Source organism: Ruegeria sp. ABD4_443, assembly GCF_056160865.1.
In genome coordinates, this window is record NZ_JBSWYA010000013.1 from 1 (window position 1) to 56,232 (window position 56,232).

General features: G+C 61.3%; 51 protein-coding genes, 1 tRNA gene and 1 pseudogene (1 of these 53 only partly in view). 29 read left to right on the forward strand and 24 right to left on the reverse strand.

Annotated features, from left to right (window positions below):
- Positions 1–97 precede the first annotated feature (97 nt).
- Together ACXAG8_RS17435 and ACXAG8_RS17440 are read right to left on the reverse strand one after the other, a co-directional pair.
- Positions 98–250, reverse strand: a pseudogene (locus ACXAG8_RS17435) (transposase); the annotation flags it as partial.
- Positions 251–429: 179 nt separating this feature from the next.
- Positions 430–1,941 carry a DUF1254 domain-containing protein gene (locus ACXAG8_RS17440; protein WP_475230005.1) on the reverse strand — a complete coding sequence of 504 codons (1,512 nt, stop codon included), beginning with the start codon at positions 1,939–1,941 and terminating at the stop codon, positions 430–432.
- Between the two features lie 99 nt (positions 1,942–2,040).
- Here ACXAG8_RS17440 and ACXAG8_RS17445 point away from each other — a divergent pair, with 99 nt between their 5' ends.
- The 10 genes from ACXAG8_RS17445 to ACXAG8_RS17490 all read left to right on the forward strand — a co-directional run bounded on the left by ACXAG8_RS17445 (position 2,041) and on the right by ACXAG8_RS17490 (position 16,167).
- Positions 2,041–2,730, forward strand: coding sequence for a Crp/Fnr family transcriptional regulator (locus ACXAG8_RS17445; RefSeq protein ID WP_475230009.1), 690 nt, complete (start codon positions 2,041–2,043; stop codon positions 2,728–2,730).
- A gap of 146 nt (positions 2,731–2,876) precedes the next feature.
- Complete coding sequence (locus ACXAG8_RS17450) at positions 2,877–3,461, forward strand: ANTAR domain-containing response regulator (protein ID WP_475230013.1); 585 nt, start codon at positions 2,877–2,879, stop codon at positions 3,459–3,461.
- Entirely contained in the window at positions 3,458–4,627 is a 1,170-nt protein-coding gene (locus ACXAG8_RS17455) for an ABC transporter substrate-binding protein (protein WP_475230016.1), read from the forward strand. The genes ACXAG8_RS17450 and ACXAG8_RS17455 overlap by 4 nt, the downstream gene beginning before the upstream one ends.
- Before the next feature lie 295 nt (positions 4,628–4,922).
- Positions 4,923–6,290 (forward strand): CmpA/NrtA family ABC transporter substrate-binding protein, encoded by a 1,368-nt coding sequence (locus ACXAG8_RS17460; protein WP_475230021.1) that lies wholly within the window; start codon positions 4,923–4,925, stop codon positions 6,288–6,290.
- Between the two features lie 72 nt (positions 6,291–6,362).
- Entirely contained in the window at positions 6,363–7,445 is a 1,083-nt protein-coding gene (locus ACXAG8_RS17465; RefSeq protein ID WP_475230024.1) for an ABC transporter permease, read from the forward strand.
- A gap of 5 nt (positions 7,446–7,450) precedes the next feature.
- Positions 7,451–9,130, forward strand: coding sequence for an ABC transporter ATP-binding protein (locus tag ACXAG8_RS17470; protein ID WP_475230027.1), 1,680 nt, complete (start codon positions 7,451–7,453; stop codon positions 9,128–9,130).
- 4 nt (positions 9,131–9,134) lie between these two features.
- Positions 9,135–11,570: a nitrite reductase large subunit NirB gene (gene nirB, locus ACXAG8_RS17475; RefSeq protein ID WP_475230029.1), complete on the forward strand. Its 2,436-nt coding sequence runs from the start codon at positions 9,135–9,137 to the stop codon at positions 11,568–11,570.
- On the forward strand, positions 11,567–11,899 hold the full coding sequence (gene nirD, locus ACXAG8_RS17480; protein ID WP_475230032.1) for a nitrite reductase small subunit NirD: 333 nt from the start codon (positions 11,567–11,569) through the stop codon (positions 11,897–11,899). The genes nirB and nirD overlap by 4 nt, the downstream gene beginning before the upstream one ends.
- Positions 11,899–14,529, forward strand: coding sequence for a molybdopterin-dependent oxidoreductase (locus ACXAG8_RS17485; protein WP_475230035.1), 2,631 nt, complete (start codon positions 11,899–11,901; stop codon positions 14,527–14,529). Before nirD ends, ACXAG8_RS17485 begins: the two co-directional genes overlap by 1 nt.
- A 252-nt stretch (positions 14,530–14,781) precedes the next feature.
- Entirely contained in the window at positions 14,782–16,167 is a 1,386-nt protein-coding gene (locus tag ACXAG8_RS17490; RefSeq protein WP_475230038.1) for a bifunctional enoyl-CoA hydratase/phosphate acetyltransferase, read from the forward strand.
- A gap of 270 nt (positions 16,168–16,437) precedes the next feature.
- Here ACXAG8_RS17490 and ACXAG8_RS17495 read toward each other — a convergent pair whose 3' ends face one another.
- From ACXAG8_RS17495 to ACXAG8_RS17530, 8 genes are all read right to left on the reverse strand, one after another.
- Positions 16,438–17,187 (reverse strand): HpcH/HpaI aldolase family protein, encoded by a 750-nt coding sequence (locus tag ACXAG8_RS17495; RefSeq protein WP_475230041.1) that lies wholly within the window; start codon positions 17,185–17,187, stop codon positions 16,438–16,440.
- A gap of 10 nt (positions 17,188–17,197) precedes the next feature.
- Entirely contained in the window at positions 17,198–18,118 is a 921-nt protein-coding gene (locus tag ACXAG8_RS17500; RefSeq protein ID WP_475230044.1) for a DUF6282 family protein, read from the reverse strand.
- Between the two features lie 33 nt (positions 18,119–18,151).
- Entirely contained in the window at positions 18,152–18,880 is a 729-nt protein-coding gene (locus ACXAG8_RS17505) for an NAD(P)H-dependent oxidoreductase (RefSeq protein ID WP_475230048.1), read from the reverse strand.
- A gap of 3 nt (positions 18,881–18,883) precedes the next feature.
- Entirely contained in the window at positions 18,884–19,813 is a 930-nt protein-coding gene (gene kce, locus ACXAG8_RS17510) for a 3,5-dioxohexanoate:acetyl-CoA acetone transferase (protein ID WP_475230052.1), read from the reverse strand.
- Positions 19,814–19,820: 7 nt separating this feature from the next.
- Positions 19,821–21,092 carry a TRAP transporter large permease gene (locus ACXAG8_RS17515; protein ID WP_475230055.1) on the reverse strand — a complete coding sequence of 424 codons (1,272 nt, stop codon included), beginning with the start codon at positions 21,090–21,092 and terminating at the stop codon, positions 19,821–19,823.
- Complete coding sequence (locus ACXAG8_RS17520; protein ID WP_475230058.1) at positions 21,092–21,661, reverse strand: TRAP transporter small permease; 570 nt, start codon at positions 21,659–21,661, stop codon at positions 21,092–21,094. Before ACXAG8_RS17520 ends, ACXAG8_RS17515 begins: the two co-directional genes overlap by 1 nt.
- Positions 21,662–21,717: 56 nt before the next feature.
- Complete coding sequence (locus tag ACXAG8_RS17525; protein WP_475230061.1) at positions 21,718–22,710, reverse strand: TRAP transporter substrate-binding protein; 993 nt, start codon at positions 22,708–22,710, stop codon at positions 21,718–21,720.
- 76 nt (positions 22,711–22,786) lie between these two features.
- Positions 22,787–23,695 carry a cupin domain-containing protein gene (locus tag ACXAG8_RS17530; protein WP_475230064.1) on the reverse strand — a complete coding sequence of 303 codons (909 nt, stop codon included), beginning with the start codon at positions 23,693–23,695 and terminating at the stop codon, positions 22,787–22,789.
- A gap of 210 nt (positions 23,696–23,905) precedes the next feature.
- Between ACXAG8_RS17530 and ACXAG8_RS17535 the strand changes: the two genes are divergently transcribed.
- A complete protein-coding gene (locus ACXAG8_RS17535) occupies positions 23,906–24,712 on the forward strand; it encodes an IclR family transcriptional regulator (protein WP_475230067.1) in 807 nt (268 codons plus the stop codon).
- A gap of 465 nt (positions 24,713–25,177) precedes the next feature.
- Here the strand turns inward: ACXAG8_RS17535 and gph are convergent, their stop codons facing one another.
- Positions 25,178–25,858 carry a phosphoglycolate phosphatase gene (gene gph / locus ACXAG8_RS17540; RefSeq protein WP_475230070.1) on the reverse strand — a complete coding sequence of 227 codons (681 nt, stop codon included), beginning with the start codon at positions 25,856–25,858 and terminating at the stop codon, positions 25,178–25,180.
- A 221-nt stretch (positions 25,859–26,079) separates the two neighbouring features.
- On the opposite strand from gph, the gene hemP reads away from it, so the two are divergent.
- A complete protein-coding gene (gene hemP, locus ACXAG8_RS17545; RefSeq protein ID WP_475230073.1) occupies positions 26,080–26,247 on the forward strand; it encodes a hemin uptake protein HemP in 168 nt (55 codons plus the stop codon).
- On the forward strand, positions 26,244–26,720 hold the full coding sequence (locus ACXAG8_RS17550) for a hypothetical protein (protein ID WP_475230076.1): 477 nt from the start codon (positions 26,244–26,246) through the stop codon (positions 26,718–26,720). Before hemP ends, ACXAG8_RS17550 begins: the two co-directional genes overlap by 4 nt.
- Before the next feature lie 44 nt (positions 26,721–26,764).
- Here the strand turns inward: ACXAG8_RS17550 and ACXAG8_RS17555 are convergent, their stop codons facing one another.
- The 8 genes from ACXAG8_RS17555 to ACXAG8_RS17590 all read right to left on the reverse strand — a co-directional run bounded on the left by ACXAG8_RS17555 (position 26,765) and on the right by ACXAG8_RS17590 (position 37,668).
- Complete coding sequence (locus ACXAG8_RS17555) at positions 26,765–29,824, reverse strand: aminotransferase class III-fold pyridoxal phosphate-dependent enzyme (RefSeq protein ID WP_475230079.1); 3,060 nt, start codon at positions 29,822–29,824, stop codon at positions 26,765–26,767.
- A gap of 15 nt (positions 29,825–29,839) precedes the next feature.
- Positions 29,840–30,712 (reverse strand): NAD(P)-dependent oxidoreductase, encoded by an 873-nt coding sequence (locus tag ACXAG8_RS17560; RefSeq protein WP_475230084.1) that lies wholly within the window; start codon positions 30,710–30,712, stop codon positions 29,840–29,842.
- Between the two features lie 97 nt (positions 30,713–30,809).
- Positions 30,810–31,199, reverse strand: coding sequence for a Cu(I)-responsive transcriptional regulator (gene cueR, locus ACXAG8_RS17565; RefSeq protein ID WP_475230090.1), 390 nt, complete (start codon positions 31,197–31,199; stop codon positions 30,810–30,812).
- Positions 31,196–33,676: a heavy metal translocating P-type ATPase gene (locus ACXAG8_RS17570; RefSeq protein WP_475230093.1), complete on the reverse strand. Its 2,481-nt coding sequence runs from the start codon at positions 33,674–33,676 to the stop codon at positions 31,196–31,198. Before ACXAG8_RS17570 ends, cueR begins: the two co-directional genes overlap by 4 nt.
- A gap of 89 nt (positions 33,677–33,765) precedes the next feature.
- Complete coding sequence (locus ACXAG8_RS17575; protein ID WP_475230096.1) at positions 33,766–34,524, reverse strand: SDR family NAD(P)-dependent oxidoreductase; 759 nt, start codon at positions 34,522–34,524, stop codon at positions 33,766–33,768.
- Positions 34,521–35,456 carry an SDR family oxidoreductase gene (locus ACXAG8_RS17580; protein WP_475230099.1) on the reverse strand — a complete coding sequence of 312 codons (936 nt, stop codon included), beginning with the start codon at positions 35,454–35,456 and terminating at the stop codon, positions 34,521–34,523. Before ACXAG8_RS17580 ends, ACXAG8_RS17575 begins: the two co-directional genes overlap by 4 nt.
- The gene (locus ACXAG8_RS17585) at positions 35,453–36,355 is read right to left on the reverse strand and encodes a bile acid:sodium symporter family protein (RefSeq protein WP_475230105.1); all 903 of its coding nucleotides are present in this window, start codon (positions 36,353–36,355) and stop codon (positions 35,453–35,455) included. The genes ACXAG8_RS17580 and ACXAG8_RS17585 overlap by 4 nt, the downstream gene beginning before the upstream one ends.
- Positions 36,352–37,668, reverse strand: coding sequence for a flavin-containing monooxygenase (locus ACXAG8_RS17590; RefSeq protein WP_475230109.1), 1,317 nt, complete (start codon positions 37,666–37,668; stop codon positions 36,352–36,354). The genes ACXAG8_RS17585 and ACXAG8_RS17590 overlap by 4 nt, the downstream gene beginning before the upstream one ends.
- A gap of 62 nt (positions 37,669–37,730) precedes the next feature.
- Between ACXAG8_RS17590 and ACXAG8_RS17595 the strand changes: the two genes are divergently transcribed.
- Entirely contained in the window at positions 37,731–38,393 is a 663-nt protein-coding gene (locus ACXAG8_RS17595) for a TetR/AcrR family transcriptional regulator (RefSeq protein ID WP_475230112.1), read from the forward strand.
- A gap of 28 nt (positions 38,394–38,421) precedes the next feature.
- On the opposite strand, the gene ACXAG8_RS17600 is transcribed toward ACXAG8_RS17595, so the two are convergent.
- From ACXAG8_RS17600 to ACXAG8_RS17610, 3 genes are read right to left on the reverse strand one after another with little or no spacing between them, the layout of a single operon-like run.
- Complete coding sequence (locus ACXAG8_RS17600) at positions 38,422–38,583, reverse strand: hypothetical protein (protein WP_475230116.1); 162 nt, start codon at positions 38,581–38,583, stop codon at positions 38,422–38,424.
- A 43-nt stretch (positions 38,584–38,626) separates the two neighbouring features.
- Positions 38,627–39,247 carry a pyridoxamine 5'-phosphate oxidase family protein gene (locus ACXAG8_RS17605; protein WP_475230119.1) on the reverse strand — a complete coding sequence of 207 codons (621 nt, stop codon included), beginning with the start codon at positions 39,245–39,247 and terminating at the stop codon, positions 38,627–38,629.
- A 13-nt stretch (positions 39,248–39,260) separates the two neighbouring features.
- A complete protein-coding gene (locus tag ACXAG8_RS17610; protein WP_475230125.1) occupies positions 39,261–39,725 on the reverse strand; it encodes a nuclear transport factor 2 family protein in 465 nt (154 codons plus the stop codon).
- A gap of 301 nt (positions 39,726–40,026) precedes the next feature.
- Between ACXAG8_RS17610 and ACXAG8_RS17615 the strand changes: the two genes are divergently transcribed.
- Together ACXAG8_RS17615 and ACXAG8_RS17620 are read left to right on the forward strand one after the other, a co-directional pair.
- Positions 40,027–40,590, forward strand: coding sequence for a TetR/AcrR family transcriptional regulator (locus ACXAG8_RS17615; protein ID WP_475230128.1), 564 nt, complete (start codon positions 40,027–40,029; stop codon positions 40,588–40,590).
- 140 nt (positions 40,591–40,730) lie between these two features.
- Complete coding sequence (locus ACXAG8_RS17620; RefSeq protein WP_475230131.1) at positions 40,731–41,888, forward strand: acyl-CoA dehydrogenase family protein; 1,158 nt, start codon at positions 40,731–40,733, stop codon at positions 41,886–41,888.
- Between the two features lie 12 nt (positions 41,889–41,900).
- On the opposite strand, the gene ACXAG8_RS17625 is transcribed toward ACXAG8_RS17620, so the two are convergent.
- On the reverse strand, positions 41,901–42,800 hold the full coding sequence (locus ACXAG8_RS17625) for a LysR substrate-binding domain-containing protein (RefSeq protein ID WP_475230134.1): 900 nt from the start codon (positions 42,798–42,800) through the stop codon (positions 41,901–41,903).
- Between the two features lie 188 nt (positions 42,801–42,988).
- Here ACXAG8_RS17625 and ACXAG8_RS17630 point away from each other — a divergent pair, with 188 nt between their 5' ends.
- The 7 genes from ACXAG8_RS17630 to ACXAG8_RS17660 all read left to right on the forward strand — a co-directional run bounded on the left by ACXAG8_RS17630 (position 42,989) and on the right by ACXAG8_RS17660 (position 51,500).
- A complete protein-coding gene (locus ACXAG8_RS17630; RefSeq protein ID WP_475230137.1) occupies positions 42,989–45,178 on the forward strand; it encodes a thiamine pyrophosphate-dependent enzyme in 2,190 nt (729 codons plus the stop codon).
- Entirely contained in the window at positions 45,175–46,209 is a 1,035-nt protein-coding gene (locus ACXAG8_RS17635; protein WP_475230144.1) for an ACP S-malonyltransferase, read from the forward strand. The genes ACXAG8_RS17630 and ACXAG8_RS17635 overlap by 4 nt, the downstream gene beginning before the upstream one ends.
- Before the next feature lie 39 nt (positions 46,210–46,248).
- Positions 46,249–47,520, forward strand: a complete 1,272-nt coding sequence (locus tag ACXAG8_RS17640) for an NAD(P)/FAD-dependent oxidoreductase (protein ID WP_475230148.1) — start codon at positions 46,249–46,251, stop codon at positions 47,518–47,520.
- A gap of 144 nt (positions 47,521–47,664) precedes the next feature.
- Positions 47,665–48,531, forward strand: a complete 867-nt coding sequence (locus tag ACXAG8_RS17645) for an FAD binding domain-containing protein (protein WP_475230151.1) — start codon at positions 47,665–47,667, stop codon at positions 48,529–48,531.
- On the forward strand, positions 48,528–49,007 hold the full coding sequence (locus tag ACXAG8_RS17650) for a (2Fe-2S)-binding protein (RefSeq protein WP_475230154.1): 480 nt from the start codon (positions 48,528–48,530) through the stop codon (positions 49,005–49,007). Before ACXAG8_RS17645 ends, ACXAG8_RS17650 begins: the two co-directional genes overlap by 4 nt.
- Complete coding sequence (locus ACXAG8_RS17655) at positions 49,007–51,262, forward strand: xanthine dehydrogenase family protein molybdopterin-binding subunit (protein WP_475230157.1); 2,256 nt, start codon at positions 49,007–49,009, stop codon at positions 51,260–51,262. Before ACXAG8_RS17650 ends, ACXAG8_RS17655 begins: the two co-directional genes overlap by 1 nt.
- Positions 51,255–51,500 (forward strand): MoaD/ThiS family protein, encoded by a 246-nt coding sequence (locus ACXAG8_RS17660; RefSeq protein WP_475230160.1) that lies wholly within the window; start codon positions 51,255–51,257, stop codon positions 51,498–51,500. The genes ACXAG8_RS17655 and ACXAG8_RS17660 overlap by 8 nt, the downstream gene beginning before the upstream one ends.
- Before the next feature lie 327 nt (positions 51,501–51,827).
- On the opposite strand, the gene ACXAG8_RS17665 is transcribed toward ACXAG8_RS17660, so the two are convergent.
- A tRNA-Thr gene (locus tag ACXAG8_RS17665) sits at positions 51,828–51,902 on the reverse strand.
- An 83-nt stretch (positions 51,903–51,985) separates the two neighbouring features.
- On the opposite strand from ACXAG8_RS17665, the gene ACXAG8_RS17670 reads away from it, so the two are divergent.
- From ACXAG8_RS17670 to ACXAG8_RS17695, 6 genes are all read left to right on the forward strand, one after another.
- A complete protein-coding gene (locus tag ACXAG8_RS17670) occupies positions 51,986–52,141 on the forward strand; it encodes a hypothetical protein (protein WP_475230164.1) in 156 nt (51 codons plus the stop codon).
- Positions 52,142–52,147: 6 nt separating this feature from the next.
- Positions 52,148–53,416 (forward strand): UDP-N-acetylglucosamine 1-carboxyvinyltransferase, encoded by a 1,269-nt coding sequence (murA, locus tag ACXAG8_RS17675; RefSeq protein ID WP_475230167.1) that lies wholly within the window; start codon positions 52,148–52,150, stop codon positions 53,414–53,416.
- The gene (locus ACXAG8_RS17680) at positions 53,413–53,889 is read left to right on the forward strand and encodes a DUF2948 family protein (RefSeq protein WP_475230170.1); all 477 of its coding nucleotides are present in this window, start codon (positions 53,413–53,415) and stop codon (positions 53,887–53,889) included. The genes murA and ACXAG8_RS17680 overlap by 4 nt, the downstream gene beginning before the upstream one ends.
- Positions 53,890–54,001: 112 nt before the next feature.
- Positions 54,002–55,303 carry a histidinol dehydrogenase gene (gene hisD, locus ACXAG8_RS17685; protein ID WP_475230173.1) on the forward strand — a complete coding sequence of 434 codons (1,302 nt, stop codon included), beginning with the start codon at positions 54,002–54,004 and terminating at the stop codon, positions 55,301–55,303.
- A 95-nt stretch (positions 55,304–55,398) separates the two neighbouring features.
- The gene (locus tag ACXAG8_RS17690; RefSeq protein WP_475230176.1) at positions 55,399–55,878 is read left to right on the forward strand and encodes a UPF0262 family protein; all 480 of its coding nucleotides are present in this window, start codon (positions 55,399–55,401) and stop codon (positions 55,876–55,878) included.
- A 3-nt stretch (positions 55,879–55,881) separates the two neighbouring features.
- On the forward strand, positions 55,882–56,232 hold the 5' portion of the coding sequence (locus tag ACXAG8_RS17695) for an arsenate-mycothiol transferase ArsC (RefSeq protein ID WP_475230182.1). Its footprint extends 102 nt past the window's final position; 351 of the gene's 453 nt are visible here — the first part of the coding sequence; it begins with the start codon at positions 55,882–55,884; its stop codon lies off the right edge, out of view.

Below are 56,232 nucleotides of genomic sequence, written 5' to 3' on the forward strand. Positions count from 1 at the left end.
AACCGTTCGATCTACAAACAGTACACTGAACTGTTTGCTTAACGATCAAACCTCAGCAGGCTCATAACCCGAAGGTCAGAGGTTCAAATCCTCTCCCCGATATCGTCATGCTGCCGAACTTCGCCTTCCAGGCGTGGAAGGCGCCTTTCGACATCCCGTGCTCGCGGCACAAGTCGGCGCATTTTGCACCAGCCTCATGCTCGGTCAGAATCCCGACAATCTGTTCTTCCGTGAATCCTGATCGCTTCAATGTCCGTCCCTTTGTTGGGCCAGTCTCTAAATCCAGTTGGAAGGAAAAATCCCGCGGCGGCTCAAGCCTCATAACCCGAAGGCCGCTGCGCCAATCATCCGGCAAAAGAGGTTCCGAATTAGCCGACAGAAGGCAGCGACAGAGGGCCCCATTCGGGCCCTATGCTTGGACGGGCCTTGTCAGCTGACGCGTTCAAAATCGGGGAGCTTGAAGCTGCGATTGTTGAAGGCCTCGGTGGGGCCGTAAAGGCGCATCGCGGGCAAGGGGCGTTTGCCCGAGGTGGGGATCCAGTTGGTTTCCTTGCCTTCCGGGGCCTTGGGGCCTACCCAAATGGACACTCCTCCGTCCGGGTTTTGTTCCATTGTCGACAGGTCGTAGGATGACAACGTCGTGCGATCTTCGCTGGTATAGATAAAGCCCATCGTGGCGCGGTCGTACACGGTTAGCGCCCAGAACTGGTCGACGGGCATATCGGCGGGGACATCCAGACGGTAGGTGGCGCCAGCCTCCAAAGCTGCGCCGCTGCTGTCGGCCATGGCCATCATGTATTGGGTCGCGGGATTGTCGGACAGAACCTGTGGCATATAGGTGCACCAGAAATACTCGGCGGCCCGTTCGATCGTGTCCACGCGGTCATCATAGGTCCAGGTAAAGGTCTTGTTGTCGTCGGCCTGCAACAAGGACGCATAATGGCGGTCAGGCCAATACAGCTTGTCTTTTGGGAAGTTATCGTACCAGTTCTGCATGTAGAACCAGACATCGTAGCTTGCCTGTGTCATGGCGCGTTTGGCCACGTCGTCAGGCGCGAACGGTTCGCCGTGGCGGATGCCGAGCGTGGCCAGCATCCCCATGATCTGTTTGTCCTCGGGCTTTACCGGTTCGACCGTCATGATGGCGTGCAGGTTCTCGAAATGCGCCAAACCCCAAAGCGGCATCGTCGGGTACCGCGTGTCGATCGGGTCATAGAATACCTGTTCGGGCGGGTTGCCATCCTGTGACAGCGAATACATCCGCAGGCGCTTGGCATAGGCATAAGCGTCGGCTTCGGTCATGCCGGGACCGCGCACTGATCGAAAGGCAAAGGCGACCCGGTAATTGGGCGAAGGAACGTGCAAATAGCCTTCGGGGATCTCGCCCACGTAGCCGGGCGGCGTGAAGATGTATTTTCCGCCTTTGCCTTTGTCGAGGCCCGACGGCCCGACATCGGCGATTGTGTATTGCCAGGCATCCACCACCTGACCGTAAAGGCTGCCATCCTCGCCCGCTGGCGGGACTTCCAGAACAGTGGGCCCGTTCTGCAGGTCGGTAAAGGCGGTGATATAGGGCGTCGATGCGTTCGCCGTGGTCGCCTCCAACTTGGCGGTGGCGACGCCGGAATAGGCGATGATGTCATTGTCACGCAGGCCAAGATCCTCAAGCGCTGCGGCGCGAAAGCGGTAGATCGCCAGCGCTGGCATTGCCCAGAGAGCGGCTTCGAAGGCGCGCTGATATTTCACCTGGTAGTCGAAATCTTCGATGGACGGTTGCGCGCCCTGGGGTGGCTGGCCGCCTAGCGGCTCGAAATCGCTGTTGCTGAGTGGCCCGGTCGAGCGCAACGCCTGCGCCTGGGCTTTGCCACCTGTTCCCTGCAACCCCAAAAGGGCCGCGGACCCCAAAGCGAGGCGATACAGCCCCCGACGTGAAATAATCATCGTGCTTCAATCCCTGATTCTGAACCAAGTTAATGCTGGAATTCTAAGTCCAGCCGGTCGATGGTTGTGCACAGTGAAGTGCATTTGGTGAATTTTTCCATGAGAAAAGAACATTTGTCTGACGCCGTCCGGCAGGTCGGGTGGCTGTCCAAATTGCCCAAGCCCCTGCAAGACGCGCTGCTTGCCAGGGCCAGCATGCGGGAACATTCCAAGGGCGAGGCGATCTATCTTCAGGGGGACCCGCCGGGGTCTCTTTATGGCCTGGCATCTGGCAGCCTTGGCGTGACCGCCTCGCTCGGCCCGGCCGCGCCGCGCCTGATCCACATTGCCCGGCCCGGCTGGTGGGTTGGCGAAGCGGCAATGGTCAGCCAGACGCAAACGCGGGTCGAAGTCTGCGCGCGGATGCCTTCACATGTTCTGGCGGTGGGCGCAGGCGCCATCGCCGAGCTTGCCCGCACCACGCCAGAGCTTTGGCGGTGGCTGGGATTGCTGACCGTGTCGCATATGGATAGCGCCTTGAAACTGGCCGGGTGTGTTCTTGCGCCAAATGCCCGTGACCGCGTTGCCGCGACGCTTGTCAGGCTTGCGGAACCCGCGCCGGGGGCTGGCACCGCAATTGCGCTTGATATCACGCAGGGCGAGCTTGCCGAGATGTGTGGCCTGTCCCGAAACCCCGTCGGGGCTGTTCTGCAAGACCTGTGCGCGGGCGGCGCGATTGAATGTGGACGGCGGCGCATTCTGGTGCTGAACCCGGATGCGCTCAAACGAATTGGGGCTGACGGGTGCTAATTCGGTGGGGCGGTGGGCAATGCAATCGAAATGGCTGCCTGTTTTTTAGGCGATTGGGTGCGCATTTTGGTGGGGGTGAACCCGGGCAAGGGTGATACGGGGTCAACTGTCTTGCTCATGCAGCGTTGGAAGGACATGAAAGGCCCATGACCAGCCCACTGACCGTTGTTGTTGTCGAACAGGATCGCGACCGCGCCATCGCGATCGTCGATGCGTTGAAGGAATCCGGTGACATCGAAGTCATCGTGATCGGCAGCACGTCCGGGCTGGCGCGAAAGATCGCGGCGCACAGCCCCGATATCGTGCTGATCGACATCGACAACCCGTCCCGCGATATGCTCGAAGAACTGACCATGGCTTCGGGGCCAATGGACAGGCCGGTGGCGATGTTCGTGTCCGGCGCCGCAGGCGGTCTGGCCCGTGCGGCCGTCGAAGCCGGCGTTTCGGCCTATGTCGTCGACGGGCTGCAGCCCGAAAGGATCATGCCGGTCATGGACACCGCAATTGCGCGGTTTCACGTTCTGCGCCAGATGCGCACCGAATTGGCCGAAACCCAACGCGCGCTGCAGGAACGCAAGGTCATCGACCGGGCCAAGGGCCTGTTGATGAAGGCGCGGGGCGTCGACGAAGAAGAAGCCTATGCCATCCTGCGCAAGGCGGCGATGAACCAAAACCGGCGCGTGGCCGATGTGGCCGAGGCTTTGGTCACCGCATCGGGGTTGTTGTCATGAGAACGGTTCCCCTGCCGGTTGCCTATATGCCTTTGGTGGATGCGGCACCGCTGATCGTGGCGCGCGAGCTTGGGTTTGACGAGGCCGAAGGCGTGTCCCTGGACCTGAGGGCGGCGCCGTCATGGTCGTCGTTGCGGGACATGTTGTCTTTTGGGCATGTGGATGCCGCACATATGCTGTCGCCGGTTCCCATCGCCATGGCCCTGGGCCTGGGGGGAATGGCAACGCCGCTGTCGGCGGTTTCGGTTCTGTCGGTCAACGGCAATGTCATCGGGGTCAGCGCGGCGCTGGAACGGCGGTTGCGGGACGATGGTTTTGCCTTTGACATGGCGGATGCGCGCGCAGCGGGCGCTGCATTGGCGCGGGTCGCTGATGGCCCGTTGGTCTTTGGCGTTCCGTTCCCGTTTTCGATGCATGTCGAATTGTTGCGGTATTGGGTCGCCGGGACCAAGCTGGCGGGAACGCCCGTTGAAATCCGGACCGTTCCGCCGCCACTTATGGCGCAGGCTCTGGCCGCCGGCGAAATTGACGCCTTTTGCGTTGGCGAGCCGTGGGGCTCGGTCGCGGTCGAGGACAAGGTCGGCGCGCTGTTGCTGCCTTGCCGTGCTATCTGGTCGTTTTCCCCGGAAAAGGTTCTGGCCGTGCGCACGGAATGGGCCGATACGGAATCCCATGTTCTGGGTGGGTTGATGCGGGCAATCTGGCGCGCAGGTCGCTGGCTGTCATCCCCCGAAAGCCGCACAACGGCGGCCGAGATGTTGTCGCGCAAGTCCTATCTGAACGTACCGCCCGAGGTGATCGATCGCGCATTGACCGGTGAACTCACCGTTTCGGCCAGTGGCGAGCAGCGCAAGGTCGACGGGTTTGTCGAGTTCTTTGACAGCGCAGCATCCTTTCCCTGGCGCAGTCAGGCAAAGTGGATCGCGCGCCAGCTTGCCGACCGAAACGGTTTGGACCCCGCCCAGGCCGCGCAGGCTGCGGCGGGTGTATTCCGCAGCGATTTGTACCGGCGTGAACTGCAATCCGTTGGCGCCGAGCTGCCCGGAGCGTCGGAAAAGCTCGAAGGTGCGATTCTGCAGCCGACCGAAGTCGCGTCGACCCATGGCAGCCTGATTCTGTCACAAAACCTTTTCTTCGACCGTCGAATTTTTGACCCGACGGGCTAGGTGTGCCTAATTTTTTTGCACCGCAGCGAAGTGAGACGCTGCAATGCAGAAAAAACCACGGCTGAGACCACTTTTTAAATGACGATGAGAAGGAAGGGTGGCCCAATAAGTTTACCGGCAGGCAACGGAGCCTACCGAAATCAAGCGCCCTGACGTGCAGGGCCACAGAATAGAGCAAAGCCGCTCGACCAACCGCCACCTCCTCCCGGCGGATTGTGTCGGCGGCTTTTTGTTTGCCCGGGTCATGCCCGCGCTATCACCCGCCCGGAACAGGGCCGGGCCGAAAGGGACCGAAATGAAAAAACTTCTTCTGAGCCTTGCCGCCACGACGGCGCTAGCCAGCCCGGCATTTGCCGAATTGCTGGAACTGGAAAAAGACGAACTGACCTTTGGTTTCATCAAGCTGACCGACATGGCGCCTTTGGCGGTGGCCTATGAACAGGGGTATTTTCTGGACGAAGGGCTGTTTGTGACGTTGGAAGCACAGGCCAACTGGAAAGTGCTGCTGGACGGTGTGATCGACGGCCAACTGGACGGCGCGCACATGCTGGCGGGGCAGCCGCTGGCGGCCACGATCGGGTATGGCACCGAAGCCCATATCATCACGCCGTTTTCGATGGATCTGAACGGCAACGGCATCACCGTTTCCAACGAAATCTGGGAAGAAATGAAGCCCAACATCCCGGTCATGGATGACGGCCGTCCCCAGCACCCGATCAGCGCCGAGGCGCTGGCCCCCGTGGTTGAAAAATACAGTGCAGAAGGCAAGCCGTTCAACATGGGAATGGTTTTCCCGGTTTCGACCCACAACTATGAACTGCGTTACTGGCTGGCCGCAGGTGGTCTGCATCCGGGATACTACAGCCCCGAAAACGTAACGGGCCAGATTGGTGCGGATGTCTTCCTGTCGGTCACACCTCCGCCGCAGATGCCTGCCACGCTCGAAGCGGGCACGATCTATGGCTATTGCGTCGGCGAACCCTGGAACCAGCAGGCCGTATTCAAGGGGATCGGCGTTCCGGTCATCACTGATTACGAGCTGTGGAAGAACAACCCTGAAAAGGTCTTTGGCATCTCGGCCGAGTTCGCCGAACAGAACCCCAATACCACCTTGGCCGTGACCAAGGCGCTGATCCGCGCCGCGATGTGGCTGGATGAGAACGACAACGCCAACCGCCCCGAAGCGGTCGAGATTCTGAGTCGCCCTGAATATGTGGGCGCGGATTACGACGTCATCGCCAACTCGATGACCGGCACGTTCGAATATGAAAAGGGCGACAAGCGTGAAGTCCCCGATTTCAACGTGTTCTTCCGTTACAACGCCACCTATCCGTTCTACTCGGACGCGGTGTGGTACCTGACCCAGATGCGTCGTTGGGGTCAGATCGCCGAATCCAAGCCGGACAGCTGGTATGACGAAGTTGCCAAGTCGGTCTACAAGCCCGAAATCTATCTGGAAGCCGCGCGTTTGCTGGTTGACGAAGGTCTGGCCAACGAAGCGGACTTTCCCTGGGACAGCGATGGTTACAAGGCGCCGACACCGGCAGAAGACGTCATTGACGGCGTAACCTATGACGGCCACGCGCCCAACGCTTATCTCGACAGCCTCACAATCGGTCTGAAAGGCGAACAAAAGATCGTCGGCACGGACGTGCAAGGCTAACCCACCACCTAGCCCGTGCCCGGTTTCGGGCGCGGGTCTACCCAGTGCCCCGCCAGCGCAAGGACACATGAAATGACAACCGTCGATCCCGAATTCAACGCAACCGCGGCCAAAGAGGCCCGTCGCGCCCGCATTTTCACCCGTATCAACGCAGCCGACAAATGGTTCCAGGTTCTGGGGCTCAGCTGGGCGACACCTGTCCTCAAGGCCGCCGCCGGAGACAACCCGCGCGCACAAATGGCCGAGATTTGGCGGCTGTTGGTCGTTCCGATCCTGTCGATCTGCGCCTTCCTGTTGCTGTGGGCAACGCTTGCGCCCAAGGTGCAGACCTCGCTTGGCGCGGTGCCCGGACCGGCCCAGGTCTGGCAAGAAATGGTCGGCCTGAATGCCGACGCGCAGGCCAAGGCGGCCAAGCGCGACAAGTTCGAAGCCATGGTTGAAAAGCGAAACCAAAAGCTGATCGACGCAGGCCGCGCGGATGAAGTGAAACAGGTCGCCTATACCGGCGCGCCGTCCTATTATCAGCAAATCTGGACCTCGATCAAAACCGTGTTCTTCGGGTTTCTGATCGCGACCGCCGTTGCGGTTCCGATGGGGATTGCTGCCGGCCTGTCGCCAACAGCAAATGCGGCGCTGAACCCGCTGATCCAGATATTCAAACCGGTTTCACCGCTGGCATGGTTGCCGATCGTCACCATGATCGTTTCAGCGGTCTATGTCACCAATGACGGCTGGTTCGCCAAATCTTTTCTGATTTCGGCCATTACCGTGACCCTGTGTTCGCTGTGGCCGACCTTGATCAACACCTCGTTGGGTGTCGCCTCGATCGACAAAGACCTGGTGAATGTCTCCAAAGTTCTGAAAATGAACACCTATACCAAGATCACCAAGCTGGTTTTGCCCTCGGCGCTGCCGCTGATCTTCACCGGTTTGCGCTTGTCCCTGGGTGTTGGCTGGATGGTTCTGATCGCGGCGGAAATGCTGGCGCAGAACCCCGGTCTGGGCAAGTTCGTCTGGGATGAATTCCAGAACGGTTCGTCCAGCTCGCTGGCCAAGATCATGGTTGCGGTCTTTACCATCGGCATCATCGGCTTCCTGCTGGACCGCGTGATGTACGCCCTGCAATCCCTCTTTACCTTTACCAATAACCGGTGAGCGCGATGAGCATTCTGAGCTTCAAAAACGCCTCGAAATCCTTTGGTGAAGGCACCAGCCGCACCGACGTGCTGAAAGGTATCGACCTGGACGTACAAGAAGGCGAGTTTCTGGTGATCCTCGGGTTTTCCGGCACCGGAAAGACGACATTGATCAACCTGATGGCGGGGCTTGACCACCCCACCTCTGGCGAGGTCACGTTCAAGGGCGCCCCGATCAAGGGCCCCGGCCCCGAGCGGGGCGTGATCTTCCAGAACTATTCGCTGATGCCGTGGCTCACGGTCAGCGGCAATGTCGGGCTTGCGGTCGACACTGTCTTTCCCGGCCTTGGCAAGGCCGAGAAGGCGGAAAAGGTCGCCAAGTTCGTCAAGATGGTTGGCCTCAGCCATGCTGCGGCGCGCCGTCCGGCGGAACTGTCTGGCGGAATGCGTCAGCGGGTCAATGTGGCCCGGGCGCTGTCGATGAACCCCGAGGTCCTGTTGCTGGACGAACCGCTTTCGGCCCTGGATGCCCTGACCCGCGCCAACCTGGCCGACGAGATCGAGCATATCTGGGACGCAGACAAGAAAACCTGCGTGCTGATCACCAACGACGTGGACGAAGCGATCATCCTGGCCGACCGGATCATCGCGCTGAACCCCGATGGCACCCTGGGGCAGGAGTTCCGCGTGTCAATTCCGCGGCCGCGCGACCGCACCGCGATGAACAATGACGAAACGTTCAAGCAACTGCGCGCGGACGTAACCAAGTACCTGATGGAAGTCGGGATCGAGGCCAAGGTCGACGGTTCGCGCATCCTGCCGGATGTTACCCCGATCCACGGCGTGCCGACGGCCGTATCCGAGGCCCAGAAGGGCATGATCGAAAGCCGGTTCCTGGATTTCTCGCAGCTGCACAAGATCTACCCCACGCCCAAGGGGCCCCTTACCGTTGTTGAGGATTTCGACCTCAAGATCGACAAGGGCGAGTTCATTTCGCTGATTGGCCACTCGGGGTGTGGCAAGTCCACCGTCCTGACCATGGCGGCGGGTCTTAATGATATCTCGAAAGGCGCTATCAAACTGGATGGCCGCCACGTCGAAGGCGCCGACCCTGAGCGCGCGGTGGTTTTCCAGTCGCCGAACCTGTTCCCCTGGCTGACCGCCAAGGAAAACGTCGCGATCGGCGTGGACAAGGTGTACCCCAAGGCCAGCATGGCCGAGCGGCAGGATGTCGTCGAGTATTACCTTGAACGTGTCGGTTTGGCGGATGCGATGGAAAAATCAGCAGCGGACCTGTCGAACGGCATGAGACAGCGCGTCGGCATCGCGCGGGCCTTTGCCCTGTCGCCCAAACTGCTGCTGCTGGATGAACCTTTTGGCATGCTGGACAGCCTGACACGCTGGGAATTGCAGGAAGTTCTGATGGAGGTCTGGTCCCGTACCAAGGTGACCGCGATCTGTGTCACGCATGACGTGGACGAGGCGATCCTGCTGGCTGACCGGGTCGTGATGATGACCAACGGCCCCCAGGCGACAATCGGCAAGATCACCAATGTTGACCTGCCGCGCCCGCGCACGCGCAAGGCGCTGCTGGAACATCCCGACTATTACACCTACCGGCAGGAAGTTCTGGATTTTCTCGAAGAATACGAACACGGAGCCAAGCCCAAATCGCCGGCTCCCAAGGCGATTGCAGCGGAGTGACAGAATGAAACAGAAACTCGTAGTGATAGGCGCCGGAATGGCCTCGGGCCGGGTGCTGGAGCACCTGACCGAAACCGCACCGGATTCGTTTGACATAACCCTGTTCAACGCGGAACCGCGCGGTAACTACAACCGGATCATGCTCAGCCCGGTTCTGTCGGGTGAAAAGACCTATGAAGAGATCGTCACCCATGATCACGATTGGTACACCGAACGCGACGTGACATGCCGGTTCGGCGAACATGTGGTCAAGATCGACCGTGACATGAAGGTTGTCGAAGGCGAGAACGGCCATGTCCCCTATGACAAGCTGCTGATTGCCACCGGCTCGGCACCGTTCATCATTCCGGTCCCCGGCAAGGACCTGCCCGGTGTCATCTCGTACCGTGATCTGGACGACACCAACGCGATGGTCGAAGCGGCCGCCAATGGCGGTGACGCGGTTGTCATCGGCGGCGGGCTTCTGGGTCTTGAAGCTGCGGCCGGGCTGGCGGAACGCGGCATGAAAGTCACCGTGGTTCACCTGATGGGCCACCTGATGGAACGCCAGCTGGACGAGGCGGCGGGATATCTGCTGCGCAAGGATCTGGAAGGCCGCGGTATCACGGTTCTGACCCAGGCCTCGACCAAGGCCATCTTGGGTGAAGATCGTGCCGAGGCCGTTCTGCTGGAAAACGGCGAGGTCCTGCCGGCCAACCTGGTGGTCATGGCGGTGGGCATCCGCCCGGAAACTCGCCTGGCCAACGATGCCGGTCTGGACGTCGCGCGCGGTATCGAAGTGAACGCGCAATTGCAGACTTCCGACCCGGATATCTATGCGGTTGGCGAATGCGTCGAATTCGACGGCAACCTGTTCGGGCTTGTCGCACCGCTTTATGACCAGGCGAAAGTTCTGGCCAAGGGCCTGATGGACGAAGCGGATGCCTTTGTCGTCAAGGAGCTTGCAACCAAGCTGAAGGTCACCGGGTGTGACCTGTTCAGCGCCGGTGACTTTGCCGAAGGACCCGGACGTGAAGATATCGTTTTCCGGGACCCCGCGCGGGGTGTCTATAAGCGCCTTGTGATCGAGGATGACCGCCTGGTCGGAGCCGTGATGTATGGCGACACTGCGGACGGGAACTGGTTCTTTGGCCTGATCAAGGACGGCACCGAAATCGACGAGATGCGCGATACGCTGATCTTTGGACCGGCCTATCAGGGGGGCGACTCGGCGGACCCTCTCTCAGCCGTTGCAGCCTTGCCGCTTGATGCGGAAATCTGTGGCTGTAACGGCGTTTGCAAGGGAACAATTGTCGAGGCGATCAATGGCGGGGCCACCGACCTGGGGGCCGTGCGAACCACGACCAAGGCCAGCGCATCCTGCGGGACCTGCACCGGTCTGGTCGAGCAACTGCTTCAGGTCACGCTGGGTGACGGGTTCGAACTGCCCGCGGCACAATCCGTATGCGGCTGTACCGACCTGAGCCACGAGGACGTGCGTCGCCTGATCAAGTCGCAAGAATTGCAAAGCCAGGCCGCGGTCTGGCAGGAACTGGGGTGGAAAACGCCCAATGGATGTCATGTTTGTCGCCCGGCGATCAACTATTACCTGCTGGCTGACTGGCCGCTTGAATATCTTGACGACCCGCAAAGCCGGTTCGTGAACGAGCGCAAGCATGCCAACATCCAAAAGGACGGCACGTTCAGCGTCGTTCCCCGCATGTGGGGCGGAATTACGAACCCGGACGAGTTGCGCGCCATCGCCGATGCAGCCGACAAGTTCGATGTGCCAACCGTCAAGGTGACCGGTGGGCAGCGGATCGACCTGTTGGGCGTCAAGGGCGAAGACCTGCCGGCCATCTGGGCCGACCTGAACAAGGCCGGGCTGGTATCGGGCCATGCCTATTCCAAGGGATTGCGCACGGTTAAGACCTGTGTCGGCACGGATCATTGCCGGTTTGGCACGCAGGACAGCACCGGCATGGGCATCAAGCTTGAAAAGATCCTGTGGGGCAGTTGGACGCCGCACAAGGTCAAGCTGGGTGTGTCGGGCTGCCCCCGCAACTGCGCCGAGGCGACCTGCAAGGATATTGGTATCGTCTGCGTCGACAGCGGTTACCAGATCAGCATCGGCGGTGCCGCGGGCATGGATGTGAAGGAAACGGAACTGCTGTGCCAGATCCCGACCGAGGACGAGGCGATCGAAGTGGTCGTCGCCGTGACGCAGGCCTATCGCGAAGGCGGTAAATACCTGGACCGGCTTTACAAATGGCTGGCCAAGGTCGGCATGGACTGGGTCAAGGAAAACGTCGTCGATGACCTGGAAAATCGCCGCGCATTGGTCGAGCGGTTCGAGGTTTCGCAAAGCGTTTACCGCAAGGACCCCTGGGCCGAGCATGCACAGGAAAAGGCGCAAACCTATGCGCCGATTGCTGATCTGACACTGGAGGCTGCGGAATGAGCTGGATCGACATCGGGCATGTGGATGACGTGCCATTGCGCGGGGCGCGCTTGTTGAAAACCCATATCGGATGCATTGCAGTATTCCGCACGGCCGAGGCCGAAGTTTTCGCGGCCTCGAACAGTTGCCCGCACAAGGGCGGACCATTGTCCGAAGGCATTGTGCATGGGCAATCCGTAACCTGCCCGCTGCACAACTGGGTCTTTGACCTGAATACGGGCGAGGCGCAGGGCGCCGACGAAGGGCGCATCGAAACCTATCAGGTGCGGCTTGAAGGCGGCCGTATCCTGATTGACGGCGATGCCGTTGCACGGCGGAGCGCCGCGTGATGGACGGGTCCAGCCTGCCCGAAGTCCGCTCGACCTGTGCCTATTGCGGCGTCGGCTGCGGGGTTTTGCTGCGAGCCGACGGCGCAGGTGGGCTGACCGTCCGGGGTGACCCGGACCATCCGGCCAATTTCGGGCGTTTGTGTTCGAAAGGCTCGGCGCTGGGCGAGGTGACCGGGCTGTCTCATCGTCTGATGGCCCCGCATGTCGCGGGGCAGGTCAGTTCGTGGGACACAGCGTTGCAGCATGTGGCCGACAGGTTCTCGGAGACGATTGCAAAACACGGCCCGGACAGCGTTGCGTTTTATGTCTCGGGGCAGTTGCTGACCGAAGACTATTATGTCGCCAACAAGCTGATGAAGGGCTTTATCGGGTCGGCCAATATCGACACGAATTCGCGCCTGTGCATGGCGTCAACGGTTGCGGGCCACAAGCGGGCCTTTGGAACCGATACCGTTCCGGGGACGTATGAAGACCTGGATCAGGCCGATCTTGTGGTCCTGGTTGGGTCGAATATGGCATGGTGCCATCCGGTTCTGTACCAGCGCGTGCTTGAGGCCCGCAAAACCCGCGGCACCCGGATCGTGGTCATCGACCCGCGGCGTACAGCAAGCTGCGATCAGGCCGACATGCACCTGGCGCTTGAGCCCGGCAGCGACGTGGCGCTGTTCAACCGGCTGTTGGCAAGGATTGCCCAGGATGAGCAGACCGATGCGGGCTATCTGGCCCATACGGTCGGGTTTGACGACGCGGTACAGGCCGCCCAGGCCGATGATCCGGCTGTCACCGGTCTAAGCCCGCAAGAGATTGAGGATTTTTGCAATCTCTGGATCGGGACCGAACGCGTTGTCACGGTGTTCAGCCAGGGTGTGAACCAATCGTCCAGCGGGTCGGACAAGGTCAATGCCATTCTCAACTGCCACCTGGCAACCGGGCGCATCGGTCGCCCCGGAATGGGTCCGTTTTCTGTCACCGGGCAACCCAACGCGATGGGCGGGCGCGAGGTCGGTGGCCTTGCGAATATGCTGGCCTGTCACCTTGATATCGAAAACGCCATGCATCGCCAGACCGTGCAGCAGTTCTGGAACGCTCCGACCATTCCCGACAAACCGGGATTGAAGGCCGTCGATATGTTCCGGGCGGTCGAAGAGGGGCGGATCAAGGCTCTTTGGATCATTCATACCAACCCGGCGGTCACGATGCCGGATGCGGATAGGGTCAGCAAAGCCATAAAGGCCTGCCCCTTTACCGTGGTCAGCGATATCACCGCGCAGACCGATACGGCGCGGCTGGCCGATGTGCTTTTGCCTGCAACCGGCTGGGCGGAAAAGGACGGAACAGTAACCAATTCAGATCGTTGGATCAGCCGCCAACGCGCAGTGCTTGCTGCGCCGGGACAGGCGCGACCCGATTGGGATATCCTGGCCGAGGTGGGTCGGCGCATGGGCTGGCAATCGGCTTTTGATTATCAGGACCCGGCCGAAATTTTCACGGAATACGCGGCGCTTTCGTCTGTGGCGAACCGGTTCGAAAAGGATTTCGACATATCGGGGCTGGCCGGGCTGGATGCGTCATCCTATGCCGATCTTGCGCCGGTGCGCTGGCCTGTCGGGAAGACCCGCAAACCCGAACGGTTTTTCGGGGACGGGGGTTTTTTCCACCCCGACGGCAAGGCCCGCCTGTTGCCTCTCACCCATCGCCCCCCCGCGGCGCGCGCCGAGCCGAAGTTTCCATTCCGCCTGAACACCGGACGGGTCCGGGACCAATGGCACACCATGACCCGCAGCGGGTTGTCGCCGCGCCTGTCCGCGCATCTGGCCGAGCCGTTCCTTGAAATCCACCCCGAAGACGCACAGCGCCTTGGGTTGGCGGCGGCAGATCTTGCCGAAGTCAGGAACCCGACCGGAGCCGCCATTTTGCGGGTGCGTATCACCGATGCCGTAGCGCCCGGGCAAGTCTTTGCGCCCATTCACTGGACCGGGGAAACCGCCCCGTCAGCCCGGATCGACGCCCTGGTTCCCAGCGTCACGGACCCTGTGTCGGGCCAGCCCGAAAGCAAGGCCAGCGTGGTTTCGGTGTCGCGGATGAAGGCCGCGTGGTACGGGTTTGCAATCTCGCAGGACCCGATTGCGCCAAACGTGGATTACTGGGCCGCATCGCGGACGGACAAGGGGTTCCGCACCGAACTGGCCGGGTATTCCCAGGTGCAGGACTGGGAAGAAACGGCTCGGTCCTGGTTCGGCCTCGCCGAATCTGCGGCCACGGTGGTTGCCGATCCGGCCCGCGGCACGTACCGGATCGCGTTGACGGTTGAAAACAGGCTCAAGGCCGCATTGTTCGTGTCGCGCGAACCGGTTGCGCTGATGCGTGATTATCTTTCGACGACGATCGGCAACGGCCCCGAACAGGTTCTGGTCGGACGCGCACCGGCGGACGTCGAAGATGCCGGACCGACCTTGTGTGCCTGCTTTGGGGTAGGGGTGAAAACCATCCTCAAGGCGATCGAGGCCGACAAGCTCGACAGTGTCGAGGCCATCGGTGACGCGCTGGGTGCCGGAACCAATTGCGGATCATGCCGCCCCGAGATCGCCGATTTGCTGGCGGTCCATAGCAAGGTCGAAACCCCGGCCTAGCGACAGGCGCCCGACAGGGCGCCTTTTTCGCCCATGCCCCGGATTATCACGACCTGTGGCCATTGCTGCGGGCTGATCATCCGGTGGCCGGGATGCTTTGGCGCCGTCCTTGAAAGATTGATGAAAAAGCGCCGGTTGCGCTGGAATTCCGGCAGAATTTCCATAAGGTTCCGGACTTGCCGCCCATGCCGGGGACCTGTGTCACTGACACTCTGGTTTTGGCCGGAAACCCACAGCCGCCGAGTAAGCACCATGCAATATCACAACAAGCCCTATGACCAGTTGAAAGTCGGAGACAGCGCCGAACTGAAGCGGATTTGCACAGAAGACGATTTTTTCGTTTTTGCCTCGAATTCAGGGAATCACAATCCTCTGCACCTGGCAAATGAAGACGGCGACGGCGACGCCATCAACGAGGCGATTGCCCCGGCCCTGTTTGTTGGTGCGCTGATTTCGGCGGTGCTGGGGAATATTCTGCCCGGTGCGGGAACCCTGTACAAATCTCAGAACTTTGAATTTCAGGACCGGGCGCATGCGGGCGAAGAGCTGCTGGCGCGCGTGACGGTCGTGGCCAAGCGTGAAAACCGCGAAGTCGTAATGGAAACGCAGGTGACCCGTCCCAGCGACGGGGCCGTGATCGTAACGGGAACCGCGGTGGTTATCGCGCCCGAGAAAGAGATGTCGTTCCACGAGATCGAAGTGCCCGGTCTTGTCGTACAGCGGCATCGGCATTTTGATGCGCTGTTGGAACGATCCCGGCCGCTTGCGGCAATTCCCACCGCGGTGGTCGCCCCCGAAGAGCCGAATTCGCTGGGTGGGGCCTTGCTGGCGGCGCAGGAAACCATCATTGAACCAATTCTGGTTGGTGACCCGGATAAGATCGCCGAGGCCGCCCGGCAGGCGGCGCTGTCGCTGGGCAACACCGAGATCGTCCCGGTGCGGGGTCATTTCGATGCCGCCAATGCTGCCGTTGATCTGGTGGCCGAGGGGCGGGCCAGCGCGCTGATGAAAGGGCATCTGCACACCGATGATCTGCTGCGGGCGGCCTTGCGGAAAGATCGTGGTTTGCGCGCCGGGCGACGCTTTACCCATGTGTTCGTGATGGACGTGCCCGGTCAGCCGCATCCTTTGCTGGTCACCGATGCCGCCATCAATATCGAACCCGATCTTGAAACCAAGATCGACATTACCCAGAACGCCATAGACCTTGCGATCTCGTTGGGGATCACATCCCCCAAGGCGGGGATCTTGTCTGCGGTTGAAACGGTCAACCCGGCAATCCGGTCTTCGATCGACGCGGCCCTGCTGTCCAAGATGGCCGAGCGGGGTCAAATCCGGGGCGGGCTGGTAGACGGCCCGCTTGCGATGGACAACGCGGTCAGCCTGGCGGCGGCGCGGACCAAGGGCATCGTATCCGAAGTCGCCGGGCGGGCCGATATCCTGGTGGTTCCCAACCTGGATGCCGGGAACATGCTGGCAAAGCAGCTGACCTATATTGCCCATGCAGAAGGGGCCGGAGTTGTCCTGGGGGCAAAGGTTCCGATCATCCTGAACAGTCGCGCAGATGACGACAAGGCCCGATTGGCCTCGTGTGCGGTGGCGGCATTGCACGCCGAGCGTCTGTCGCGGGGCGCGTGATGTCCCGTGTCATCACGCTGAACCCCAAGCCGTCGCGCCCATAAGCACCGGGATATCTGGATCGGTCGCCGTTTTTCAAGACGCGGCGACCCGGTCCCATTTTTGGGCAGGTTTTCTGCCAGGGCTGTTCCTGGGGGGCATCCAGGTTTCTTCGATGTTGGCCCGCCGACGCTGGTTGTTTTCTGATTGCGTTGTCTTGGGTTGCCTGGGCCGCGTCGATGACCGCCAGATCAGCGGTATGGGCTTTTGATGCCGCATCGGGCAGGACCATCAACCTCTGCCATCAGACACCAGCGCCGTGGCCGCGTTTCGAAGCATGGATTGGTCCGAGCCGCACACGAAAAGGGTGACGCCCTTGGCGTGCCAGACAGGGATTTGGGCTGGGTTGCCGACAAACAGACCGATCGGCGTGTTTGTCCTTTCACCTGCCGCTATGACGCGTTCGATTGCGGCGTCCAACTCTGCAGACGGATAGCCAACCTGCATGGATTGCGCCAGATCGGCGGGCCCGACGAACAGCATATCCACATCCTCGATCGCAGCAATTGCGTCCAGATGGTCCAGCGCACTGGCATCTTCGATCTGCACCATGACCACGCTGCGATTGTCGCTGACGGCCTGATATTCTGGAATCGCGATCCCGCCATAGTTTCCCGCACGCGGGGATGGCGAAAGGCCGCGCTTGCCTCGGGCGAATCTAACCGCATCGCAAACAGCATCGGCATCGGCTTTGTCCAAAACATGGGGCACCATGACACCGGCCAAACCCAGATCAAGAAGCGGTGCAATCCAGTCGCGCGTTGCGCCCCAACGTCGCGACAGCACTGGCATGCCTGCCGCTTTTGCGGCCAGCGCCATCATGTCCATCTGGGCCATGCCAATCGGCGCGTGCTCTTGGTCAACCACCGCAAAATCCAACCCGGAATGGGCAAGGATTTCAACACTGTGCGGAGCCGGCGTTTTGATAAAAGTGCCGATCAAAAGGTCTTTGGCTTTGATCCGGGATCTGAGGTCTTGCATGTCGGGCTCCTCAACCGTTCAGGCCAATGACATCGGCGGCGTTGTCGGCCACCATCTGACGAATTTGCGCATCTGAATAGCCCAGCCCGATACAGGCCGCGACGCCGTTCTGGAACCCTTCAAGCGGTGTGAGCGTGCCCATCTGCCCCAGGTCAGAGCACAGGATCGTCCGTTCTGTGCCAACCAGATCGATGAACGCGCGCAGTTCCTCGTCGGTGCGGTTTTTGAACTTGGAACCTTCGACAAAGAACGCCAGCGAATGTTCGACATAGGCGCCCATGTCGGCGATTGCCTTGGTGTCCTCCATCGACGCGCCGACGATGTCTTCGGGGTGGGTAAAGATCAGCCGCTCAACGCCGCGTTTGCGGGCCTCGGCGAAGACGATTTTAGTCTCTGAAACGTGGATATGGCCGCTGGCCAGTGCCATGCCGGTGGCTGCCATGACATCCAGCAAGTCCAGCACCTCTGGCCTCAGTTTGTTGTCGTCGAACAGCGGAACGGCCGATGCCGGGCGGATTTTCTGTGTCGAGGCCGGATGTTCCCACCCCGAGGTTCGTTCCCATTCCAGATGGTTTTCGGCGGCCAGTGTCGGCAACCAGACGATCCGTCCGTCCATCGCAGCCGTATGTTCGACCGCATAGGGGTTGATCCCGCCCACCACGTTGTTGAGCACGATGCCCGAAAAGACCTGGGTCGTCAGATCGGAAAAGTGGTCTTTCAGCATCCGTGCGCAGATCACGCCGGAATAGTCGTGATCCTTGGTGACCATGGCCGCGAACTTGTTGTCAGAATAGACCTGCGCCAGTTCAACATGGTCGACCGCGCGCGGCGCGATGGACGGGCCGGAATGCACATGGGGGTCCACGGCACCTGTCAGGATCTCGCCGATGCGCGCGGCTTCGTTGGTTTTGATGCTTTCGATATCAATCATTGGGACCTCCTGAGTTTTGGCGTCGATCATGGCTTATCCTTTTCGCGCCCAAGCGCCTTCGGGCACGGTGTCCAGCGCGGTTCGCCAAGCGTCGGTGCGTTGGACCGGACGCGCGGCGAGACCAAGAGCAGCCTGGGCGGCGGCGGACAGGTATTCGGCCCGCGCAGCGGCATCGGTGCGCGGCACGCCATAGCTGATCACGGGCTCAGCAACTTCAAACCCCATATATTCCAACGCCAACTTGCGGACCGGCATCAAAAGCGGGCCGATGGGGCCGTAAACGCCCGCGTCCGAAAACCGTTCCGGCGTACCGCCCGTGGTGACGCTGATCAGGGCGCGGCGGCCTTTGAACAGGCCTGTGTCAAAGCGGCGCCCGTCCACATAGGCAAAGCCATAGCTCAGCACCCGGTCGATCCAGCCCTTCATCAGGGCCGGCGGGCCGCCCCACCACAGCGGGAATTGCAAGATCACATTGTCGGCCTGCGCCACACGGGCCTGTTCGCGGGCGATATCGGCGGCGAACCCCGAATGTCGGGCCGCATGGGCCTGTTCGGCCTGTACGTGAAACCGGTCCGGATCGGCCACGCACGCCATGTCATGGCGGCCGATGTCCGCACGAAACCCTTCGGCGACCAGATCCGAGATCACGACCTGATGCCCTTGCATCTGCAGCGCATCCGCCATGCTTTTGGCCAAAGCGTGGTTGAACGAACCGGGTTCGGGATGGGCCACAACGATCAAGATATTTCGAGGGTCTGACATGGCCTAGAACTCCACCCTGTCCGCGCCCTTCAGGTTCAACATTTCGCGCGCCTCGTCGGGGGTTGCGATGTCGAACCCAAGGCTTTCCGCCAGGTTCCGCGCCATGGTCACCTGCTGTGCGTTGCTGACAGCCAGTTCACCGCGTTTGGCAAAAAGTGAATCTTCAAGTCCGACCCGCATATTGCCGCCCAAAAGAAGTGACTGTGTGGCGACAGTCATCTGGTGGCGGCCCGCGCCCAGAACCGACCAATGGTAGTCCTCTCCAAACAACCGGTCCGCGGTGCGGCGCATATGGGCAACGTCTTCGGGATGCGCGCCGATACCCCCCAGGATTCCAAACACGCTTTGGACAAAGAATGGCGGCTTGACCAGATCACGCTGCACGAAGTGATGCAATGTATAGAGATGGCCGATATCATAACATTCGACCTCGAACCGCGTGCCGCTCTGGGAACAGGTTTGCAGCACATGCTCGATCTCGGCAAAGCTGTTGTGAAAAATGCGCGATCGGGAGCCCTCGATAAAGTCTTCCTCCCAGTCGAATTTGAACGCCTTCATCTTGTCCAGCAGGGGAAAGAAGCCGAAATTCATCGTCCCCATGTTCAGCGAGGCGATTTCGGGTTGGAATGTTGCAGCAGGGCGCAGGCGTTCCTCGACGCTCATCTGCGGAGAGCCGCCGGTGGTGATGTTGATCACGACGTCGGATTGTTGCTTGATCACTTTCAAAAAGGGCTCAAACCGTTCGGGGGACTGATCGGGACGCCCGGTCGCGGGGTCCCGTGCGTGCAGGTGTACGATGGCCGCTCCGGCCGCGCGCGCGTCCAGGGCGGCGGTGGCGATCTCTTCGGCCGTGATGGGCAGGTGCGGCGACATTGTCGGGGTGTGAATCCCGCCCGTGACGGCGCAGGTGATGATGATCTTACGTTTGGCCATTTGGTCCTCAGAACAGGGCGCGGGGGATGAAAAGGGTCAGGTGCGGTATCAGCGCGATCAGGACCAGTACGCCAAGGCAAATGCCGACCAGCGGCAGGGCCTCGCGAATGACCTTTGTCACCGGCTCACCCGATATCGCCGAAGCGATGAACAGCAATATTCCAACCGGCGGCGTCGCCATGCCGATCACCACATTCAGCACCACGACCGTGCCGAACTGCACCGGGTCCATACCTATGATGGCCTGTATTTTTAACAGGATCGGCATGGTCAGGATCAGGATCGAGATGGGTTCAAGGAACATTCCCAACACCAGCAGGAACAGATTGAGCAACAGCAGGATGATCCAAGGGTTGTCCGTGACCTGCAGAATGGCGTTGGCGATCAGGGTTGGAACCTGTTCCAGCGTGAACACAAAGGACACGATGCTGGCCATCGAGGTGATGAACAGGATCGTGGCCGAGACCAACGCCGTTGCGATCAATGCGTCCCAAACCCGCTGCACTGTCAGGTCGCGATAGATGAAGCCGATGAACAACGCATAGGCGACAGCGACGGCGGCGGCCTCGGTCGGGGTGAAAATGCCGGCCTTGATGCCCACCAGGATGATCAAAGGCAGGATCAATGCGGGCAAGGTGCGGCGGGTGGCGGCAAGACGTTCGGCCAGGGCCATCTTGTCGGTCACCGGAAAGCCGTCGCGCCGGGCCCGCCAACTGGCATAGGTCAGCAGACCAGCGGCGATGCCGATGCCCGGTACCACACCGGCCAGAAACAGTTGGCCGATCGACGCGCCGGACAGCACACCATAAATGATCATGGTGATTGACGGCGGGATGATCGGCCCCATGACGGAACTGACGGCGATCAGCGCAGCCGCATAGGCGGATGGCATCCCTTGTTTCGACATGGTCGGGATCAGGATTGTTCCCAGCGCCGAGGCCTCGGCCGTGGCACTGCCCGAGATCCCCGCGAAAAAGCCCGAAGACAGGATTGATACGGACGACATCCCACCCCGCCTGTGGCCCACCATGGCTCGGGCAAAGTTGACGATACGGTCGGTCACGCCCCCCACATTCATCAATGACCCCGCCAGCAGAAAGAGCGGAATGGTCAACAGCACAAACTGATCAATGCCCGCGATCATTCGCTGCGGCAGCATCAGGGCCATCATGCCATTGCCCGACAGGTACAGATAGAGAGTGCCGCCAATCCCCAGCGCCAGAGCGATCGGAATGCCGCTGGCCAGAAGACCGGCGAAGACAAGAAAGAAACTGCCCATTACTGCGCCTCTTCGGACGGCGTCCGGCCGTCACCTTCTATGTTGTTCAGGAATTGCGGGCGAAACCGGTTGACCAGATCGGCCACCACATGCAGCGCCATCAGCGACATGCCGACCGTGACCGACACATAGACCCAGCGGATCGACAGACCCAAAGGGGCGCCGGTCAGCGATTCCCAGATGAAATCCAGCGCCGGGATGGTCTGGCGTTCAAAGCGCGACGCAAAGTCATACCCATACCACGCCATCAGTCCCAGAAAGAACAGGATCGGCACGGCCATCACGGCGCTAAGCACCCATTTCCCGCGCGGCGGCAATTGCACCGGCAGGAAATCCAGCGCCACGAACTCACCGCGGGAATAGGCCAGCCCCAGAACCAGAAAAGTTTGCCATATCAACAGGTAACGGCACAGCTCCTCGGCCCAGATCAGCGAGTCGCCAACGACATAGCGGGCAATGACCTGTGCGATCATGATGCCCACGATCAACGCCATGCACAGGCCGGCCAAAACGCGGACAACCTGAACATAGGCGCGAACGACCAAAGGGGGGTGGGGCGACGATGTCATGATCTACCTTTCATAGTGTCCCCCGCGCGACATCGGGCCGCGCGGGGGGTGCGCGGTTAGCCCGCGGCGGCAACCAGCTCGGCGATCAGCGGGTCTTTGGCCGCCCATTCCGAGGTCATGCCAGCCGTCTTTGCGCGCATCGCATCCATATCCGTCAGCTCCAGAATCTCGACGCCTTGGGATTTCAGGGTCTCGCGGCCCTCGGCATCCTGCGTTTTGGCATAGCTCAGCGTCTCGGAAACCGACCGGCGACCGGCTTCGGTCACGGCGGCTTTCTCTTCGTCATTCAGCGTATTCCAATAGCGGTCAGACATGATGGTGGTCATGTGCCACGGATAATGGCCGGTCAGCGTAAAGTTCTTGCCGACCTCCCACAGGTTTTCGCCCAGCATCGAGGAAACGTTGATCTCTACCGCGTCCAGAACGCCGGTTTCGAGCGCGCCGTAGACCTCGCCATAGGGCAGGCCAACGGGGGCGGTCCCGAGGGTTTCCCAGATCTGTTTGTGCAGGGGCACCGGTACAATGCGGGTTTTCAGCCCGGACAAGTCATCCAGCGACGCCACTGGATCCTTGACTGACAGAAAATGACGTTGGCCGGTGTCGGCCGTGGCAAGGCTGATCAGCCCGGCTTCGCGCAGATCGTCCTGAATTTTCAGGCCGACCTCTCCCAGTGCCAGCTCACCAAAATGGTCATAGTCGCGCACCAGGAAGGGCAACTGCCAGGCGTTCATCGCCTGCCGCCCGGTGACCAGAGGGATCAACACACCGGATACGGCGGTCACATCCATTGTCCCCGCGACCGTGCCTTCCAGCAGCTGTTTGTCACCGCCCAACTGGCGGTTGGGGAAAATACTGACGTTGAACGCGCCGGGCATCAGCTCTTCGAGCGCTTCGGAAAAACTGGTGGCCAACGTATGGCCGGGATGCACTTCGTTGGCACCATGAGCGATCTTCATGGACTTGCCCGCAGCCCGCGCAACATGGGGCATGGCAAGGGCTCCGGCAAAGGCGGCTGCCCCCGTACGCAAAAGGGTTCTTCTGGTGATCATTGGTTTCTCCTCCCAGGTGATGGAATGTATTCGTTTCTGCCAGGTTGTGACCCTGGCGGTATTGGTCCGCTCTGTGTCAGGTGTCGCCCGGCATAGGATAGTCGTCTGCATTCAGAACCCAGCCCGGTTTCATCGAGAAATCTGTGCGGGGCGGGCTGAAGATGTCGACAAGCTCGTTGCTGGAAGCGCCGGTTGCGCGTGTGGTGTGAATGACGGGCGGCGGGATCACCAGCATCGAAGGCGACGCCATTTCTATGGCCATGTCCTCGCGCCAGTCCGCCATGTCGCTGGTCCACGCCCAACGCAAGTAGTGGGTGAAATCGCCTCCAAGCGCCAATGACCCCTGTTCAAAGTCATCATGGTGATGCGGCGACATCTTGGATTGATCGCGCGGGCCATTAAAGGGGTCCAGCGCATTGATCATCAGCGTCGTGCAACGGAAAATGCGGCCAAAGCGGCCTTCTTCCTGGGCAACATCCAGACTATAGACACGGATTTTCCAACCGTCCCCGGGTGCGGGCCAGGGTTGAAACGGCGGGATATGGCTGCGTTCGGCGTCATAACCGCGCGCATTTCCGCAGGCCTCTGCCAAATCGGTGCTTTGGGTCGAAAAGAGCCGCACCAGCACCCCGCCGTCAGGCATCGTCACAGTGCTGTCGCCCGGCGGCACAAAGGCAAGGCTGTTGCCCGGCACATCCTGACGCGTTCCGTTCCATTCAATTGTGGCTGGGGCCTGGGGCAGCAAAACCGCATATTCATCAATCTGCGCCTTGCGTTCAAACACTGCGCCGGGCGCGGCCTCGGTGTAGGCGACCAGGAAATTGTGCCCGCGATGCATCCAGGTCTTGCCCGTGGGGCCCGAAATCTGTGGCTCGGAGGCGTAAAAATACCCCTCTTGCTGCTCAGCGATCAGGCCGGTCTGCGCAATCGTGCTGGCTGGGGCGTTCTGCGCCAACGCAGCGCGGGGGTCAGATTTGTCGTACATCGCTTACTCCTCGTGGCTGGTGCCAAGGGGCGGTGTGTGGATATTTCGGGTGATGCCGATCATCTGTTTCCCCTTCTGACTTGTATCGCATAGCGAAACACTGTATCTTGTAACGAAACATAAAATCTAAACGGTGATGCTGTCAAGTATGGCGTCAGATACACGTCCCGGCCCATCATTTGCGGGCAGAAGTTTGAAGGAGAACGGCACATGAATGCGGGAAATGACGACAAGCCCGACGTGATCCAAAGCGTCGCGCTGGCGCTTCAGCTTCTTGAAACGCTTGCGGAAAACGACGCCGAGATTGGCGTAACCGCTCTTGCCACCGCTCTGGGAACCACGAAAAGCCGCATCTTCCGGCATCTGCGGACACTGGTGACGCTTGGCTATATTTCGCAATCCGAGGAAACCGAGCGATATCGAATCGGCGCGCGGCTGATCGCATTGGGCAAGGCGGCCTCGGGTTCGGCCGACCTGACGTCAGTGGCCTTGCCGCACATGCGCGTGCTTCGTGACACCACGGGGCATGCTGTCAGCCTTGGTCAGGTTGACGACGACGGGATTCGTATACTCAACACCTTGCACGGTAACATGCAGATAGAGGTCGGCGTGCGCCCCGGCTCTTTGCTGGGCTTCACCAATTCCGCGCAGGGCAAGGTCGTGCTGGCCTCGATGTCCGAGGCGGACCGAGCCCTGGCCGTCCCGAAAGTGCTGCCCCAAGCCACCCAGTTCACCATCACGGACCGCGCCGAATTCACAGCCCATATCGGCACCATCCGCGAACAAGGCTGGGCAACGGCACCGAATGAGACCATGTTGGGACTGAATGCGTTATCCTGCCCGATTTTCGATGCAGACGGGAAGGCGATCGCAACGATCGCGATTGTCAGCCTGACGCAATACATTGAAACCCCGCCTGACCCGAAACAGATCAACGCCGTTTCGATTGCGGCAAACCGAATCTCGGCCGAACTGGGGTTCGAGCCATCTGATCGAAGAACCGGCCCCGAGTGCTGATCCAGGCCGGTTCGTAATGGCACCTGTTCCCGCGTCGTGGGGTTGGCGGATGTGCGGCCAGAGCCGATAAAGCAGGGCCTGTGTGGGTCATGGCCGGGGCAGGTCGGCGCGGCTGATGTCCATCCCCCAGATCGACGCTTGTGCCCTGTGGGCTTGGCCTTTTTGCAGGCGTTTTTCGCCGATGCTGGCATCAAAATCGCCCCGGAATCAGTGAATCGGACCCGTGAAAATCAAAATCACGACAAAAAAACATTTTGAAATCAACATTTTAAGCGGCAATTTGTGCCTGCTACGGGAATCCCCCAATTCCTGAGGGGCGGCTTGGGGGATAGTTTGGCGTTAACCGGTCATTAACGACCAACCACTTTCCCCGACTGAGGGGCTGGACACCTTACCCCCTCGACCAGCCCCTCGACCCCCCTCCTGGTAAATCACCAAGTCCTGACGCCGCCAAGCACGCGGTAATCAGTCGGCGTTTCCCGAGGTCGCGCCGAGGTTCAGGACCTGCTGAACAACGCCGGGCAAATCGGAACTGTCGCCATAAGCCCTGTCATGCGGCAGGTCGCTGAGCGGTGATTTCCGGTAGCCTTCGGTAAAAAGAAGAAATGGAATTTTCGCGCGCCGGGCAGTTTCGGCGTCAACTTCGCTGTCGCCGACAAATACCCTTTTGTCACTGGCGCCAAGCGCGTCAAAGGTCGCCAGCAAATGCGCCGGATCGGGTTTGCGCACGGTCAGCGTGTCGCCCCCGGTTACGGCATCGAAGTAACCGGAGATGCCAAGCTGTTGCAGGACATGGCGGGCCGGGGCTTCGGGTTTGTTGGTGCAAAGCCCCAAGCGATGTTCCTGATCCCGAAGCCGCGACAACGCATCCGCCACACCGGGGTAAAGAACGGTGCGGTCGCACGAGACTTCGTTGTAGTGGCGCAGTGTCCTTTGGGTCAGTTCACCGTGGCGCGCAATTTCGATGTCGCAGTGCACGATGACACGTTCGACCAGTTTGGGCAGGCCATTCCCGACGAATCGCCTGACGGTGGTGTGGTCCAAGGGCGGGATTGCGATATCGGCCAGCATCCTGTTCACCGATTCCGCAATGTCGGGCAGGCTGTCCACCAGGGTTCCGTCCAGATCGAATACGACTGTTGCCACTTTGATAACCCGCGCTAACCCTGTTGGTGGCGGCTTAACCCAGCTGTTTGGCAAAAACAATCATCGCAGGGTTCTTTAAGCCAAAACGGGCACTTGACAAATCTTAGTATTTTTATCAGATTAAGCGCAGGAACGTACAGCCACCCCGTTTCCGGGTCAGCCAGTCGATGAAATCGCGAACAGATAAGGCCAAGAGCCTGCCCAGATCCGGAGACGCCACGATGAACGCGCAGAACCCGCACCCCAGCCAATCTTTTGCAGTTTCGATGCTGCCCTCTCATAAGGCCGAGGAACTGACCCAGGGTGGCAACCTGGCCCATATCGAACTGGGCGACCAGCTTTATACCCTGCGCATCACACGCGCGGGCAAACTGATCCTGACCAAATGACCGCCCCGGCACCCCGAGGGGGCGCGGCGGTCGGCCGACTGTCCGACCTTGATCCGGTCGAGGCCGGCGCGGTCATGTATCTGCGCCTTTGGGGCGCCGGTACGGGCGGGCAGGCGGATGCTGCAAGTGACTTTGAAATTGCGCTGGGCCTGGACCGGGGGCGTGCGGCGATGCTGACGCTGGACCGGTTGTGTTCGCTTTGCGCCCATCATGGTCGCCGTCCCCTGATGCGGCACGGGTTGGGGTGCGCCTGCCTTGGCGCGGACGAGAATTGCTTTGCGCAGATGGTTGCCGCCGCATCGGAAGGCGCCCGCGAAGATGCCATGATGATGGCTTCGCTGATCGTGCGCCCCGATTTCGCGCCCGCGCTGGCGTCGCTGTCCGAGGAACTTGGCCTGGCGCTGCGCCAGATGACCCGGTCCGTGCCGATGCAAACGACGGGGCATCGGGTCAGTTCGGCGGTCCTGCACTGACCCTGCCGATTGGGTCCAATTGATCAGGACCCAAAGACCGAGGGTCAGCAGCAACCGCAGCCTGCGTGGTGGTGATCACAGACCGGAGCAGGCGCGTAATCCCCGACCTCGGCCAGGATGTTTTGCAGAACCTCCAGGATCATGTCCACGTCGTCGGCCTCGATCGTCAGGGGCGGGCGGATTTTCAGAATGTTATCGCGCGGACCTTCGCTGCCGATCAGGATGCGGTGGTCGCGCATCCTGTTCTTGACATAGCGGCAAATCTCGGTGCCTTCCGACCCATCCGGGTTGACCAGTTCCACCCCCAGGAACAGCCCCATCCCGCGGATATCGCCCACGCAGGCAAACCGGGTTTCAAGCTGCTTTAGCCCGTTCACAAGGCGCTGGCCCATGACGCGCGCGTTGTCCTGCAACCCCTCGTCATCGACGATGTCCAGAACGGCCTTGCCAATGCGGCATGACAGGGTCGATCCGCCAAAGGTCGAAAAGAACTCGATCCCATTGTCAAAGCTCTCTGCAATGTCCCGCGTCGTGACCACCACGCCCAGCGGATGGCCATTTCCGATCGGTTTGCCCAGAACAACGATATCCGGCACTGCGCCCTGATGTTCGAAACCAAAATAGTAATCGCCCAGCCGGCCCAGGCCGGTCTGAACCTCGTCGGCGATGCAAACGCCGCCCGCCGCACGGATGTGTTCGTAAACGGCAGGCAGATACCCTTTGGGCGGGATGATCTGCCCCCCGACAGACGGAAAGGTTTCGGCGATGAAACCGGCCAGCCCGTGGCCCCGGGATTTCAGCGCGGCAATGGCCGGACCCACAAGGTCGGCAAAGTTTTGCGCGCGGTCAGGGTCGTCGCGCCGGTAAGAGCCGCGGTAATCATCGGCAACTTCGACCAGTTCAACCCAATCGGCCTGGCCCACCCCACCGGGTTTGTTGAACTTGTAGGCCGAGATGGCGACCGCCGCGTTGGTGTTCCCGTGATAGCCGTGATCCGGCGTCACGATCCCCTTGGCACCCGTGTGGGCGCGGGCCAGCCGCAGGGCCAGCTCGTTGGCTTCGGTCCCCGAGTTGACAAAGAAACAAACCTCGAACGGGGCGGGAAACTTTGACAGGACCTTGTCCGCAAACTCTGTCTGGGACGGATGCAGGTAGCGCGTGTTCGCGTTCATCCGGGTCAGTTGATCGGCGGCGACGGCCTGAATGCGCGGGTGGGCATGGCCCACATGCGGTACGTTGTTATAGGCGTCAAGGTAAGGGCGGCCCCATTCGTCGAACAGATGGTGTCTCCATCCCCGCACCAGCATGACCGGGTCATCATATGTCAGGGACAGGTTGCCGCCGAAATGCGCCCGGCGCTTTTGCAGAATAGCCGCTTTGTCGGTCGGGTGGTAACAGGTTTTCTCGTCGGGCAGGTTAAGCAGTGCTGCCGGGTTGGGGCAGATTGCATGCCAAAGCTCCAGCTCATCCGGGTCGCCGACGCCCGGCCAATCGTCATCCATGCCCGATGTGGTCAGCGCCATCTGAAAATGAACATGCGGCGCCCAGCCGCCGTTTTGGTCGGGGTCACCCAGCCGGGCGAAAACCGCCCCCTGCGCCACCGGGTCGCCGGGGCGCAACCGGTCGCAGATTTCCGGGTCGAGATGTCCGTACAGCGTAAAAAACGGGTCACCGTCGGGCGTTTCATGGCGCAGGATCACTACGCCGCCGTAATCCAGGTGGGCGTCGCGGTTTTCGACGGCCTCGACGCGCCCGCTGGTTGGCGCATGCAGAACGGTTCCGGCCGGGGCAAAAACATCGACGGCCAGGTGAACCGTGCGCCGGTCCGAGGCTTTCCAGGGTCCCTTGCGGAACCCGGTTTCGGTATAGATCAGGCGCGGTTCGTTGTAATAGCCAAGCCACATACCCGTGCCATGTTCCGCGCCCATGCGGGCGGCTTCGTGCTGCGGCATGTGGAACGGGTCCCGAGGCCAGGATGATTGTTCCACCGACAGCGACCCCATCGGGACGGCGCTCAGGTCTTGTCCGTACAGGGGCGCGAATTCGCCGCGATGCTTGTCCAGATAGGCATGGATGCGCTCGGCCGCATCCGTTACCGGCAACCCGCAGGCCGCGCGCAGGCGGGCAGACATGAGCCCGCCATTGACGGCGGTGTTCTCAAGGAACCGCCAGGCGGGCTGTTGGCTGATGGTGACATAAGGGTCGTCAGGGTTTTCGACGGCCATCAGCGTCGAATTCACAACCGAAACCGCAAGGCGCATTCTCAGAAGCGGCCAAATCAGGTCGACCTCGTCGGGGCGCAGGCGGTTTGCGGCGTTGTACCCGCGCACAAGCGCGGCCAGCGCCCGTTCGGGGCGGGGGTGGTCCAGCACCACATAAGCCCCTGCGATGGCCAGGTCGCAGATGCGCGGGGCGGCGCACATGTCGCCAAGGTCGATCAGGCCCGAAATGCTCTGCCCCTGTCCCAATTCGCCTTCGACCAGAATGTTGTAGTCGTTGACGTCATTGTGGATCGGTTGTTTCGGAAGCGCCGCCAACGACCCCGAGATACCGTCAAAGGCCTGCGCAATTTCGGTCAGCAACGCGCGCCTTGAGGGGTCGTCGATCTGGCTTAGCGCATCCCTGATCCAACCGGCCTGTGTCAGGTCCCACTTGAATCCGGGGCGGTGAAGAGCGTCATGAGTGAACCCTTCCAAAGCCCGATCCGTCGCCCCCAGCGCTCGGCCGAGTTTCAAAATCAACGCGTCCGTTTTTGGCGCGGCCTCGGCATAGCTTTGGCCCGGCAGGCGTTCCAGCAACCAGGCCAGGCGCGGCGTGCCGTCCTGATCGGGGATAACGGGCAGGTCAGTCCCGTCCACCGCCGATACGACCCTTGGAAATGGCAGGCCGGGGGCGGCAGAGGCCAGATGTTCCAGCGCCTTGATCTGCAAATCCACCTGATCCTGCGGGCACCCGGCATGCATGACTTTCAGCACATAGTCCTGGCCGTTCTTGGCCCGGACCAGGAAATTGAGGTCATATTCGCCATTCAGACGGGACAGGATGCCTTCGACACCCCAATGCCCGCGCAGGGCAGCGGTCCAGTATTGCGTTGGCCCGGCCATCGGCCCCAGACCCTTCTAGGTCAGCGCCCTGAGGCGTTTGATCAGCGACGAGGTGTCCCAGCGCCCGCCTCCCAATGCCTGAACGTCCTTGTAGAACTGGTCCACAAGGGCCGTCACCGGCAGCGAGGCACCGGTTTCGTTGGCTGTGTCCAGACAGATGCCCAGGTCCTTTCGCATCCAGTCGACGGCAAAGCCATGGTCGAAATGATCGTCCAGCATGGTTTCAAAACGGTTGGACATCTGCCAGCTGCCGGCGGCCCCCTGGCTGATGACCTCAACCACCGCCCGGCCGTCCAGATCGGCCTTTTCGGCGAAATGCAGTGCTTCGCTCAGGCCTTGTACCAGCCCGGCGATGGCGATCTGGTTGCACATCTTGGTCATTTGGCCCGCGCCGCTGTCGCCCAGGCGGCGGCAGATCTTGGAATAGACCTGCATCACCGGTTCAGCCGCGTCGTAAGCGGCCTGATCGCCGCCACACATGATGGACAAGACACCGTTTTCGGCTCCGGCCTGCCCGCCGGAGATCGGCGCATCCACAAACGCGATGCCATTTTCGGCAGCGGCGGCGTTCAATTCCCGTGTCACCTTGGCGGAAACGGTGGTGTGGTCCACGAAAACGGCCCCGTCTGCCATGCCGTGAAACGCCCCGTCCTTGCCCGTGCAGACCATGCGCAGGTCGTCGTCATTGCCGACACAGGACATGACAAAGGCTGCGCCGCGCGCGGCTTCGGCAGGTGTTGCAGCGGACGCGCCGCCGTGTTCGGCGACCCAGGCCTCGGCCTTTGCGGCGGTGCGGTTGTAAACGGTGACTTCATGGCCCGCAGCCTGAAGGTGCCCCGCCATCGGATAGCCCATGACGCCCAGGCCAAGGAATGCGATTTTTGCCATTTGGTGATCCTCTCCGCTGCCCGGTGCCGCGAGGTGTCGCTGGACCGGATGGTTTGGCAGAGACAAAGCAAAGCTGCGCCCAAAGGGCAACCCCGCGTTATGATTTGCCGCCCAGATCCCGAAGGATAGGGCAATCGGGCCGGTCATCCCCGGCGCAGGCTTCGACCAGGTGGCTTAACGTGTCGCGCATGGATCTGAGGTCGGCAATCTTGGCATCAATCTGGGCCAGATGGCCGTGTGCGACCTGTTTCACGTCGGCGCTGGCGCGGGTTTCATCCTCGTAAAGGGCCAACAGGGTGCGGCAATCTTCGATCGTAAAGCCCAGGGCGCGCGCCCGCCCGAGGAATTTCAGCTTGTGAATGTCCTGTGCGCGGAAACTGCGGTACCCGTTGCTGTCGCGGTCAGGCTTTACCAGCGCGATATCTTCGTAATACCGGATGGTTTTCGCCGGAAGCCCGGTTTGATCCGAGGCTTGACCTATATTCATGGCGTGACCCTTTTTGTGATTGCGGGGGCGCCTGCGTCGGGCAGGCTGGCGCGGATACGGTAAAGGCGCAGCGCATTGGTGACGACAAATACGCTGGACAGCGCCATCGCCCCGGCGGCCAGAACCGGCGACAGCAAATGCCCGCCAAACGGATAAAGCACCCCGGCCGCAACCGGGATCAGCAAGGTATTATACCCGAATGCCCAGCCCAGGTTCTGACGGATGTTGCGCATCGTTTTCCGGCTGATTTCCAGCGCATTGGCCACGCCCGACAGGTTGCCCGACATCAGGACCACATCGGCGGTTTCAATCGCGATATCCGTTCCGGTGCCGATGGCGATGCCGATATCTGCTGCGGCCAATGCGGGTGCATCGTTGATGCCATCGCCGACAAAGGCGACGGGGCCGAACGTGTTGCGCAGATCGGTGATTGCGTCGACCTTGCCCCCGGGCAGGACCTCGGCCGTGACGTGGTCGATGCCCAGCTTTCGGGCCAATGCCTGGGCCGTTTTTGCATTGTCACCGGTTATCATGGCCAGCATCAGACCCATGTCGTGCAACCGCGCAAGTGCGGCAGGGGTTTCGGGTTTGATCGGGTCCGTCACGGCAATTGCGGCGGCGGCCTGCCCGTCAATGGCAACATAGACCGGGGTCGCGCCTTCGGCGGCGCGCGCGCCCATTGCGTCAGCAAGCGCCCCAAGCGCGATGCCGTGATTTTGCATCAACGCCTGTGATCCGACCAACAGGCGGCGCCCTTCGACGGTCGCGCGCAGCCCAAGCCCCGTCAGCGACTCGAAATCGGTCAGCTCGGGCAGGTGCGCGGGGCCTGCGCGCGTGATGGCCCGGCCAATCGGGTGCTCGGAGCGCGCCTCGACCGCAGCGGCCAGGCGCAGAACGTCATCACGAGAATGGCCATCGGCGGTAACGATCTGGTCAAGCTCGGGCCGGCCCAGGGTTAGCGTGCCGGTCTTGTCCAGAGCGATCACCTTTGCCTGTTGCAGGTGCTGCAGCGCGTCGCCCTTGCGAAACAACACACCAAGTTCCGCGGCCCGGCCCGTACCCACCATGATCGAGGTTGGTGTCGCAAGGCCCATGGCGCAGGGGCAGGCGATGATCAGAACCGAAACTCCGGCCACCAGCGCCAGCGGCAGGGACGGCGCAGGCCCCAGCACCAGCCACGCAACAATTGTCACAAGCGCCAGCCCGATCACCGCAGGCACAAAGTAATAGGTGATCCGGTCGACCAGCCCCTGGATCGGCAGCTTGGCCCCCTGCGCCTGCTGAACCATCGCTATGACCTGTGCAAGAACGGTTTCGGCGCCGACATGCGTTGCCCGCGCCCTCAGCGCGCCGGTGCCGTTGACGGTGCCGCCGATGACCGGGTCTCCGGGTGTTTTGCCCGCAGGCACCGGTTCGCCGGTAATCATGCTTTCGTCCACATAGGACGTACCGTCCAGTATCTCGGCATCGACCGGCACGCGTTCCCCAGGCCGGATCAGAACGGTATCGCCGGTTGTTATTTCTGCGACCGGCAGGTCAATCATGGCGCCGTTCCGCGCGACCCGCGCGGTTTTGGGCTGAAGACCCACCAGCATCCGGATGGCAGCGCCGGTCCGGCCCTTGGCGCGGGCCTCCATCAGGCGGCCCAGCAGAATAAGGACGACGATCACCGCAGCGGCTTCGAAATAGACGTTGGCGGTGCCGGGCGGCAGGATGTTCGGGGAAAAGGTGGCGATGACCGAGAACACATAGGCCGCGCCCGTTCCCAACGCCACGAGGGCGTTCATGTCCGGGGCACCGCGCAAAAGTGACGGAATGCCCTTGGCATAGAACATGCGCCCCGGACCAAGCAGCAAGACCGTTGTCAGCAGGAACTGAACACCGTGGCTTGTCTGTGTTCCCAGCGTCGCGTGAACCCAGTGATGAAAGGCCGGGATCAGGTGCCCGCCCATCTCAAGCAGGAAGACCGGCAGCGCAAGGGCTGCCGCAACAACCACCGAACGCGTCAGGCGCTGACGTTCATCCGCTCCGGCATCGCCCTCGGCCTCTGAACGGATGTCTTGGGCCGGTCGCGCGGGGTAACCGGCCTGCGTAAGCGATTTTGCCAGTTCGGCCGGGTCGGTTGTCATTTCCAGATAGATGACGTTGGCGCGACGGGTGGCAAGGTTCACATCAGCCGCGACGACGCCCGAGATGTCGGTCAGAATGCGCTCGATTCTTCTGACGCATGCGGCGCAGCTCATGCCGTCGATCTGCAATTCGGCCTGTTGCGTGGCCACGGGATAGCCCGCTTCGGACAGCGCCCGCGTCACGTCAGACAATGGGGCCGCATAGGTGACCGTTGCCGTTTCGGTGGCGAAGTTCACGGCGGCTTCGCCGACGCCCGGAACCGCGTGCAAGGCGGCCTCGACGCGCCCGACGCAGGATGCGCAACCCATGCCGGCTATCTTGATCTGAGTGGTATTTGGTCCGTCCATCCGAGTCGCCCTGATGCAGTTCCCCCTTCACATGAGGGTTCCGGTAACTGGAAGGTCAAGAGGGAGTCATCAAGAATGTGCGGGGGCGGTCACGAGCCGCTTATGTTGCGTTCCATCAAGCGTTGGTAGATTCTTGGAGATAACCCGTTGATCCACCACGCCAATTTTGCGACACGACCCACCGGGATCGTCGGCGCCCCTTTGTCCAGCCCGCGCAAAATGGTCGCGGCGGCGGCTTCGGGGCTCATCTCGTCCATCCCGTCGGTGGCCGATCCGGGACGCGCGATGCCGTCCGCCTGTCGTTCGGGGTTGCCGGGGTTCGTCGACACAAAGGACGGGGCCGCGATATGGACCCGGACGCCATGGGGCTTTTCCTCGGACCGCAGCGATTTGAAGAACCCTTCGAGCGCATGTTTCGACGCCGCATAGGCGGTGCGGTGATAAAGCGGAGCGAACCCGGCCACTGACGAGATCGCCAGATGCGCGCCGCCGGATTTGCGGATCTCGGGCAGAAATGCGCGGGCCATGGACACGGCTGCGAAATAGTTGATTTCAAAGACCTTGCGGTGGCTTTTGTCATCGGACTGGTCAAACCCGGCGATTTGCGTGATCCCGGCATTATAGATGACCAGATCAATGCTGTCGCTTGAGGCAACGGTTTCGGCGATGGCCGCCGCCAGCTGCTGCGGGTCGGTCAGATCGCATGTCAGGGCAAGCTGGGTGGGGGTATTGTCCAGACCGGATATGTCCAGGTCCAACAGGACAACGCGCCAGCCACGGGCTTGCAACATGCCCGACAAGGCCTGGCCCAGCCCGCCAGCGCCGCCCGAGATGACCGCTGTTTTCATAACCCTGCCTGCCGTTTCCAGTGATCGAATACCTGGGCACTGCTCCGTTCGGGCGTGTACCCGAATTCGGATTTCAGCGCGCTGTTGTCCAGAACCGGCCGGTATTGCAGAAACCGGACCTGTTCGGGGCCGTACCGCGACAGCCCAAGGGGGCGTGCGACAGCCAGACCCGCCCTGAGCAACCAGGCTGGCAGGCGGAGAACCGGTTTGCCCAGCATGTGCGCAAGATCGCCGACGCCCAGGGCGCCGTCTCCGGCGACATTGTAGATACCGGGCGGACCATCGGTTGCCGCCCGTTTCAGGATGCGGGCAAGATCGCGGGTCCAAATAAAGACGAACGGGCTTTCGCTGCCGGTGACGGCCAGCAGGCGGGGTTTGTGAAACAGCGCGGTAATCTGGTTTTCCGTCCCGTCACCCAGAACGGTTCCGACCCGCAATATGACCTGTTCAAGCTTGGGCGCTGTTTGCCGCGCGGCGGCCAGCAGTTCTTCGACCTGGCGCTTGTGATCGGAATAAGGAAATTCGGGATTGCCGCGCAGCGCGTCGCCCTCCCGCAAGGGGGTGGGATTGTCGGGGTGATAGCCATAGGCCGCACCGGACGAGGTAACGACCAACCGGCGCGTTCCATTGGCAATCGCGGCCTCAAGAACCTTGCGCGTGCCTTCGACATCCACGGCAAAGGCCGCGGCCCGCCCCATGCCCGAAGGCGGGGTGACAATCGAGGCCAGGTGAATGATCACGTCCGGTTTGACCTGCGCTATGACCTGTTCCGGCTGCGCGGTGGTTACATCCATCGGCAGGTATGTCACGGAACCCAGCAGGTCGGCAGGTTTGTGTAGGTCGGTTGCAATGACCTCGACCCCAGTCGGCAGGTCCTGCAACAGGGCCCGCCCGACCATGCCCGCCGCGCCGGTGATCAACAGGCGGGTCATCGGGCGGCCTCGGTCCGGGCCATGGCGGTGGCAAGCGCAAGCCCCGAGACGGCGTGCCAGATCCCCCAGAACGCAGCGACAACAGCCATCCCGCCCAACCCGTGAAAGAACGCGAAGATCAGCACCAGCCCCAGGCCCGAATTCTGAATGCCGGTTTCAATCGTTACGGCGCGCCGATCAAAGGGGGACAGCCGGGTCAGAGTGGCCACGACCCAACCGCCCCCCAGTGCCAGTGCGTTGTGAATGATCACAAGCCCGGCGACTGCCCCGGCGAAACTCAGGAAGAACTCCCAGTTGGCCGCCAGGGCGAGTATGATGAACGCAACGAATATTCCCATCGACAGGTATTGCAGCGGGGTGCGCAGCCTGGCGGTCAAAGACGGGTGCCTTTGGTTAAGCGTGATGCCCAGCACAAGCGGCAGGATCAGCATGAGGCCAACGATGACCGCGATTTGAACCGGGTCGATTTCCGTGCGTTGAAGGATTTCCCGCGTCGGCGGATACAGCCCGCCCCAAAAGGCGATATTGAATGGCGTCATCGCGATGGCCCCGATCGTTGCAAAGGCGGTCATCGACACGGACAGGGCGGCGTTCCCCCCGGCACGATGCGTGATGAAGTTCGAGATGTTCCCGCCCGGGCAGGCGGCCACAAGGATCAGCCCCAGCGCAATCGACGGGCGCGGGGCGAACATCCAGACCAGACCGAATGTCAGGGCGGGCAAAACGAAGAATTGTGAGACCAGCCCGACGACCACCGGTTTCGGGGCCCGGCGCAAACGGTCAAAATCGCGGGGTTTCAGGTCGATGGCGATCGAGAACATCACGATTGCCAGAATGGCATTCAGCAAGGTCAGCGACGCGGGGCTGAAATTCAGTGTGACGTCGTCGATGCCGGTCATGGGGCGGCTTTCCGAAGCCGGTCGATCCAGCCGGTGACCGCCTTGCGATAGGTGGCCTTGTCCACGTAATAGGCCATGCGGGCAAGATTGAGGTAATTCATGCCTCCGGTGGCGCGCTCATAGGTTTTTTGTTTTTCGGCCTTCAACGCGGCAGCTGCGGAACTGCCTGATTGAAGACCTTTTATGTAACGCGCCACCATCTCGGCCTGCTCGTGCCGTCCCTGCCAGCCCAGTCCGGTTGCTTCGATCATGCCCAGAACGAACAGGTCATCGCGATCCGGGTGCATGGCGTTCAGGTACAGATGCGGGGCATCGCCCTGCCAGTTCAGCAAGTCCTTGTCGATAAAGGGATAGTGCAGCTTGTACCCCGTTGCGGCCAGGATCATGTCGTAATCGGCCTGTGTCCCGTCCTTGAAATGGACGGTCTTTCCGTCGATGCGGTCGATGTCGGGACGGATGCGCAAATCCCCGTGGCCTGCGTGATACAGCACCAGCGAATTGACCACCGGGTGGCTTTCGTAAAGCTGATAGTCGGGCTTGGGGAACCCGTATTTCTGCGGGTCGCCGACAAACCATCGCAGGATCAGCCCGTCGACCTTGCGCTTGAGCCACATGGGCAGGCGGATCATGCCGCCCATCGTGTCGGCCGGTTTGCCGAACACGTATTTCGGGACGAAATAGTATCCGCGCCGCATCGACAGATCACATGTCGTGGCGTGATGAATGGCATCGACAGCAATGTCACACCCGGAATTTCCGGCGCCCATGACCAGCACGCGCTTGCCGTCAAACTGCTTGGGATAGCGATATTGCCCGGCATGCAGGAGCTCGCCGTCGAAATGGCCGGGCAGGGTGGGCATGTTGGGTTCGGACAGGGTGCCGTTTGCGATTAGGACCCCGGCAAATTCAGCCGAGTGCAGGCCCGAGGCGTCGCGCCAGCTGACGCGCCACCCGTCGCCCGGTTTGCCCAGGGGCGTGACCTCGGTGACTTCGGCATTGAACATGTACCGGTCGCGTATTCCGAAATGGTCTGCGAAGGCCCGGAAATAATCCCGCATCGCCCTGTGCGACGGGTATTCGGCCACCGCATCGTCCATCGGGAAATCCGCGAATTCGGTCATGCGTTTGGACGAAATCAGGTGCGCGGTTTCATACATCGTCGAGTTGGGCGCATCGATGTCCCAAAGGCCGCCCACATCCGAATGCAGTTCGAACCCCTGAAACGGGACACCCTGTTCCATCAAGACCTTGGCTGTCGCCAACCCCATCGGGCCAGCGCCGATCAAGGCAAAAGCCCCGCGCGATTGTTCCATGATACCTCCCTGCTCGCGGGCTTAACTTGAACGAACGTACAAAATAAGGCAAGATGAAAATCATGACTCAAAAAAACATCGAAAAACTAAGGCAAAGAGCGCCTTCTCAGCGGTCATTGCAGACCAAGGCCAAGATCCTGGATGCGGCGGAATGCCTGTTTGCCGAGCGGGGATTCGAAGGCGCTTCGATCCGCGATATTGCGGCCAGGGCCGGGGTGCAGGTGGGGCTGGTGCATCATCACGGTGGCGGCAAGGAAGAGCTGTTTTACCAGACCGTGGCGCGGCGCGCAGGCGAACTGGCCCGGATCAGGGTGGAAACGCTTGAGGCGTTACAGGCCAGCGGTCCGTTGAACCTGCGGGATATCCTGGATTGCTTTATCCGCCCCTACGTGACGCTTGCCCTTTCAGGGGGCGACGGGTGGATGGCATACGGTCGCCTGGTTGCCCATGTCTCGGTCGATCCGAGGTGGCGGGATATCGCGGCCGAGTATTTTGATCCCACGGCGCAACGTTTTATCGCGGAAATTGCCAAGCTGTACCCCGGTACGGACCCGGCCCTGCTGGCCAGCGGCCAGGTCTATTCCGTGTCGGCCATGCTGGCGCATCTGAACAGTGCCTGGCGCGTCGAAGCCCTGTCCAAAGGCGGGGACCTGGCGCAAATCGACAGCCTGATCGCCTTTTGCGCGGCGGGGATCGAGGCAATGATTTCACCGCCTCAAGGGTGACGGGCACCGGGCCGCCAGCGACTTGCGCCTAATGGCGCGGCATCTGGTCAAGCAGCAGCATGTTCAGCTTGAAATCCGGTGAAGTTCTGACCGCCTCGGGTGACACGAAGAAACCGAATATGATCACGGCCAGGCACAAGGCCGAACCCGCAATGAAATAGGTGGCGACATTCAGGGCAGAGCGCATCATCGAGACAGTGTCCTTTTTCCGGGGCGGGGCGTTCTGGCGTGTTTCAGGCCAGCTTCGCCAGCTTTTGCTTCAAGGCCTCGTTCTCGGCCTTCAGGGTTGCCAATTCCTGTCCCAGCGCAGTCAAATGCGGGCGCAGTTCGGCTTCGGTGAAACGGGGCGTTATGTGTCGGGGGCAATTCCAGTCCAGGGCGTCGACATGGATCGTGACCGCCCGTTCGGCCTTTGCTTCGGCGCCGTCGGGGTAAAGATCCGCCGCGGCATCTGCGCCTTCTGCAAACGAAACCCGGCCCAGGATCTTGAGGCGTCGCTTGTTGGCGTAATCCATCAGGATCATCGCGATGCGGTCGTTTCCGTCCAGGTTTCCGCGGGAAATATACTGCTTGTTGCCGGAAAAGTCGGCATAGCCGATTGTCTGCGGTCCCAGCACTTTCAGAAACCCGACGGGCCCGCCGCGGAACTGAACATAGGGCCATCCGGCTTCGGAAACGGTCGCTTGGTAAAACCCGTCGCGCGCCTCGATAAAGGCGCGTTCGGCCTCTTTTATCTGATGGCCTGATCGCGGGCCCGCTTCGAGAAATTTGCCATAGCTGGCCGCGGATCCCATCCGTTCCTGATGGGCGCGGACCGCAGGGGTGAAGGTCAGTTCAGAAAAAGCGCGGGGCATGTCGGTTCCTTGTTCAAAGGCCAAGTTCAGAAAGCGCGGGATGATCGTCAGGCCGTGGGCCTAAGGGCCAGTGAAACAACCGCTGATCGGCGGTGATCGGTACATCGTTGATTGAGGCATGCCGCGCGGACATCCGCCCGTCAGCTGCAAAGACCCAGTTTTCGTTTCCATGCGACCGCATCCACTGGCCCGCATCATCATGCCATTCATAAACATAACGCACTGCGATCCGGTTTCCGGAATGGGCCCATAGCTCTTTGATCAGGCGGTATTCATGCTCGGCCCGCCACTTGCGTGTCAGAAACGCATGGATTTCAGAGTGACCAGTCAGGAATTCCGAACGGTTTCTCCATCGGCTGTCATCGGTGTAGGCCGGGGTGACGATATCGGCGTCGCGGCTGTTCCAGGCGTTTTCCGCCAGGCGGACCTTTTGGGCCGCGCTTTCAGTGGAAAAGGGCGGCAGAGGGGGGCGTGTCATGGTGTTGACCTTCAGGCAAGAGAGGCGGCGACAAGGGCCAGGGCAAGCAGAAACGGAACGTACTGGGCGGAAAATGGGCTGGAACGGCGTCGCATTGGTCAATTCCTTCGGTGTACAGATCGGTAACTCTTGAATTGAAAGTGTACAGATCGGTAACCTTTTGCAAGGGATTTTTTCGAATTTTTCTTTGGCAGAGCGGAGGTATTTTGGAAAAGTATTTAAAAATAGAATGTTGCGGGACGGTGTTGCGTTCCTGTCATTCCAATATTATGTACAGATCAGTACACAGGAGGGCCGAATCATGCGCCCAAACAAGCGGGACGAGCTGGTCAGGAAAGCGTTGCAGGTCTTTTACCGTGACGGGTTCCATGCCACGGGAATGGACAAGCTCGTGGTCGAGACCGGCGTTTCCAAAACCTCGATGTACAAGCATTTCCGTACCAAAGAGGATCTGATCCTGGCGGTTCTGCGCCTGCGGGACGAGAATTTCCGCAATTGGTTCATTCGTCGGATCAATGAGTTGGCGACTGAACCGGCCGACCAGATGCTTGCCAGTTTCGATGCCTTGGCCGAGTGGTTCGAAGAAGACAGCTATCGTGGATGCATGTTCATCAAGGCAGGGGCCGAGTTTCAGGACATTGATCACCCGATTCATGTTCAGGCTGGTGAACACAAACGGCTGCTTCTGGAGTACTACACCGACCTGGCCCGCAAGGCGGGTGCCAGTGATCCGCAAAAGCTTGGGTGCCAGTTGTTGCTGCTCAAGGAAGGCGCGATTGTCACGGCGGTCTTGTTGAACAGTTGCGATCCTGCGACGGATGCCAAACAGGCGGCCCGGGTGTTGATCGACGCCGCCTTGTCCTGACCATCCCGCGAAAACCGCGCCTGGGCCCGCCGATAGGGCAATGAACGTTGCGTAGCATGCGCCGGGACGCGGCGTCAGGCGGATTGGAACAGTGCCCGCCGGGCGGTAGCGTGTGACAAACGCATATCGGAGATCTCGTAATGTCGCTTTTTTCCAGTACCGCCGCCTGGGTCACGGATGAACACCGGATGTTTGCCGAAATGGCCGGGCGTTTCATGGATGATGAACTGGTGCCCAATATCGAAACCTGGGTCGAGAACGGCGTGGTCGACCGGGGTTTCTGGCACAAGGCGGGCGAGACCGGGTTGATGGCTGGCGCAATCGGCGAAGATTATGGCGGTGTGGGCGGCGGGATGGGCTTTGACGCTGTCACGATCTATGAGCAGGCATCGCGGGGGGACGCGGGCTGGGGCTATGGCATCCAGTCGATCGTGACTCATTACATCACCGCCTATGGCAGCGAGGATCAAAAGACCAACTGGCTGCCCAAGCTTGCATCCGGCGAGATGATCGGTGCGATTGCAATGACCGAGCCCGGCACCGGGTCCGACCTGCAATCCGTGCGCACCACGGCCGAGAAAGACGGGAATTCATACCGGATCAACGGCTCGAAGATATTCATTACGAACGGGCAGACGGCGGACCTGGTGATCGTGGTGGCCAAGACCGACAAGTCACAAGGTGCCAAGGGCGTTTCGCTGATTGCCGTTGAAACCGACGGGGCCGAAGGGTTCCGCCGGGGCCGCAACCTCAAAAAGCTGGGGATGAAGGGCAACGACACCGCCGAGCTGTTCTTCGAAGACGTCAAGGTTCCGATGACCAACCTGATCGGGTCAGAGGAGGGGCAGGGTTTCTATCAGTTGATGAAACAACTGCCGTGGGAGCGTCTGACCATCGGCATCATGGCGCTGGGCGCAATTGATTTCGCCATCGCCGAGACGGTGAAATATGTGCAAGAGCGCAAGGCCTTCGGTCAGCGCGTCATGGATTTTCAGAATACCCGTTTCAAGCTGGCCGAATGCAAGACCAAGGCCGAGGTACTGCGCAGCTTTGTCAATGACTGTATCGGCAAGCTCGAAGCGGGGGCGTTGGATGCGCCGACGGCCTCGATGGTGAAATACTGGGGCTCCGAGGCGCAGAACGAGGTCATGCATGAATGTCTGCAACTGTTCGGCGGTTATGGGTTCATGATGGAATACCCCATTGCCCGTCTATATGCAGATGCGCGGGTGCAGATGATCTATGGCGGAACCAACGAAGTGATGAAGGAACTCATCGCGCGGTCGCTGGATGTCTGATCGATGGGCGTGCTAACCCGTGGCGTCCCCGGGCAATTGGCCTTCCAGCCAATCCCGGAATGACCGCAACGGCCCGGTGGCGGCGCGGTCTGATGGCCAGACCAGATAATAGTCCCCCAGGCTGACACGCGGGCCGTCCCAAGCCGTGACCAGGCGCCCGGACCCCAGGTCGTCAGTCACCAAATAGGCGGGCAGCAGGGCGATGCCCAGGCCATGAATGGTCGCCTGGATCATGGTCGAAAACTGGTCGAACAGCATTCCGCGCAGCCCCGCCACGGGCGCGCCTTGTGCCGCGAACCAGCGTTCCCAGCCATCTGGCCGTGTGTCCAGGTGCAGCAGCGGCGCGGCCTGGATATCGGTAAGTTCTGCAAATCCGTCCGGAGCGAACTCGGGCGCGCATACGGGCAGCACCTCTTCGCGCATCAGCGGCAAATAATGCACGCCCGCCCAGTCTCGGCGCCCGAAATGGATGGCCGCGTCAAACTGCTCGGCTGCAAAGTCAAAGGGCTTTAGCCTTGTGCCAAGGTTCATAGTCACCTCGGGGTGCTGGCGCGCAAAGTCGCGCAGCCGGGGTGCCAGCCAATGCATTCCGAAGGCGGGCAGGATCGACAGGTTCAATGATCCACCGGCCGGGTTCGCGGTAAGCTTCAGGGCTGCCTGCGCCAGGTCCTGAACCGCAACCCTTGCGGTTTGCGCATAGTCTTTGGCGGCGGGCGTCAGGTGCAGGCGCATCTGGCTGCGCTCAATGAGATCGACACCCAGTTGCGTCTCCATTGTTTTCAGCTGTCTGCTGATGGCGCTTTGCGTCAGAGATAATTCCTCTGCCGCGGCGGATGCGCTGCCAAGCCGGTCAACGGCTTCCAGCGCCAGAAGGGACGAGATCGAGGGCAGAAACCGGCGCGGTGCAATCATATGACATATCCTCATACCTTTTTAATGCAATAGCACTGGTATTTCCTGCCCGCCAGAGCCATCAGTGATGCAAACCCGGTGGGCGGCCGGCGTGCCTTTACAGTCTTGAAATTCGCCCTTGGGCACGGGACAAATCCACAGGTGCGGATAAAGCTGCTGCGCCCGGGGCCAGACAGAAGGAAATGCCTATGGATCGCGCCGAGATCGTTCACCAGAATTTCCTGACCCGCGTGGCGGCTGGCGATTTTCCCCACGGTGCGCCACCCTGTCCGGGGCTGACGGCGCCCGAGGCCGTCTTGCTGTTTCGCGCGCAGGTCCTCAGCCGGGCGCTGGATCGCACCAGCCGTGCGATGCAGAAGGCGGGGCAGGGGTTTTATACAATCGGGTCGTCGGGGCACGAAGGCATGGCGGCCGTCGCGCAGGCATTGCGGCCAACAGACATTGCCTTTCTGCACTATCGTGACGCCGCTTTTCAGATTGCCCGCGCGGAACAGGTTCCAGGCCAGCAGATCGCCTGGGACATGCTGCTCAGTTTTGCGTGTTCCTCGCAGGACCCGACCTCGGGCGGGCGGCACAAGGTGCTTGGCTCCAAGGCGCTGATGATCCCGCCGCAGACCTCGACCATCGCCAGCCACCTGCCCAAGGCAGTGGGCGCGGCCTATGCGCTGGGCGCGGCCCGGCGCCACGCCCCGGAACACCGGCAATTGCCCCAGGACGGTATCGCCATGTGTTCGTTCGGGGACGCATCGGCCAACCACTCGACCGCTCAGGGGGCGATCAACACGGCAGGCTGGACCAGCGTTCAGTCAATTCCGCTGCCGCTGCTGCTTGTGTGCGAAGACAACGGTATCGGGATTTCGGTCAAGACGCCGAAAGGGTGGATACAGGCGTCCATGGAACACCGGCCGGGTGTGCGATATTTTCAGGCCAATGGGTTGGATATCTATGAAACCCATGCCGTTGCAAAAGCGGCGGCCGATTATGTTCGGACCCGTCGCAAGCCCGCGTTCGTGCACCTGAAAACCGTGCGCCTGTACGGTCATGCCGGGGCGGACGTCCCGACCACGTACCTGCCGAAATCCGAGGTTGAGGCAGATGAGGCAAACGATCCGCTTTTGCATTCGGTGCGCCTGTTGGATCAGGCGGGGGCGCTTTCGCCCGATCAGGCATTGGCGATTTACCGCGAAACCTGCGCCCGCACCGATCGTGTCGCCGCCGAGGCCGCGACCCGTCCCCATCTGCGAACCGCGGATGATGTCCGGGCAAGCCTGATCCCGCCCAAACGCATCTGCAAACCCACCAATGGCCCCGACGCCGACGCGCGCGCTGCGTTGTTTGGTGGCGATATGCGGGCGATGGATGAACCGCAGCCGATGAGCCGCCTGATAAATTGGGCGCTAAGCGACCTGATGCTGGAACATCGCGAAATCGTCTGCATGGGCGAGGATGTCGGCCGCAAGGGCGGCGTGTATGGCGTGACCCAGAAACTGCAGCAGCGTTTCGGTGCGGACCGGGTCATCGACACGCTGCTGGATGAACAATCCATCCTGGGGCTTGCAATCGGCATGGGGCATAACGGCTTTGTTCCGATCCCCGAAATCCAGTTCCTTGCCTATCTGCACAATGCCGAAGACCAGATCCGGGGCGAGGCGGCGACCCTGCCGTTCTTTTCGAACGGCCAGTTCACCAACCCGATGGTGCTGCGCATTGCCGGGCTGGGGTATCAAAAGGGGTTCGGTGGTCACTTTCACAATGACAACTCGCTGGCGGTGCTGCGCGATATTCCCGGGCTTGTTATCGCGTGCCCCTCAACTGGCGCGGATGCGGCGCAGATGCTGCGCGAATGCGTGCGGCTGGCGCGCGAAGAACAGCGCGTCGTGGTGTTTGTCGAACCCATCGCGCTGTATCCGATGCGGGACCTCCACACCGCGCAGGACGCGGCATGGATGACACGTTATCCCGCGCCCGGCCAAAGGATCGCGCTGGGCGAGGTCGGTGTGCATGGCACGGGCCAGGATCTGGCTATCGTCACCTATGGTAACGGGCATTACCTGTCGCAACAGGCGTTGCCTGATTTACAGGCAGCAGGCGTGAACACCCGCATCATCGACATGCGATGGCTGGCGCCGTTGCCGGAACAGGCATTGCTTGAGGCCACCAAGGGCTGCAAACACGTTCTGATCGTGGATGAATGCCGCCGCACCGGCAGCCAGTCCGAAGGGGTGATGACCCTTTTTGCCGAAAACACCACCCTGCCGACCGCTCGTGTCGTGGCCGAAGATTGCTTTATCGCAACCGGCCCCGCCTATGCCGCGCCGTTGCCGTCGAAGGAAGGTATCGTTGCCGCCGCGCTCAAATTGACCGGAGTTTTGGAATGACCCGAACCGCCGTCGTGATCTGCCCCGGACGGGGAACGTACAACAAGCCCGAGCTGGGCTACTTGCACCGCCATCACGCGGGGCGGATGGAACTGTTTGGGCGGTTTGATACCCTTCGGACTGAAAATGGGCAAAGCGCAATCACCGCGCTGGACGGGGCCCAGCGGTTCTCGGTCGCGCAATATTCACGCGGCGACGTCGCCTCGCCCCTGATCTATGCCGCATCGCTGGCCGATGCGCAGGCGCTGGCCGAGGATATCGAGGTTGTGGCCGTCACCGGCAATTCGATGGGCTGGTACAGCGCGCTTGCGGTGGCCGGGGCGCTGACGGCGGAAAACGGATTCAGGGTCGTCAACACGATGGGCACGCTGATGCAGGAAAACCTGATCGGCGGTCAGCTCGTCTATCCCTTTGTCGGGGAAGATTGGGCTGACGATCCGGTCCGCAAGGCGGGCTTGCTGTCTGCCGTGGACGAGATCGCGGCAACCCAAGGGCACGACCTGTCGCTGTCCATTGATCTGGGTGGAATGCTGGTGCTGGCAGGGAACGACCAGGGGCTTGCCGCGTTCGAGGCCGCGTACCCCGTCGTTCAGGACCGGTTTCCCCTGCGCCTGCCAAATCACGCCGCGTTTCACACCCGCCTTCAGGCCCCGGTCGCAGAACAGGGCCGGGCGCAATTGGGCGCGCATTTGTTCGGGCAACCGGGCAAGCCGTTGATCGACGGGCGCGGCAAGATCTGGTGGCCCGGAGCCACGGACCCGGCGAAACTGTGGGACTATACGCTGGGTCACCAAGTGACCGAGACCTATGATTTTACCCGCGCCGTTCAGACCGCAGCGCGGGAATTCGCCCCCGATATGTTCATCGTGACCGGGCCGGGCGCGACGCTTGGCGGGGCGGTTGCGCAATCGCTGGTTCTGGCGGGCTGGCAGGGTCTGGTTGACAAGCCGGGGTTCCTTTCGCGGCAGCAGGACAGGCCCTTGCTGGTCTCGATGGGGCGCGCGGATCAAAGGCCCCTTGCAACCGGGTGAACCCAAGCGGATGATCCGCAAAACCGCACGAGGTCTTGAGTGAGCGATCCCGAACTGCCCCTTTGGCAAAACACCTGCCGCGAACATCTGGAATGTACCGATCTGTCCGATACCGTGACGGCTGATCTGGCCATAGTCGGGGGCGGCTATACCGGGTGTTCGGCCGCGTTGACGGCGGCGCGGGCCGGGGCATCGACCGTGTTGCTGGAAGCGCATGACATCGGTCACGGCGGCTCGGGGCGCAATGTGGGGCTGGTCAATGCAGGGCTGTGGGTGCCGCAGGACGATATCCGTGCGCATCTGGGTCACGAGGCCGGAAACCGGCTGATCACCCTGCTGGCACAAGCGCCATCCGACGTTTTCCAGCTGATCGACGCGCATGGCATCGCCTGCGAGCCGGTCAGGAACGGGACGTTGCATTGTGCACATTCTCCATCCGGTTACCGCGATATCCGCACCCGCCATACGCAACATGTCTCCTCGGGCGCGCCGGTAGAGCTGTTGTCCGCACAGCAGGTTCAGCAGCGAACAGGCAGCGCCGCCTTTCACGGCGCGCTGTTCGATCCGCGCGCGGGAACTATTCAGCCCCTGGCCTATGTTCGCGGACTTGCGCGCGCCGCGGCCGGTGCAGGCGCGCGGGTTTTTCAGCGCAGCCCCGTTACCTCAATGGCCCATGATGGCCACGCGTGGGTGTTGAAAACGTCCCGTGGCGAGGTGCGGGCCAAAGCGGTTATTCAGGCAACCAACGCCTATCATCAGGGTCTGCAGGGCACGGCCCCGTCCTATGTCCCGGTCTACTATTTCCAGTTTGCAACAGCGCCGCTGCCCGAGGCATTGCGCAAGGACATCCTGCCCGGTGGCGAAGGATGCTGGGATACAGGGTTGATCATGACGTCCTTCCGCATGGATCGCGAGGGGCGGTTTATCATCGGCGGCATGGGCGATCTGGGCCATATCGGGCGTTCCGTACATTCAGGTTGGGTCCGCCGCAAAATGGCCGCCCTGTTTCCGGCGCTTGCGGGCGAACCCCTTGTCACAGGCTGGCATGGCCGAATATCCATGACATCTGACCACCTGCCCAAGATTGTCTCGATCGGCCCGCGGGCGCTGTCAATTCACGGCTATTCCGGGCGCGGCATTGGCCCGGGAACGGTATTTGGCGGGTTGGTGGCCGAAAGCCTGCTGAGCGGCGATCCTTCGGTTCTTCCGGTTCGTATGGTTGGCACCCATGATGAACGCCTGCCCGGTATGCGCCGTGCCTTTTTTGAAAGCGGCGCGGTTGCAACCCACTTGCTGAAGGCCAGATTCTGAGAAAATCGGGGCAAGTGCCGGGAGTCGGAAAACGACATTGCTGTCCTGACGTTTTGGTCGTTCCCGCCATGGACGTCCTGCAGTTGCTGCACTAACGTCCCCGCAAACCCAGTGACACCTGTCCCATAGGCGCGAGGTATATTCATGGAATTTCACAGTCCGACAAGCTTTGCCGAAGCATCGGCCTTGGCTGCAAAGGCAACGGGCATCACGCGGTTTCTGGCCGGCGGCACCGATGTTCTGGTGCAGCTCCGCTCGGATTTGGTTACGCCCGATACGCTGATCGACATCAAAAAGATCGACGGTGTTGGCAAGATCACCTGCAATGCTGATGGCAGCTGGACCCTGGGTGTGGCCGTGACAGGCGCCGAGATGAGCGAACATCCCGAACTGGGCCGCGACTGGCCCGGCCTGGTCGAGGCGATGGACCTGATCGGCTCGACCCAGGTTCAGGGGCGCGCAACGCTGACCGGCAACCTGTGCAATGGCTCTCCGGCGGCTGATTCCGTGCCGGCGATGGTGGCGGCAGGCGTGACCATGACCGTCACCGGCCAGGATGGCACCCGCGAAGTCGCGGTCGAGGACATCCCCACCGGCCCCGGCAAAACCTCGCTGGCCAAGGGCGAAGTGGTCTCGGCCGTCAATATCCCTGCGCGCGGTGACAACGGTGGCGACGCCTATCTGCGCTTTATTCCTCGGACCGAAATGGACATCGCCGTGGTCGGCGTCGGCGTGAACCTGCGCCTTGATGGTGATACGATCACCGAGGCCCGAGTCTCCTTGGGTGCCGTTGCACCGACCGTCCTGCTGGTCGAAGACTGCGCGAAAGCTATCATCGGCAGCACGCTGGACGATGCCGCGCTGGGCGCACTGGCCGCTGCGGCCTCTGCCGCCTGCAACCCGATCGACGACAAGCGCGGCACCATCGCGTTCCGCACCGAGGTCGCGGGCGTTCTGGCCAAGCGCGCCGTGAAAATCGCCTATGCCCGCGCAAAGGGAGAAGACCTATGAGCAAGCTCCACGTTTCCACCACCGTGAACGGCGACGCGGTCGAATACCTGTGCGACCCGCGCGAAACCCTGCTGGATTGCCTGCGCGACAAGCTGAACCTGACCGGCGCCAAAGAAGGCTGCGGCACCGGTGATTGCGGCGCCTGTTCGGTCACCGTCGATGGCCGTCTGGTGTGTTCTTGCCTGATGCTGGGGGCCGAGGCCGAGGGTAAGCAGATTGAAACCGTCGAAGGCATCGCCGATGGCGACGTCCTGCACCCGCTGCAAAAGAAGATGATCGAATATGCCGCCCTGCAATGCGGCATCTGCACTCCGGGTATTCTGGTGGCGGCCAAGTCGCTGCTGGAAAAGAACCCCAACCCGACCGAGGAAGAAACCCGGTATTGGCTGGCGGGCAACCTGTGCCGCTGTACCGGTTACGACAAGATCATTCGCGCCGTGATGGATACGGCGGCTGAACTGCGGGAGGCGTCATAATGGCTTTGGACGATCGTAAATCCGAATTCACCTTTGTGGGCACCCGCCCTGACCGCCCCGACGGGCTGGACAAGGTCACCGGCCGGGCAAAGTTCGGCGCGGACATGTCGGCCCCCGGCATGCTGCACGGCGCCATCCTACGCTCGCCCCATGCACACGCACGGATTGTCAGAATAGACACCTCAAAGGCCGAGGCGCACAAGGACGTCAAAGCCATCGTCACCCGTGCCGATTTCGCCGATGTCCCGTTCAAGCCCGGACTTGAGGGCGAATATTGGAATGTGCTGGAAAACGTCATGGCGGGCGACAAGGCGCTGTATGACGGGCATGCGGTGGCGGCTGTGGCGGCCACATCGGCCTTGGCGGCGCGCGATGCGCTGAAGCTGATCGAGGTCGAATACGAGGTCCTGCCCCATGTCACCGATGTCGACAAGGCCATGGCCCCCGACGCGCCGGTGATCCGCCAAGGCGCGGCGGACTATTCGGTTCCGCAAGGCATGCATCCCAACGTGGTGCGCTATCACGAAAGCGGTCATGGCGATGTCGAGGCCGGGTTCGCCGAGGCCGATCTGGTCATCGAAGACAGCTTTGTCACCGAGGCGACCCACCAGGGGTATATCGAACCGCATGCCTGTCTGGGCGCGCTGGGCAGCGATGGCAAGGGTGAGCTGTGGTGCTGTACCCAAGGCCACTGGATCGTTCAGAAAACCTGCGCCGCGCTGCTGGGCATCGAGACCTCGCAGCTGCGCGTCACCGCCTCGGAAATCGGGGGCGGGTTCGGCGGCAAGACCACCGTCTTCATCGAACCCGTCGCACTGGCGCTGAGCCGCAAGGCCAACCGCCCGGTCAAGATCGTGATGTCGCGGTCCGAGGTGTTCCGCGCCACCGGGCCGACCGCTTCGGCCTCGATGGACGTCAAGATCGGCATGAAAAAGGACGGCACGATTACCGCCGCCCAAGGCATCTTTCGCCTTCAGGGCGGCGCCTTTCCCGGCGCACCCGGCGACATGACCGCCATGTGCGCCTTTGCGCCTTACGACCTGACCAATGTGCGGCAGGTGGGGTATGACGTGATGTCCAACCGCCCGAAACAGGCCGCCTATCGCGCGCCGGGCGCGCCAATGGGGGCTTTTGCCGTTGAATCCGTACTGGATGAGCTGTGCAACCAACTGGACCTTGACCCGGTGGATGTGCGCCTGAAAAACGCGGCGCATGAGGGCACCAAGGCCAGCTATGGCCCGCGCTACGAACGGATCGGCCTGGTCGAAACGCTAGAGGCCGCCAAGGCGCATCCGCATTACTCGGCCCCGCTGAAGCCGGGGCAGGGGCGAGGGATTTCCTGCGGCTTCTGGTTCAACCATGGCGGCGAGACTTCCGTGTCGCTGGCCCTGTCCGAGGATGGCTCGGCGCAGGTCATGGTCGGAACGCCCGATATCGGCGGTTCACGCGCGTCGATGGCACTGATGGCGGCCGAGGTTCTGGGCATTCCCTATGAGAACATCCGCGTCACCATCGCGGATACGGCCTCGCTGGGATATAATGATGTCAGCCACGGCAGCCGCGTGACCTATGCCAGCGGTCTGGCCACGATCAAGGCGGCACACCATGCGGTCGAAAAACTGTGTGAACGCGCGGCGGCCAAGTGGGGCATCCCGGTGGACGCTGTGAAATGGCAAGACGGCTGCGCGGTGCCTTCGGGACCCAATGCGGGCGATTTCGACCCGCTCCCGCTGGCGGATATCACCGCCGATATGGGGCGGACCGGCGGACCGATCTCGGGCCATTTCGAGGCAACACCCGAAGGCGCGGGCGTGTCCTTTGGCACCCATATCGTCGATGCCGAGGTTGATCCGGAAACCGGCAAGACCAGCATCACCCGCTACACGGTCATTCAGGATGCGGGCAAGGCGATCCACCCGACCTATGTCGAAGGCCAGTTTCAGGGCGGCGCGGCGCAAGGCATCGGCTGGGCACTGAACGAGGAATATATCTATGGCGACGACGGCCGCCTGCAAAACTCGATCTTCCTTGATTACCGCATCCCGGTGGCCAGCGACCTGCCGATGATCGACACGGTGATTGTCGAAGTGCCCAACCCCGGCCACCCGTTTGGTGTGCGCGGCGTTGGGGAAACCGGCATCGTGCCGCCTTTGGCCGCCATTGCAAATGCGGTGTCCAACGCGGCGGGCGTGCGGATGAAGCAACTGCCGATGTCCCCGCCGCGCATTCTGGCCGCGCTCAAGGACAATGGTTGAGGTGCATCTTTGGTCCAGCCTCCGGTCTTTGGCCGGAGGTTGCGACGTGGTCATGGTTGAGGCCAAGACGACCGGAGAGGTGTTGCGCGAACTGGTTCGCGCGCATCCACAATTGCAGGGCCCCATAGACGCAGGCGTTTCGATCGCGGTGGACGGACGAATTATTGCCAGCGGATTGTCCGAGCCTATCGCCCCCGGCAGCGAAGTATATCTGATGCAGCGCCTGCGCGGGGGGTAACCTTTGCCCGGACGCGGGTTGCAAAGACCGGAACAGGCGGGGGAGAGCAGCAAACCGCCGATCTCGACAGGCGGATGCGCTCTCACCCCTGATCCTGCCGATGTACCCCCTCGTTAAAAAAGAACCACCAAACAAAACGGCAGGGTTGCCCTGTAATGGCCCGCAATCTGGGCGCAAGTATTACAAGATCATGACACTTGTTGGACGAAACCTTTACGATACAACATGTTGTTGCCATGTCTCTTCGCGTGGGAAATCATGTGAATCCCGGTTGAATCCACCCAATCCGGCGGGCGAGGTCAGGCGCTTGAAACTGTCAGGAAATCATGGTGCTGCTGGAGAGAATTGAACTCTCGACCTCTCCCTTACCAAGGGAGTGCTCTACCTCTGAGCTACAGCAGCGCTGTGGGCGGGTGATTAGACTCAAACGAAAGGCGGCGCAAGGGTGTCTGGACGGTTTTTTTCGGGTCCTGTACAGAAAGATCATGGCGGACAAAAAAACACCGAAAAGCCCCGCAAAGTCGGGAAGCACGCGCGAGGATCGTTTGAAGGCGGCATTGAAAGCCAACCTTGCGCGGCGTAAGGCACAGGCAAAGGCACGCGCGCCGCAGGGTGGCGGATCAGGGCAGGACAAGGAATAAGAGCAGATGGATTCGATTTTAGTCACGGGCAACGGCCCGCTTAAGGGGCAGATTCCGATTGCCGGGGCAAAGAACGCCTGTCTGACGCTGATGCCGGCAACATTGCTGAGCGAAGAGCCCCTGACGCTGACAAATGCTCCGCGGTTGAGTGATATCAAGACCATGACGGCGTTGTTGCAATCCCTCGGGGCCGAGGTGTCGGCGTTGCAGGGCGGGCAGGTACTGGCATTGTCGAGCCATGATCTGACCAGTCAGACCGCGGATTACGAGATCGTGCGCAAGATGCGGGCGTCGAACCTGGTACTGGGGCCTTTGCTGGCGCGATTCGGGCAGGCGGTTGTGTCCTTGCCGGGCGGCTGCGCCATCGGTGCGCGGCCGATGGACCTGCATGTCGAAGGGCTCGAGGCGCTGGGCGCCGAGATCGAGCTGAAGGACGGATACCTTCACGCCAAGGCGCCCAAGGGCCTGATCGGTGCTGTGCATGAAATGCGGTTTGCCTCGGTCGGGGCCACGGAAAACATCGTGATGGCCGCGACGCTGGCCAAAGGTACGACGGTTCTGAAAAACGCCGCGCGCGAGCCTGAAATCGTCGACCTGGTCGAATGTCTGCGCAAGATGGGCGCTCAGATTGCGGGCGAGGGGACATCCACCATCGAAATCCAGGGTGTCGAGCGGTTGCATGGTGCTACGCATCAGGTGGTGACCGACCGGATCGAGTTGGGCACCTATATGCTGGCGCCGGCGATTTGCGGCGGCGAGGTCGAACTGTTGGGTGGCCGCATGAACCTTGTCGGTGCCTTTGCGGAAAAGCTGACCGCCGCCGGTGTGGTGATCGAGGAAACCAAGGCCGGGTTGAAGGTGTCACGGCCCAATGGCCGGGTGCGGGCCGTGGACGTGGTGACCGAGCCGTTTCCTGGTTTTCCGACCGACCTTCAGGCGCAAATGATGGCCCTGATGTGCACGGCCGAAGGGACATCGGTGCTTGAAGAGCGCATTTTCGAGAACCGTTTCATGCACGCACCGGAACTGGTGCGTATGGGCGCCGCAATCGAGGTGCATGGCGGGACGGCCACCGTGACAGGTGTCGAACAGCTCAAGGGTGCGCCTGTGATGGCCACCGATCTGCGGGCCTCGGTCTCGTTGATCCTGGCGGGTCTTGCGGCCGAAGGGGAAACCATTGTCAGCCGCGTGTATCACCTGGATCGCGGGTATGAACAGGTGGTGCGCAAGCTGGAAGGCGTCGGCGCAAAAATCGAACGGATCAAAAGCCAATGACAGATGCGAGTTTTGAAGATGGCCGTGAGGCCCCGCTGAACCTGGGTGCCGAGGATGCGGATGACCTGCAGGTGATTTCGACGCTGGCGCAGGACGCGATTTTCCCGGTTACGGAAATGACATGGCGCGCGTCGCAACAACGTTTTGGCATTTTGCTCAACCGGTTTCGATGGGAAGACAAGGATGCCGCCACCCGGCGCGGGCGGGCGTTCGAGCGGGTGCAATCCCTGTTGGTTTTCGACAATGTCCTGTCCGTCGCAAGCCAGGGCATCGACCGCAAGGACAAGGATATGATCCTGTCGCTTTTGGCGGTGGATTTCGAGGCCGGTGAAGACGGAGCCGGGCAGATCGTTCTGACCCTGGCCGGGGATGGCGCCATTCGTCTGTCGGTCGAGGCGATAGATGCCGCGCTTAAGGATGTAACCCGCCCCTATCGCGCACCGTCCGGGCACGCGCCGGATCACCCTGCATAGGGCAATTTGGTGCGCACCGGTCCGGCCCAAGTATTCCGGCCGGTCGGATTCTGTGGGTTGAGCGCGCTTGGCTCCGGCGGTATGTCCCGCTCAAACGTCCGGAGTGATCGTAATGCCTGTTTTTCTTGAGTCCACATCCGCCGATTTCGAAACCGCCTTTGCCAGCTTGCTTGCCGCCAAGCGAGAGGACAGCCCCGATGTCGATGCAGTGGTCGCCGGGATCATCGACGACGTGCGCAACAGGGGCGATGCCGCCGTCATCGAATTGACGGCCAAGTTTGACCGGCAAGAGCTGACGCCCGCAACCCTGGCCTTCGGCGCCGATGAAATCTCGGAGGCGATAGAACAGGTCTCGGCCGCTGATCGCGCCGCGCTGGAACTGGCGGCGGACCGTATCCGGGCCTATCACGAAAAGCAGCTGCCCGAAGACCGGGAATGGACCGATGAAACCGGCGCCACGCTTGGCTGGCGGTGGTCTGCCGTGCAGGCTGCCGGACTTTATGTGCCGGGGGGGCTGGCGTCCTACCCGTCATCCGTTCTGATGAACGCCATACCGGCCAAGGTCGCAGGCGTCGAGCGTCTGGCCATTACGGTTCCTACCCCGGACGGGCAGGTGAACCCGCTGGTCCTGCTGGCGGCCCGCCTTTCGGGTGTCGACGAGGTGTACCGCATCGGCGGCGCGCAGGCGATTGCGGCGCTGGCCTATGGCACGGAAACAATCGCGCCGGTGCACAAGATTACCGGGCCGGGCAATGCATTTGTCGCGGCGGCCAAGCGGCGCGTCTTTGGCAAGGTGGGCATCGACATGATTGCCGGGCCATCCGAGATCCTGGTCATTGCCGACAGCGACAATGACCCGGATTGGATCGCCCTTGATCTGCTGAGCCAAGCCGAGCATGACGAAAGTGCCCAATCCATCCTGATCACCGATGATGCCGCGTTCGGCGCACGGGTCGCCAAGGCCGTCGACCTTCGGCTTGAAACGCTGCAGCGGCGCAAGATCGCCGGGGCAAGCTGGCGCGACTTTGGCGCCGTGATCACGGTGCGCGATCTTGACGAAGCCGCTGCGTTGTCGAACCGTATCGCACCCGAACATCTTGAACTATGTGTGGCCGACCCGGTCGGGCTGAGCAAGAAGACGGTTCACGCAGGCGCGATTTTCCTGGGCCAGTACACACCCGAAGCGATTGGCGATTATGTCGGTGGCCCGAACCATGTTCTTCCGACCGCACGTTCCGCGCGGTTTTCATCAGGCCTGAGCGTCATGGAGTTTCTCAAACGGACGACCCTTAGCCAGATGACGCCCGAAGCCCTGCGTGCCATCGGCCCCGCGGCTGAACAACTTGCGGCCTCGGAAAGCCTTGAGGCGCATGGCCTGTCGGTTTCGGTGCGCCTGAAGCGGTTGAACCAATAACCCGCAACAGCCATTTTCGCAGAGTTGGAGCATGCGCGTTGCTCATGCCCGCTGCTTGATATAGGTCTGTCGTGACCTGAACGGATCTTAGGATAATGACCCGAATTTCGCATATCGCACTGGACGACCGAAACCTGCCCCCGCCGACCCCCGAGATCGAGCAGGAGCGCAAGGTTGCCATCTTTGATCTGCTCGAAAACAACTCGTTCACGCTGCCTGCCCGCGATGATCGCACGATGCCGGACGGGCCCTATCATGTGCAGCTGTCGATCCGCGACAAGCGGCTTGTTTTTGACGTCACCACCGAGGCCGAAGAAAAAGCCGCCGAGTTTCATCTGTCGCTTGGCCCGTTCCGTCAGGTGGTCAAGGATTACTTCCAGATCTGCGAGAGCTATTTCAACGCGGTCAAGACCTTGCCGCCCAGCCAGATCGAAACCATCGACATGGCCCGGCGCGGCATTCACAACGAAGGCAGCCGTGTCTTGCAGGAGCGGCTAGAGGGCAAGGCCGATGTCGATACCGACACCGCGCGCCGTCTATTCACGCTGATTTGCGTGCTGCATTTCGGAGGCTGACGCGTGACGTCCCTGCCGCATTCGGTCCTTTTTTGTTGCGACCACAACGCGGTTCGATCCCCGATGGCCGAAGGGATCATGAAAAAGTTCTATGGCACGGGCACCTATGTTCAGTCTGCCGGGGTTCACAATGACCTTGAAATAGACGGGTTCTGCATTGCGGCCTGTCAGGAAATCGGGGTCGAACTGTCCCGGCACCGGTCGCGTTCCTTTGATGAGATGCAGGAATGGGGCGATGACCTCAGCTCGTTCGATCTGATTGTCGCCCTGTCGCCGGCCAGCCAGCGCAAGGCGCTGGAACTGACCCGGATTTTCCACCTGGATGTCGATTATTGGCCAATAATGGACCCTACC

Excerpts from the sequence above, each read along its gene's own strand:
- ACXAG8_RS17500 (WP_475230044.1), bottom strand. The coding sequence starts at position 18,118 with ATGATTGATATCGAAAGCATCAAAACCAACGAAGCCGCGCGCATCGGC.
- ACXAG8_RS17655 (WP_475230157.1), top strand. The coding sequence starts at position 49,007 with ATGGCTTTGGACGATCGTAAATCCGAATTCACCTTTGTGGGCACCCGC.
- ACXAG8_RS17520 (WP_475230058.1), bottom strand. The coding sequence starts at position 21,661 with ATGACATCGTCGCCCCACCCCCCTTTGGTCGTTCGCGCCTATGTTCAG.
- ACXAG8_RS17445 (WP_475230009.1), top strand. The coding sequence starts at position 2,041 with ATGAGAAAAGAACATTTGTCTGACGCCGTCCGGCAGGTCGGGTGGCTG.
- nirB (WP_475230029.1), top strand. The coding sequence starts at position 9,135 with ATGAAACAGAAACTCGTAGTGATAGGCGCCGGAATGGCCTCGGGCCGG.
- ACXAG8_RS17690 (WP_475230176.1), top strand. The coding sequence starts at position 55,399 with ATGACCCGAATTTCGCATATCGCACTGGACGACCGAAACCTGCCCCCG.
- ACXAG8_RS17650 (WP_475230154.1), top strand. The coding sequence starts at position 48,528 with ATGAGCAAGCTCCACGTTTCCACCACCGTGAACGGCGACGCGGTCGAA.
- ACXAG8_RS17555 (WP_475230079.1), bottom strand. The coding sequence starts at position 29,824 with ATGGCCGGGCCAACGCAATACTGGACCGCTGCCCTGCGCGGGCATTGG.
- ACXAG8_RS17670 (WP_475230164.1), top strand. The coding sequence starts at position 51,986 with ATGGCGGACAAAAAAACACCGAAAAGCCCCGCAAAGTCGGGAAGCACG.
- ACXAG8_RS17440 (WP_475230005.1), bottom strand. The coding sequence starts at position 1,941 with ATGATTATTTCACGTCGGGGGCTGTATCGCCTCGCTTTGGGGTCCGCG.
- ACXAG8_RS17660 (WP_475230160.1), top strand. The coding sequence starts at position 51,255 with ATGGTTGAGGTGCATCTTTGGTCCAGCCTCCGGTCTTTGGCCGGAGGT.
- ACXAG8_RS17590 (WP_475230109.1), bottom strand. The coding sequence starts at position 37,668 with ATGGAACAATCGCGCGGGGCTTTTGCCTTGATCGGCGCTGGCCCGATG.
- ACXAG8_RS17605 (WP_475230119.1), bottom strand. The coding sequence starts at position 39,247 with ATGCCCCGCGCTTTTTCTGAACTGACCTTCACCCCTGCGGTCCGCGCC.
- ACXAG8_RS17630 (WP_475230137.1), top strand. The coding sequence starts at position 42,989 with ATGGATCGCGCCGAGATCGTTCACCAGAATTTCCTGACCCGCGTGGCG.
- ACXAG8_RS17570 (WP_475230093.1), bottom strand. The coding sequence starts at position 33,676 with ATGGACGGACCAAATACCACTCAGATCAAGATAGCCGGCATGGGTTGC.
- ACXAG8_RS17635 (WP_475230144.1), top strand. The coding sequence starts at position 45,175 with ATGACCCGAACCGCCGTCGTGATCTGCCCCGGACGGGGAACGTACAAC.
- ACXAG8_RS17465 (WP_475230024.1), top strand. The coding sequence starts at position 6,363 with ATGACAACCGTCGATCCCGAATTCAACGCAACCGCGGCCAAAGAGGCC.
- hisD (WP_475230173.1), top strand. The coding sequence starts at position 54,002 with ATGCCTGTTTTTCTTGAGTCCACATCCGCCGATTTCGAAACCGCCTTT.
- ACXAG8_RS17575 (WP_475230096.1), bottom strand. The coding sequence starts at position 34,524 with ATGAAAACAGCGGTCATCTCGGGCGGCGCTGGCGGGCTGGGCCAGGCC.
- ACXAG8_RS17530 (WP_475230064.1), bottom strand. The coding sequence starts at position 23,695 with ATGTACGACAAATCTGACCCCCGCGCTGCGTTGGCGCAGAACGCCCCA.
- ACXAG8_RS17610 (WP_475230125.1), bottom strand. The coding sequence starts at position 39,725 with ATGACACGCCCCCCTCTGCCGCCCTTTTCCACTGAAAGCGCGGCCCAA.
- ACXAG8_RS17600 (WP_475230116.1), bottom strand. The coding sequence starts at position 38,583 with ATGATGCGCTCTGCCCTGAATGTCGCCACCTATTTCATTGCGGGTTCG.
- ACXAG8_RS17470 (WP_475230027.1), top strand. The coding sequence starts at position 7,451 with ATGAGCATTCTGAGCTTCAAAAACGCCTCGAAATCCTTTGGTGAAGGC.
- nirD (WP_475230032.1), top strand. The coding sequence starts at position 11,567 with ATGAGCTGGATCGACATCGGGCATGTGGATGACGTGCCATTGCGCGGG.
- ACXAG8_RS17515 (WP_475230055.1), bottom strand. The coding sequence starts at position 21,092 with ATGGGCAGTTTCTTTCTTGTCTTCGCCGGTCTTCTGGCCAGCGGCATT.
- ACXAG8_RS17620 (WP_475230131.1), top strand. The coding sequence starts at position 40,731 with ATGTCGCTTTTTTCCAGTACCGCCGCCTGGGTCACGGATGAACACCGG.
- ACXAG8_RS17580 (WP_475230099.1), bottom strand. The coding sequence starts at position 35,456 with ATGACCCGCCTGTTGATCACCGGCGCGGCGGGCATGGTCGGGCGGGCC.
- ACXAG8_RS17585 (WP_475230105.1), bottom strand. The coding sequence starts at position 36,355 with ATGACCGGCATCGACGACGTCACACTGAATTTCAGCCCCGCGTCGCTG.
- ACXAG8_RS17525 (WP_475230061.1), bottom strand. The coding sequence starts at position 22,710 with ATGATCACCAGAAGAACCCTTTTGCGTACGGGGGCAGCCGCCTTTGCC.
- ACXAG8_RS17495 (WP_475230041.1), bottom strand. The coding sequence starts at position 17,187 with ATGCAAGACCTCAGATCCCGGATCAAAGCCAAAGACCTTTTGATCGGC.
- ACXAG8_RS17535 (WP_475230067.1), top strand. The coding sequence starts at position 23,906 with ATGAATGCGGGAAATGACGACAAGCCCGACGTGATCCAAAGCGTCGCG.
- ACXAG8_RS17460 (WP_475230021.1), top strand. The coding sequence starts at position 4,923 with ATGAAAAAACTTCTTCTGAGCCTTGCCGCCACGACGGCGCTAGCCAGC.
- murA (WP_475230167.1), top strand. The coding sequence starts at position 52,148 with ATGGATTCGATTTTAGTCACGGGCAACGGCCCGCTTAAGGGGCAGATT.
- ACXAG8_RS17505 (WP_475230048.1), bottom strand. The coding sequence starts at position 18,880 with ATGTCAGACCCTCGAAATATCTTGATCGTTGTGGCCCATCCCGAACCC.
- kce (WP_475230052.1), bottom strand. The coding sequence starts at position 19,813 with ATGGCCAAACGTAAGATCATCATCACCTGCGCCGTCACGGGCGGGATT.
- ACXAG8_RS17550 (WP_475230076.1), top strand. The coding sequence starts at position 26,244 with ATGACCGCCCCGGCACCCCGAGGGGGCGCGGCGGTCGGCCGACTGTCC.
- ACXAG8_RS17645 (WP_475230151.1), top strand. The coding sequence starts at position 47,665 with ATGGAATTTCACAGTCCGACAAGCTTTGCCGAAGCATCGGCCTTGGCT.
- ACXAG8_RS17455 (WP_475230016.1), top strand. The coding sequence starts at position 3,458 with ATGAGAACGGTTCCCCTGCCGGTTGCCTATATGCCTTTGGTGGATGCG.
- cueR (WP_475230090.1), bottom strand. The coding sequence starts at position 31,199 with ATGAATATAGGTCAAGCCTCGGATCAAACCGGGCTTCCGGCGAAAACC.
- ACXAG8_RS17560 (WP_475230084.1), bottom strand. The coding sequence starts at position 30,712 with ATGGCAAAAATCGCATTCCTTGGCCTGGGCGTCATGGGCTATCCGATG.
- ACXAG8_RS17680 (WP_475230170.1), top strand. The coding sequence starts at position 53,413 with ATGACAGATGCGAGTTTTGAAGATGGCCGTGAGGCCCCGCTGAACCTG.
- ACXAG8_RS17595 (WP_475230112.1), top strand. The coding sequence starts at position 37,731 with ATGACTCAAAAAAACATCGAAAAACTAAGGCAAAGAGCGCCTTCTCAG.
- ACXAG8_RS17615 (WP_475230128.1), top strand. The coding sequence starts at position 40,027 with ATGCGCCCAAACAAGCGGGACGAGCTGGTCAGGAAAGCGTTGCAGGTC.
- ACXAG8_RS17625 (WP_475230134.1), bottom strand. The coding sequence starts at position 42,800 with ATGATTGCACCGCGCCGGTTTCTGCCCTCGATCTCGTCCCTTCTGGCG.
- ACXAG8_RS17490 (WP_475230038.1), top strand. The coding sequence starts at position 14,782 with ATGCAATATCACAACAAGCCCTATGACCAGTTGAAAGTCGGAGACAGC.
- hemP (WP_475230073.1), top strand. The coding sequence starts at position 26,080 with ATGAACGCGCAGAACCCGCACCCCAGCCAATCTTTTGCAGTTTCGATG.
- ACXAG8_RS17485 (WP_475230035.1), top strand. The coding sequence starts at position 11,899 with ATGGACGGGTCCAGCCTGCCCGAAGTCCGCTCGACCTGTGCCTATTGC.
- ACXAG8_RS17450 (WP_475230013.1), top strand. The coding sequence starts at position 2,877 with ATGACCAGCCCACTGACCGTTGTTGTTGTCGAACAGGATCGCGACCGC.